47 protein-coding genes and 3 pseudogenes (1 of these 50 running past the window's edge) are annotated in these 57,671 nt (G+C 68.8%); 35 read left to right on the forward strand and 15 right to left on the reverse strand.

The window, feature by feature from the left end; genetic code table 11:
- Window positions 1–283: 283 nt before the first annotated feature.
- Window positions 284–2,164, reverse strand: a complete 1,881-nt coding sequence (locus tag ACIRA5_RS30355) for a sensor histidine kinase (RefSeq protein ID WP_403695884.1) — start codon at window positions 2,162–2,164, stop codon at window positions 284–286.
- Window positions 2,161–2,835, reverse strand: coding sequence for a response regulator (locus tag ACIRA5_RS30360; protein ID WP_403695886.1), 675 nt, complete (start codon window positions 2,833–2,835; stop codon window positions 2,161–2,163). The genes ACIRA5_RS30355 and ACIRA5_RS30360 overlap by 4 nt, the downstream gene beginning before the upstream one ends.
- A 176-nt stretch (window positions 2,836–3,011) precedes the next feature.
- Here ACIRA5_RS30360 and ACIRA5_RS30365 point away from each other — a divergent pair, with 176 nt between their 5' ends.
- The 4 genes from ACIRA5_RS30365 (at window position 3,012) to ACIRA5_RS30380 (ending at window position 6,480) form a co-directional block, all read left to right on the forward strand.
- A complete protein-coding gene (locus ACIRA5_RS30365; RefSeq protein WP_403695889.1) occupies window positions 3,012–3,413 on the forward strand; it encodes a hypothetical protein in 402 nt (133 codons plus the stop codon).
- A gap of 170 nt (window positions 3,414–3,583) precedes the next feature.
- The gene (locus ACIRA5_RS30370; protein WP_403695892.1) at window positions 3,584–4,738 is read left to right on the forward strand and encodes a hypothetical protein; all 1,155 of its coding nucleotides are present in this window, start codon (window positions 3,584–3,586) and stop codon (window positions 4,736–4,738) included.
- 190 nt (window positions 4,739–4,928) lie between these two features.
- Window positions 4,929–5,339, forward strand: coding sequence for a hypothetical protein (locus tag ACIRA5_RS30375; RefSeq protein WP_403696534.1), 411 nt, complete (start codon window positions 4,929–4,931; stop codon window positions 5,337–5,339).
- A 241-nt stretch (window positions 5,340–5,580) separates the two neighbouring features.
- Entirely contained in the window at window positions 5,581–6,480 is a 900-nt protein-coding gene (locus ACIRA5_RS30380) for an aminoglycoside phosphotransferase family protein (RefSeq protein WP_403695895.1), read from the forward strand.
- 265 nt (window positions 6,481–6,745) lie between these two features.
- Here ACIRA5_RS30380 and ACIRA5_RS30385 read toward each other — a convergent pair whose 3' ends face one another.
- Complete coding sequence (locus tag ACIRA5_RS30385) at window positions 6,746–7,015, reverse strand: hypothetical protein (protein ID WP_403695898.1); 270 nt, start codon at window positions 7,013–7,015, stop codon at window positions 6,746–6,748.
- A 402-nt stretch (window positions 7,016–7,417) separates the two neighbouring features.
- Here ACIRA5_RS30385 and ACIRA5_RS30390 point away from each other — a divergent pair, with 402 nt between their 5' ends.
- From ACIRA5_RS30390 to ACIRA5_RS30440, 11 genes are all read left to right on the forward strand, one after another.
- Complete coding sequence (locus ACIRA5_RS30390) at window positions 7,418–8,881, forward strand: NF041680 family putative transposase (RefSeq protein ID WP_403695901.1); 1,464 nt, start codon at window positions 7,418–7,420, stop codon at window positions 8,879–8,881.
- Window positions 8,882–8,935: 54 nt separating this feature from the next.
- A complete protein-coding gene (locus ACIRA5_RS30395) occupies window positions 8,936–9,433 on the forward strand; it encodes a YfbM family protein (protein WP_403695904.1) in 498 nt (165 codons plus the stop codon).
- A gap of 691 nt (window positions 9,434–10,124) precedes the next feature.
- The gene (locus ACIRA5_RS30400; protein WP_403695906.1) at window positions 10,125–10,994 is read left to right on the forward strand and encodes an IS5 family transposase; all 870 of its coding nucleotides are present in this window, start codon (window positions 10,125–10,127) and stop codon (window positions 10,992–10,994) included.
- 70 nt (window positions 10,995–11,064) lie between these two features.
- On the forward strand, window positions 11,065–11,394 hold the full coding sequence (locus tag ACIRA5_RS30405) for a hypothetical protein (RefSeq protein WP_403695908.1): 330 nt from the start codon (window positions 11,065–11,067) through the stop codon (window positions 11,392–11,394).
- A gap of 121 nt (window positions 11,395–11,515) precedes the next feature.
- A complete protein-coding gene (locus tag ACIRA5_RS30410; RefSeq protein WP_403695911.1) occupies window positions 11,516–12,592 on the forward strand; it encodes a hypothetical protein in 1,077 nt (358 codons plus the stop codon).
- Window positions 12,593–12,777: 185 nt separating this feature from the next.
- Entirely contained in the window at window positions 12,778–13,173 is a 396-nt protein-coding gene (locus ACIRA5_RS30415; RefSeq protein ID WP_403695914.1) for a contact-dependent growth inhibition system immunity protein, read from the forward strand.
- A gap of 1,127 nt (window positions 13,174–14,300) precedes the next feature.
- Entirely contained in the window at window positions 14,301–17,771 is a 3,471-nt protein-coding gene (locus tag ACIRA5_RS30420) for a LamG-like jellyroll fold domain-containing protein (protein WP_403695916.1), read from the forward strand.
- A gap of 80 nt (window positions 17,772–17,851) precedes the next feature.
- Window positions 17,852–24,763: a polymorphic toxin-type HINT domain-containing protein gene (locus ACIRA5_RS30425; RefSeq protein WP_403695918.1), complete on the forward strand. Its 6,912-nt coding sequence runs from the start codon at window positions 17,852–17,854 to the stop codon at window positions 24,761–24,763.
- A complete protein-coding gene (locus ACIRA5_RS30430) occupies window positions 24,763–25,224 on the forward strand; it encodes an SUKH-3 domain-containing protein (RefSeq protein WP_403695921.1) in 462 nt (153 codons plus the stop codon). The genes ACIRA5_RS30425 and ACIRA5_RS30430 overlap by 1 nt, the downstream gene beginning before the upstream one ends.
- 328 nt (window positions 25,225–25,552) lie before the next feature.
- Window positions 25,553–26,122, forward strand: coding sequence for a hypothetical protein (locus ACIRA5_RS30435; protein WP_403695923.1), 570 nt, complete (start codon window positions 25,553–25,555; stop codon window positions 26,120–26,122).
- 2 nt (window positions 26,123–26,124) lie between these two features.
- A complete protein-coding gene (locus ACIRA5_RS30440; RefSeq protein WP_403696572.1) occupies window positions 26,125–26,418 on the forward strand; it encodes a hypothetical protein in 294 nt (97 codons plus the stop codon).
- On the opposite strand, the pseudogene ACIRA5_RS30445 reads toward ACIRA5_RS30440, so the two are convergent.
- The 3 genes and pseudogenes from ACIRA5_RS30445 to ACIRA5_RS30455 form a co-directional block, all read right to left on the reverse strand.
- Window positions 26,388–26,609: pseudogene (locus tag ACIRA5_RS30445) on the reverse strand (transposase); the annotation flags it as partial. The gene ACIRA5_RS30440 and the pseudogene ACIRA5_RS30445 sit on opposite strands and share 31 nt — an antisense overlap.
- Before the next feature lie 257 nt (window positions 26,610–26,866).
- Window positions 26,867–27,988 carry a hypothetical protein gene (locus tag ACIRA5_RS30450; protein ID WP_403695926.1) on the reverse strand — a complete coding sequence of 374 codons (1,122 nt, stop codon included), beginning with the start codon at window positions 27,986–27,988 and terminating at the stop codon, window positions 26,867–26,869.
- Window positions 27,989–28,377: 389 nt separating this feature from the next.
- Window positions 28,378–29,004, reverse strand: a complete 627-nt coding sequence (locus ACIRA5_RS30455) for a hypothetical protein (protein WP_403695929.1) — start codon at window positions 29,002–29,004, stop codon at window positions 28,378–28,380.
- Between the two features lie 662 nt (window positions 29,005–29,666).
- Here ACIRA5_RS30455 and ACIRA5_RS30460 point away from each other — a divergent pair.
- From ACIRA5_RS30460 to tnpB, 9 genes and pseudogenes are all read left to right on the forward strand, one after another.
- Window positions 29,667–31,055: pseudogene (locus tag ACIRA5_RS30460) on the forward strand (IS1380 family transposase).
- A 672-nt stretch (window positions 31,056–31,727) separates the two neighbouring features.
- Window positions 31,728–31,871 carry a hypothetical protein gene (locus ACIRA5_RS30465; RefSeq protein ID WP_403695931.1) on the forward strand — a complete coding sequence of 48 codons (144 nt, stop codon included), beginning with the start codon at window positions 31,728–31,730 and terminating at the stop codon, window positions 31,869–31,871.
- Between the two features lie 58 nt (window positions 31,872–31,929).
- Window positions 31,930–32,079, forward strand: coding sequence for a hypothetical protein (locus ACIRA5_RS30470; protein WP_261707515.1), 150 nt, complete (start codon window positions 31,930–31,932; stop codon window positions 32,077–32,079).
- Between the two features lie 473 nt (window positions 32,080–32,552).
- Window positions 32,553–32,960, forward strand: coding sequence for a hypothetical protein (locus ACIRA5_RS30475; RefSeq protein ID WP_403695934.1), 408 nt, complete (start codon window positions 32,553–32,555; stop codon window positions 32,958–32,960).
- A gap of 80 nt (window positions 32,961–33,040) precedes the next feature.
- Window positions 33,041–33,409, forward strand: coding sequence for a hypothetical protein (locus tag ACIRA5_RS30480; protein ID WP_143669581.1), 369 nt, complete (start codon window positions 33,041–33,043; stop codon window positions 33,407–33,409).
- A gap of 496 nt (window positions 33,410–33,905) precedes the next feature.
- Window positions 33,906–35,147 carry an ISAs1 family transposase gene (locus ACIRA5_RS30485; protein ID WP_403695938.1) on the forward strand — a complete coding sequence of 414 codons (1,242 nt, stop codon included), beginning with the start codon at window positions 33,906–33,908 and terminating at the stop codon, window positions 35,145–35,147.
- A gap of 256 nt (window positions 35,148–35,403) precedes the next feature.
- Window positions 35,404–35,682: an aldehyde dehydrogenase family protein gene (locus ACIRA5_RS30490; protein WP_403696537.1), complete on the forward strand. Its 279-nt coding sequence runs from the start codon at window positions 35,404–35,406 to the stop codon at window positions 35,680–35,682.
- A gap of 99 nt (window positions 35,683–35,781) precedes the next feature.
- The gene (locus ACIRA5_RS30495) at window positions 35,782–36,048 is read left to right on the forward strand and encodes a helix-turn-helix domain-containing protein (RefSeq protein WP_403695941.1); all 267 of its coding nucleotides are present in this window, start codon (window positions 35,782–35,784) and stop codon (window positions 36,046–36,048) included.
- Window positions 36,033–37,094, forward strand: a complete 1,062-nt coding sequence (tnpB, locus tag ACIRA5_RS30500) for an IS607 family element RNA-guided endonuclease TnpB (protein WP_403695943.1) — start codon at window positions 36,033–36,035, stop codon at window positions 37,092–37,094. Before ACIRA5_RS30495 ends, tnpB begins: the two co-directional genes overlap by 16 nt.
- Window positions 37,095–37,287: 193 nt before the next feature.
- Here the strand turns inward: tnpB and ACIRA5_RS30505 are convergent, their stop codons facing one another.
- The 4 genes from ACIRA5_RS30505 to ACIRA5_RS30520 are packed head-to-tail and all read right to left on the reverse strand — an operon-like array spanning window position 37,288 to window position 41,210.
- Complete coding sequence (locus tag ACIRA5_RS30505; protein ID WP_403695946.1) at window positions 37,288–38,190, reverse strand: sugar phosphate isomerase/epimerase family protein; 903 nt, start codon at window positions 38,188–38,190, stop codon at window positions 37,288–37,290.
- 1 nt (window position 38,191) lies between these two features.
- Entirely contained in the window at window positions 38,192–39,106 is a 915-nt protein-coding gene (locus tag ACIRA5_RS30510) for an ATP-binding cassette domain-containing protein (protein ID WP_352051243.1), read from the reverse strand.
- A gap of 8 nt (window positions 39,107–39,114) precedes the next feature.
- Complete coding sequence (locus tag ACIRA5_RS30515; protein ID WP_075025792.1) at window positions 39,115–40,191, reverse strand: ABC transporter permease; 1,077 nt, start codon at window positions 40,189–40,191, stop codon at window positions 39,115–39,117.
- On the reverse strand, window positions 40,191–41,210 hold the full coding sequence (locus tag ACIRA5_RS30520) for a sugar ABC transporter substrate-binding protein (protein WP_403695950.1): 1,020 nt from the start codon (window positions 41,208–41,210) through the stop codon (window positions 40,191–40,193). The genes ACIRA5_RS30515 and ACIRA5_RS30520 overlap by 1 nt, the downstream gene beginning before the upstream one ends.
- 292 nt (window positions 41,211–41,502) lie before the next feature.
- On the opposite strand from ACIRA5_RS30520, the gene iolC reads away from it, so the two are divergent.
- The 6 genes from iolC (at window position 41,503) to ACIRA5_RS30550 (ending at window position 48,628) form a co-directional block, all read left to right on the forward strand.
- Window positions 41,503–42,474 (forward strand): 5-dehydro-2-deoxygluconokinase, encoded by a 972-nt coding sequence (gene iolC, locus ACIRA5_RS30525; protein WP_403695952.1) that lies wholly within the window; start codon window positions 41,503–41,505, stop codon window positions 42,472–42,474.
- A 29-nt stretch (window positions 42,475–42,503) separates the two neighbouring features.
- Entirely contained in the window at window positions 42,504–43,382 is an 879-nt protein-coding gene (locus ACIRA5_RS30530; RefSeq protein WP_403695955.1) for a deoxyribose-phosphate aldolase, read from the forward strand.
- 71 nt (window positions 43,383–43,453) lie between these two features.
- Window positions 43,454–44,338: a 5-deoxy-glucuronate isomerase gene (gene iolB / locus ACIRA5_RS30535; protein WP_403695958.1), complete on the forward strand. Its 885-nt coding sequence runs from the start codon at window positions 43,454–43,456 to the stop codon at window positions 44,336–44,338.
- Window positions 44,338–46,209 (forward strand): 3D-(3,5/4)-trihydroxycyclohexane-1,2-dione acylhydrolase (decyclizing), encoded by a 1,872-nt coding sequence (gene iolD / locus ACIRA5_RS30540; RefSeq protein ID WP_403695961.1) that lies wholly within the window; start codon window positions 44,338–44,340, stop codon window positions 46,207–46,209. Before iolB ends, iolD begins: the two co-directional genes overlap by 1 nt.
- A gap of 44 nt (window positions 46,210–46,253) precedes the next feature.
- Window positions 46,254–47,747, forward strand: a complete 1,494-nt coding sequence (locus ACIRA5_RS30545; protein WP_403695964.1) for a CoA-acylating methylmalonate-semialdehyde dehydrogenase — start codon at window positions 46,254–46,256, stop codon at window positions 47,745–47,747.
- A 137-nt stretch (window positions 47,748–47,884) separates the two neighbouring features.
- The gene (locus tag ACIRA5_RS30550; RefSeq protein ID WP_403696540.1) at window positions 47,885–48,628 is read left to right on the forward strand and encodes a GntR family transcriptional regulator; all 744 of its coding nucleotides are present in this window, start codon (window positions 47,885–47,887) and stop codon (window positions 48,626–48,628) included.
- Between the two features lie 49 nt (window positions 48,629–48,677).
- On the opposite strand, the gene ACIRA5_RS30555 is transcribed toward ACIRA5_RS30550, so the two are convergent.
- On the reverse strand, window positions 48,678–50,135 hold the full coding sequence (locus ACIRA5_RS30555; RefSeq protein ID WP_403696543.1) for an alginate lyase family protein: 1,458 nt from the start codon (window positions 50,133–50,135) through the stop codon (window positions 48,678–48,680).
- A gap of 166 nt (window positions 50,136–50,301) precedes the next feature.
- Entirely contained in the window at window positions 50,302–51,456 is a 1,155-nt protein-coding gene (locus ACIRA5_RS30560) for a Gfo/Idh/MocA family protein (protein ID WP_403695967.1), read from the reverse strand.
- A gap of 127 nt (window positions 51,457–51,583) precedes the next feature.
- Between ACIRA5_RS30560 and ACIRA5_RS30565 the strand changes: the two genes are divergently transcribed.
- Complete coding sequence (locus tag ACIRA5_RS30565; RefSeq protein WP_403695970.1) at window positions 51,584–52,585, forward strand: LacI family DNA-binding transcriptional regulator; 1,002 nt, start codon at window positions 51,584–51,586, stop codon at window positions 52,583–52,585.
- A gap of 187 nt (window positions 52,586–52,772) precedes the next feature.
- On the opposite strand, the gene ACIRA5_RS30570 is transcribed toward ACIRA5_RS30565, so the two are convergent.
- Window positions 52,773–53,402, reverse strand: coding sequence for a TetR/AcrR family transcriptional regulator (locus tag ACIRA5_RS30570; protein ID WP_403695973.1), 630 nt, complete (start codon window positions 53,400–53,402; stop codon window positions 52,773–52,775).
- A 5-nt stretch (window positions 53,403–53,407) separates the two neighbouring features.
- Complete coding sequence (locus tag ACIRA5_RS30575) at window positions 53,408–54,103, reverse strand: type 1 glutamine amidotransferase domain-containing protein (protein WP_403695976.1); 696 nt, start codon at window positions 54,101–54,103, stop codon at window positions 53,408–53,410.
- A 237-nt stretch (window positions 54,104–54,340) separates the two neighbouring features.
- Between ACIRA5_RS30575 and ACIRA5_RS30580 the strand changes: the two genes are divergently transcribed.
- The 4 genes from ACIRA5_RS30580 to ACIRA5_RS30595 all read left to right on the forward strand — a co-directional run bounded on the left by ACIRA5_RS30580 (window position 54,341) and on the right by ACIRA5_RS30595 (window position 57,430).
- Window positions 54,341–54,742 (forward strand): nuclear transport factor 2 family protein, encoded by a 402-nt coding sequence (locus ACIRA5_RS30580; protein ID WP_352051263.1) that lies wholly within the window; start codon window positions 54,341–54,343, stop codon window positions 54,740–54,742.
- Window positions 54,743–54,894: 152 nt separating this feature from the next.
- Window positions 54,895–55,275 (forward strand): ferredoxin, encoded by a 381-nt coding sequence (locus tag ACIRA5_RS30585; protein ID WP_403695979.1) that lies wholly within the window; start codon window positions 54,895–54,897, stop codon window positions 55,273–55,275.
- A 67-nt stretch (window positions 55,276–55,342) separates the two neighbouring features.
- Window positions 55,343–56,125 carry a hypothetical protein gene (locus ACIRA5_RS30590; protein WP_403695982.1) on the forward strand — a complete coding sequence of 261 codons (783 nt, stop codon included), beginning with the start codon at window positions 55,343–55,345 and terminating at the stop codon, window positions 56,123–56,125.
- Window positions 56,126–56,239: 114 nt separating this feature from the next.
- On the forward strand, window positions 56,240–57,430 hold the full coding sequence (locus tag ACIRA5_RS30595) for an acyl-CoA dehydrogenase family protein (protein WP_403695984.1): 1,191 nt from the start codon (window positions 56,240–56,242) through the stop codon (window positions 57,428–57,430).
- A gap of 75 nt (window positions 57,431–57,505) precedes the next feature.
- On the opposite strand, the pseudogene ACIRA5_RS30600 reads toward ACIRA5_RS30595, so the two are convergent.
- Window positions 57,506–57,671: pseudogene (locus ACIRA5_RS30600) on the reverse strand (IS5 family transposase); its annotated part runs 467 nt beyond the window's last position; the annotation flags it as partial.

Here is a 57,671-nt window from a genome sequence, read left to right on the forward strand (position 1 = left end):
GCCGGCTGACCTCCGTCGAATTCGAGACCGTCATGACCACACCGGCCTCCCAGGTCGCGTGACCGAACCTGTCACCCAAACCTGCACCAGACCCAGGCGTGTCGGGACAACCAGGCGTCGATGCGGTGCCAGGACGTCGCGACCGGGGGCACTACAGGGTCTATGCCTCGTCGGGGAGGTCGCATCATCATGCGGAACATCATCCACTGGAGCTCACGCGGTCAGCCACGTCGAGCCACTGACCAGCCTCAAGCGCATCCGCGCGAAGCCAAAGAGACAGAACCTAGGCCGCAGGGATGACGAGCGGTAGATCGGCAATGATGGTGGCGCCCTCAGGGGTGGTGTCGATGGTGAGGGTGCCACCGATCTCTTCGACGCGTTCGTGCATGGACTGGATACCCACACCGGGTGTCCACGGCACGGTGCACTGGCCGCTGTCGGTGACGGTCACGCGCAAAAGCGCGGGGTCCGTGAGCTGCAAGGTGAGGTGAGCGGTGGTGCCGTCAGAGTGCCGGGCGATGTTGGTCACGGCCTCCACCGCCACCCGGTATGCGGCCACTTCGACGGCCGCGGGGAGCGGCGGTAGCCGTGGGGGAGCGCTGATCGTGACCGTCAGAGCTCGGTTGTCCGCGGCGCACAGCGGGGCGATGCGCTGGCGTACGGCGTCGACGAGGCCGAGTTCGTCGAGGGCCCGAGGCCGCAGGCCGTAGACGATCCGGCGGATCTCGGTGATCGCGTCGCCGATGTCGGCGCGCAGCCCGCGCAACGTCTCCACGGCACGCTCCGGGTCGGCGGCGATGAGGTTGACGACCGCGTCGGTGGTGTAGGCGATGCCAGTCAGGGCCGGGCCGAGACCGTCGTGCAGATCCCGGCGCATTCGGCGGCGTTCTTCTTCGAGCGCGGTCACCACCCGGCCTCGGGAGACGCGCAGTTGCTCGCTCAGCCGCGCGGCGTGCAGGGCCTGGGCGAGTGGTACTGCTACGAGTTCGAGCACCGCTGTCGCGGCCTGGGGCAGCCGCAGGTGTCCAGGTGGGAGGCAGACGACAAGGTCGCCCACGTGGTCGGCCCCCGCGCTCAGGGCGATGTGGGTGGTGTGGCCGTCGCCCATCGTGCCCGCCATGCCAACCGTGGTTCCTTCCTGGCGCAGGGCGATGCCGGGCACACCGAGGGTGGAGCGCAGGGTGCGCAGCCACCTCGGGGGTGGGGCGTCCGCGGTGAGATCCGTACCGAGCTGTGTCAGCGTCTCAACTGGGTCTGCCGACCTGCCGAACAGCATCTCGTCCATGCTGGCCTCGACCTGCCGCTTCAGGGGCTGGTACCCGGCGGCTATCGCGGCCGCCAGCAGGGCCGGCACCCCTTTGCCGGGCCGGGCTCCCACCACCAGCTCCCAGACCGCCGCGACCCCCTCGTACACGGCTGCGCTCAGCGCGAGCATCACGATCAGGACGGTCGCCCCGCGGATGACGACGCGTACGTCGGCCCGGCGCGGCGCGATGAGCGCGACGGTGACGGCGAGGGGGAGTAGCAGCGACACCGCGCTCGTGATGACGGCGGAGGGTACGGGGCCCACGGGCAGGGAGTTCTCGGCGGCGAACTGGAGCATGCCGGCCAGCGTCGTCGCGGCGGCACCCAGCACCAGCCACAGAACGCGGCGCCGGTCGTCCCCGGCCGTGAGTTCGAAGAGCACCCATGTTCCCGCGAGCATCACGGTCCCGGCGGCGACGATCGCCGGCACCTGAGCGGTCTTCACATCGGCCGCCGCGGCGACCGCGCATCCGGCGCCGGTGACGACGACGGCCGCGTCGGCGCAGGACAGCAGCGGGGACCGCGGCCGTTCCGGGACGACGCGCAGGGCCGCCAGGGGCAGGCTCACGGCCGCCGCCAGGACGGCGAGGAGCACCGCGAGTACCTGGGCGCCCGCGGCGAGCGCGAGCGGGGCGGCCAGCAGGCCGCCCGCGGAAGCGCCGAGGAACGGAACCGCCGCCGCGCCGGGGAGCCGGGCGATGACCGTCCCGCAGCAGACCGCCAGGAACGTGCCGACGATCACCGCCCAGATCACCCACTGCTCGGAGGCGGGGGAGGGCGGCACAAGGCCGAGGGAGGCCAGGTCCGCGGCCGAGAGGAGCGCGAGAAGGGCACAGGCGCTCAGAGCCCGTACCGTCATGGTCCCGCCTCCGGCACACCGCCGCCCAGCCCGTGCTCCCGGGCCATGATCACCGCCTCGGTCCGTCCGCTCACGCCCAGCTTCAGGAAGATCGCGGACAGACGGTTCGACACGGTCTTCTCGGCCAGCGACAAGTCGGCCGCCACCCGGGCGTTGGTGTATCCCCGGGCCAGGCGGTCGAGCACCTCCCGCTCGCGGTCGGTCAGTTCGGGGAAGGGGACGGCCGGCGCGGGCGCGGGGGAGAGACGGCCGAGGAGGCGTGCCGCGACCCCGGGCGTGATCACGTACTGCCCGGCCGCGACCGCGCGCAGCGTGGTCAGGATCTCCTCCTGCTGGGCGCCCTTGAGGAGATAGCCGTGGGCGCCGGCCCGCATCGCGGACATCACCGTCTCGTCGTCCTCGAACATGGTGACCACGAGCACCGCCACGTCCGGCAGCAGGGCGGTCATCCGCCGGGTCGCCTCGACGCCGTCCAGTGCGGGCATCTGAATGTCCATCACGACCACGTCGGGCCGGCTCAACTGGGCCTCCCGAACAGCCTCTTCGCCGTTCGCCGCCTCCGCCACCACCTCCACGCCGTCCAGCGAGGCCAGCAGCGCGCTCATACCGCGTCGTACGACGGGGTGGTCGTCGGCGATGAGCACCCGGATCGGGCCGGCTGGGGAGGTCATGCCCTGATGATGGCCGACGGGTCTCCCGGCCGGGAGGGTTCACGGTCCCTGCGGGCCGGGAAATCCTCCCGGACGGAAGGGAGTTTCGGACGATGCGCGCCAAGGGGCCTGCCGCGATAGTCGGTTCACCGGGCCGTCGCATTGACGACCCCCAACACCCGTACGGGGGAACCGATATGAGCCGGACACAAGCGGTGCCGCCCATGCTCAGCCGCAAGAACCAGGTGGGCCTTGGGCTCGCCGCCGTACTCGGGCTGCTCGACACGACCAGCGCAGGCGGCTTCCTGGCGCCGGACAGCGGTGAGCCCGGGCCGCCGGCCGGCATCCTCGTCGCCGACGTCGTCCTTGGACTGATCACCGTCGTGGCCGTCGTCTACACCTGGCGTACCGCCAACCGCACCGGCTCCCGTGTCGTCGCGGGGTCCCGGATCCTGTCGGCGGTCACCGCGCTCCCGGCACTGTTCGTCACCGGCGTCGCGGCGTGGGTCGTGGCTGTCGTCGCCGTCCTGATCGTGGTCACCGTCGTCGCGACCGCCTTGGTCCTGTCCCGCACCGTCCCGGAAACGGCGCTCACGTGACTGCGTAGGACAGCGACCAACCCGGGCCGCGTCGCCGCCGCCCGCATCCGGCGTACCGCTAACCGCACCCGGGTACCGCCGACCGCACCACCTCCCGCGTCGTCGCGGGGTCCCGGGCCCTGCGCGGATCCCGCCTGCTCACCGCCGCACCCGCGCTGCTTGTCACCTGGATGCGCGACGAGTCCGGAGCAGCCCAGCCCTGCCGCAACGGCAGCTTCGAGCACTCGCCCCACTCGTCCTACTCGTCCCCGCAGGCACCGGCCGGCTCTGAATCCCTCATCGCGCACGTGCAGAAAGGCAGCCACATGGGCCGCATCATTCGAACCCAACTCGTCGAGGCCGTCGTCGGCTTGATCATTTCCGCGGTTCTGGCGCACTTCGGTGACCTCGCCGCGTTCGCCGGTATCACCGGCACCAGTGTGGTGATGGCGGTGACCGCCCTGGCGGCCAGATCGGCCAAGGTGGTTCTGGCCGTGGTGGCTCTCGCCATCCCCTTCGCCTCGATCACGACGCTGGAGGCATCGCTGGGTAAACCCCTCTCCGCGCTCGCTCACGGGCCCTCCGGCGGGGGCGGAGCAACCACTGTCCGGGCCGTGTACGACAAGTACCGCGAAGACTTGGCCCTCCCGTCCGTCCCCATCTCCGACACCGGTCCAGGGAAGATCGACAAGAACGCGGGCGCCGAGGTGTCCCCGGCCTCGCTCGAACTGTCCTGCCTCGGCAAGGACTGCCGACAGGAAGTGACCATCAGGAGCACGGGTACCGCAGACCTGCGGCTCACCTCGATGGCGTTCGAGGGTGAGGGCGCCGCCGCCTGGCACCGGAGCGACGACTGCGAGCACAAGGTCATCGCGCCGGGACAGGACTGCAGGCTGAGAGTCTGGGCCGTGCAGAGCGACGGGACGGCCCAGCACACCGCGCGACTGGTCATCCACCAGAACACTCCCGGCCCAGCCTCCCAGGTGGACCTGACCGCCCGAACCGATACCGGCACACCGACGCCGGTCGCCCCCTCGAAACAGGCGACCCTCTCCGACGCCGGCTCCACCGGCATCGACCCCGCCGACTGCACTGCCCTCGACGGCTCGGTCACCGTCCTCGCGTCCGACGGCCCGGTCGAGTGGAGCGCGGCCCTCACCGACACCGCGGACGCCCCCGGCTCCGGTTCCCTCTCCGGCGTGAGCGTGGACCCCCCGTCGGGGTCGGTCCCGGCCGGGGAGAGGCAGACCATCGCAGTCCACGGGACCTACACCGGTTCCAACGGAGGATTCCAGCTGTCCATCAGATACGCCGACAAGAGCGTCGACTTCCACGTCGGCTGCTGATCCGCGGCAGAAGGCCTGCAGGCACAAACGCCCGGAGGGACCGTTTCCGGGGTCGAACAGCCCGCAGCCTTCACCGCCCGCGAGCCGGAGAACGCTGGTTGAAGGAATGGGCGGGATGGGTGTCCTTCTGCTGCGGCGGGTGAAGTAGGAGGCATCTGGTTTCGTCGGCCAACTGCCCGGCGCCAGCCCAATCGGTGATCAGTTCCGAAACGAAGGGCTCCCGGGGCGCCGGGTCCACGTCGACACGGGACGCGCGGTGCTGCGGTCCAGGCGCGGCACCGAAATGGCGCCCGCCTTCCCGGAGATCGCAGCCGCCGCTGCACAGCTGCCGGATGCGACCGCCTTGGACGGCGAGCTCATCGTGTGGGAACAGGACAGGCTCGCGTTCGAGCGGCTGCAGGACCGGCTCCAGCGCCGCGGCACCGCAGGCGCCCGGGCCGCAGACGAGTGGCCGGCCCACTTCGTCGCGTTCGATCTGCTGCGGTTGTCCGGCACTGACACGACCGCGTGGCCCTACCGGCGCCGCCGGGCCGCACTCGAGTCGATGTTCAACGCCCGCCGACGGTCCGCGCCCTGGGTGTCGTCTCGCAGCGAAGGTTGAGTGATTCTCACCGGTGTTTGAGTGCTGATCGCTGAGTCTGTGATCGACCTTCGGGCCAGGGTGATCCCGAACGGACCTCCATCGAGTCCGTGCCCGCTGGGCGCGTGCCGGGGGTCGGCGATGTAGGGCCAGGCGGGGGCGGGTGCCTTCAAGGCCGGCCGATCACAGCCCCACTGCGTTGGGGCGTGACCAGGCGGGCATGCACCAGCGCTTCCGGCGAGCCGAGCCCTAGGATTGCGCGGTGAACGTCAACAGTATGCCGACCGCCGAGGTGCAGGTTTCCCCGGAGCTGGTGCGCCAGCTGCTGACCGACCAGCACTTCGATCTTGCCGGACTCGGCATCGAGGTGCTGGCCAACGGGTGGGACAACATGGTCTGCCGGCTTGGCGACGACTACCTGGTGCGCCTCCCCCGGCGCACGGTGTCCGCGGGACTCGTGGTGAACGAACAGCGCTGGCTGCCGGACCTTGCCGGACACCTTCCGCTGCCCGTTCCGGCACCGGTGCGCACCGGCCGGCCGGGCCGCGGGTATCCGTGGGCCTGGAGCGTGGTGCCGTTCCTGCCCGGGGAGATCGCGGCCCGCACGCCGCCGAGCGACCTGGGGGAGGCGTCGCGCGCCCTCGGCGTATTCCTCAAGGCCCTGCATGTGCCGGCACCGGCGGATGCCCCTGCCAACCCTTTACGTGGAATCCCGCTCGCTGGCCGGGCCGCCGGGGTGATGGCGCAACTGCCGTACCTGGACGACCCGGCCGAACGTGCCGCCGCGCTGCGGGTGTGGGAGAGCGCCGCCGCCGCGCCCGAGTGGGACGGCCCGCCGGTGTGGCTGCACGGCGACCTGCACCCGGCGAACGTCCTAGTCGACCGCGGCCGGATCGGGGCCGTGATCGACTTCGGCGACATCACCGCCGGAGACCCCGCCACTGACCTGGCCGCGGCCTGGATGTTCCTGCCCGCGCCGCAGCGCGAGGAGTTTCGGCGGGCGTACGGCCGCGCCGACGACAGCACATGGACCCGGGCACGGGGGTGGGCGCTGGCGCTGGCCCTGGTCTTCCTGACGCACTCCGCCGACAACCCGCTGATGGCCGGGATCGGCCACCGCACCTTGAATGCGGTGCTGGACCAGAGTCCGAAACCGCCGTAAGCGCCTTTCCCCGGACGGCTTGGCCCCGACAGCCCCTCAACCTTCGATGAGATCGCTCAACCTTCGCCGCGACAGGTCACTGGGCTCTGTCTTCGTCGACCACCAACCCGGACACCGTACGCGAATGGCTGACGTGGACATCGGTAGGCGTGGAGGGTGTGGTCTTCAAACGGCTGGGCGATCCCTACCGGCCTGCGGCGAGAGGCTGGTTGAAGTAGGAGGTCCGCAGACGATCGAGGCGATCGTCGGCGCGATCACCGGACCCCTAGCCGCCCCGCGCGCACTGCTGCTCGGCAGGTACGACGACCAGGGGCAGCTGCAGTACATCGGCCGCACCACCACCCTGCCCCGAGCCGCAGGCGCCGCGGTCGCCGGGCTCCTCGCCGTGGCACGGCACGGGCATCCGTGGACGGATGGTCGTTCTCCGCAGGGTGGGGCAGCCGGGAAAACCCAGGACGTCACGCTGACGGAACCCGAACTGGTTGTCGAAGTCGGCGCGGACGTCGCCCGCGACGCCGCCGGCCGGTGGCGGCACCCCGCACGCCGGCACCGCCCTTGCACTGCTCTCTCTCCCGCCGACTTACCGCACACCACGACATCCGCGTGACCGATACGCAAGAAGCCCCGGCCGGGGCTGTCGACCGGACACGGTGCCGGGCTGGATGGGTAAGTCCTGGTACTGCTCCTCGCACGCGCGAGGATGGCCCCAGCGATCCGTAGCGCCCCCGCCGGCTCCCCGGGCACGAGGGGATGATCTCCGGCAACGCACGGTCCGCCGGCCCACCGCCGCCGCTCCTGAGCTTGCCATTTAAGGTCCGGCGTCGAACGTGACTCGAACTTGATCCGCGTTCTCGCAGTTCAGCGGACGTGAAGGCGGCCTTCGTCTGATCCTGTGCTCCGTCACAGAGGCAGAGGAACCAGCGCGAAGGCCGTGGTCGTGAGTTTGGGGCATCAGGGCATCCTGCGGGATGCGTTCGCGGAAGTGTCACGCTTCCGGACGGAGTTGTACGCGAGTCTGACCGCGCGGGGCGACGCGTTGTTCGAGTTGTGCGACGCGCTATTGTGCACGGACGGGCCAGTACGGACGCTGGTCGACCTGGCGCTTGCGCCGGAACACCGCCGAGGCCACGGGGCCCTCTACGGCGGCCTCAACAACGGACGGATCGACGTCGCCCGGCTGCGTCGCGCGCTGGCGGGGATGCCGCTACCGAGAGCGGCGGACGGCTGGATCGTGCTGGCTGCGGACGTCTCGCCCTGGCTGCGGCCAGACGCCAACACCTGCCCTGACCGGTCCTTCTGCCACACCTTCGGCCGGGGCGAGGGCAAGCACCAGATGGTCCCGGGCTGGCCGTACTCGATCGTGGCCGCGCTGGAGACCGGCCGCACGTCCTGGACGGCAGTGCTGGACGCGGTCCGCCTGGAGCCCGGTGCAGACGTTGCCGCGGTGACCACGGTCCAGCTCCGCGAGATTGTCGAGCGGCTCATCGCCGCCGGCCAGTGGAAGCCGGGCGATCCCGGGGTCCTGGTTGTGCTGGATGCCGGATACGACGCACCTCGCATCGCCCACCTGCTCGACGACCTGCCCGTTGAGATCCTCGGTCGCCTGCGCTCCGACTGCGTCATGCGACGGCCGACACCGCCGCGTGTCTACGACCCCAAGGGCGGTCGGCCGCCCAAGCTCGGAGGCGAGTTCGTCTTCGGCGACCCCGCCACGTGGGGTATCGAGCAGGCCGTGACGGTCACCGACACCCGCCTCTATGGGAAGGCGACCGCGCAGGCGTGGGACCGACTGCACCCGCGGCTGACCCGGCGGGCTGCCTGGATCGACCACGATGGACCGCTGCCCGTCATTGAGGGCACAGTCATCCGTCTGACTGTGGAGAAGCTGCCAAGCGGCGGGGTGAACAAGCCGGTCTGGCTGTGGTGGTCGGGCACTTCTGCCACCGCCGAGGGGGTCAACCGGTGCTGGCAGTCCTTCCTCCGCCGCTTCGACCTGGAGCACACGTTTCGCCTGTTCAAGCAGACGCTCGGCTGGGCCAAGCCCCGGCTTCGCAGCCCGGAGGCGGCCGACCGGTGGACGCGGCTGGTGATCGCCGCCTATGCCCAGCTCCGGCTTGCCCGAACGCTGGTCACCGATCTCCGGCGGCCCTGGGAGAAGCCCGCTCCGCCGAACAGGCTCACGCCCGCCCGGGTCCGCAGGGGGTTCAGACACCTGCGTGCGAAGGCCGGATCCCCGGCGGGTGCACCGAAACCTTCCCGCCCAGGTCCCGGCCGACCGCCCGGCTCGAAGAACCAGCGACCAGCACTCCGCCACGAGGTCGGGCGAGTCCTCGCCACCGGCGAGGCATACGCCCGACCAGCCCACCACAAGAAGGGCACCAAGCCCCGACGCACAGAGTGACCTGCGGCCCGGGGCCCAGCCACGGTGTCAGACATGCTCCGTATGCTGCCGCCCATGAGCATGAACGGGGAGTACCTGCGTGTCACACCTGCGGAATTGGACCGGGCCCTCAAGGATCCCGAATGGGCCCTGGAACTCGCCGAGGAGATTCAGGACGCGCAGGAGGAGAGCGAGTCAGCACCGAACGAGGCGCGGCACTTCACCACACACCAGACATGGGATCTGCTCGGCTTCCTCCTGCGACGCTCGGCCTTCCCCGTCGACATCGTCCACGGTGAAGAACCCCTCACTGCCGACGACTGGGGCTACGGACCGCCGCAATACCTGACCCCAGATCGAGTACGGCTGGCCGCTGACGCCCTGCACCAGACGACGTATGACCAGCTCATTCAGGGCGTCGATCCCTCTGAACTTGCCGAGGCCGAGATCTACCCCCAAATCTGGGACTCGCCCACCTCACTGGAGTGGGCCCGCGACCTGTTCACTCCCCTGACAGAGTTCTTCCAAGGTGCCGCATCCACCGATCACGCGATGCTGACCTGGCTCGACTGAGCCACCTCCGGCCGCCGGACGTCAAATGACAAGCATACGTCCAGCAGTCCGGGCATCGTTGCAGCTCAGAAGGGGTGTGAAGGATGTAACCGGACGTCAAGTTCAGGATAGCCAGCCGGTGCAAGTCCGGTCCGGGGAGACGCCAGGGTCCCCGGTAGCTGACTCCCGGCGTCCCTCGAAAGGGTGGCGTCGAAGTGGAGTGACAAGCGTCCTCTGGGGGCGTGCAACCGGCCAGTCCGCAACATGAAGTGAAGCCTGCAGCGTCGTCATTTAACCCCCGCCCGCGGGCGGGCCAAGGAGGAGCCGAGCCTGTGCTTGTTTGGCGAAGGCCACGGAAGGCGATCTTGGACCTGGAGCGGTCGCCGAAGAACCTCCCGGCGTAAGGGGCGTGGAACGGTCGGACGGTTGTCCTGGGAACTGGAGAGAGCCTCCTCGGCCCTGGGTATTGCGGCCCGGGAAGCGTGGCCTGCCTATAACCGGCAGAACCGGGAAATGGCGGGTTGTCGAGAGGCAGTCGGAGGGGGTCGTAGTAGTGCCGATCGGTGGGACAACATAACCCGCTGGGAGCGAAGGGCCCCTGCTTCATCGATGCGATTCGCGAACAGGGAGGGACCCGGATGAGTGCCGTATCGGCTAGGCCGTGTTTTAGAAGTGACCTCCTGGCTCCGCTCTGTGCCGTGATGATCTCGATGTGGGGTGTGGGGATCTTTCGGATGAGCAGTGGTCGGTGCTGGAGCCGTTGTTGCCGGTTGGGGAGCTGGGGCGTCCGGTTCGCAACCGGCGGCGATTGGTCGACGGGGTGCGGTGGCGTGTGCGGACCGGTGTGCCGTGGCGGGATCTGCCGGTCGAGTACGGGCACTGGCAGACCGTGTACGGGCTGTTCAGGCGCTGGCAGCGCGAGGGCGTGTGGGCCGGGATTCTGACTGCGCTACAGGCCCGGGCCGATGCTGCGGGCCTGATCACGTGGGAGGTGAACGTGGACTCCACGGTCTGCCGGGCTCATCAGCATGCCGCCGGTGCCCGCCGGGACGGTGCCGGGCTGAAGGAACCCGCGGGCGGGACGCGGACCGAGCCGGACGATCACGGGCTGGGCCGCTCGCGCGGCGGGTTCTCCACGAAGATCCATCTGGCCTGTGAACAGGGGCAGAAGCCACTGTCGCTGCTTGTCACAGCGGGCCAGCGGGGCGACAGCCCGCAGTTCGAGCCGGTCCTCGAAGCGATCCGGGTGCCCCGCACCACCGTCGGACGCCCCCGGATACGTCCACTGCGGGTGCGGGGCGACAAAGCGTATTCCTCGCGCGCCAACCGCGCCTACCTGCGCCGACGCGGAATCAGATGCACAATCCCCGAACCGGCCGACCAGATCCGCAACCGCAGGCGCCGCAGCGGTGCAGGAGGCCGTCCGCCCGCCTTCGACCGCCAGGACTACAAGGCCCGCCACGCAGTCGAGTGCGGGATCAGCCGCCTCAAACAGCACCGGGCCGTGGCCACCCGATACGGCAAGCTTGCCGTCCGCTTCGAGGCGACGGTCCAGATCGCGGCGATCCAGCAGTGGCTGTGACGCGCCGACAGCCCACCCGGCCGTGCCATGCTGACGCCCGAACCGACAGCCCACCGTGGGGAGAAGTCCAGTGGCCGCCACGTACTACTGCGCGGACAGCGAGAACGGCGACCACATCGACGACCCGTCCGAGGACGCCCTGTTCGACCTGATCAGCGAACTCAACGACACGGACAACACCTTCGTCGTCATCCAGCCCGACCAGGACGACCCTGCCTGGTTCGCGTCCGTCGCCGTCCTCGACGAAGGCGGCTACGAGATCGTCCGCCGCGATGCCACCCGTCGTGAACACCAGGTCGACACCCACACCAGCATCGGCCGGATCGCAGGTGACCTCATCATCTGGCTGGCCGCCCGCGACTTCCCCGGACGGCCAGCCCAGCAGACCAGCACCTTCTAAAACACGGCCTAGGCAGGCCTGTTGTCACCGTGGCCGAGTTGGTGGGAGTTGCAGCCAGTTGAGCGCTGACGCGGGTTGAGGCGGCAGGGGACTGTCGGTGGCTGGTGGCAGGATCACCGGCATGGGTTTCGTACGTACTTCTCCGCCGCGGCCTGTGGATGTGACCGCGGTCTTTCCCGAGCTGGCTCCCCTGGCGCGACCTGCGATGCGGCTGCATCCGCGTCCGGGGTCGCCTTCGGTCAGGGACAGCTCGGTCGGTGGGCCGTTGCTGTGGCCGACAGGGGAGCCGTGGCCGCACTGCGAAGACGCGCGCCTGCACGTGGACACTGGGTTCCGCCAGTCACCGACCGAAGTGCGGCTCCAGAGACGCTTGCAGTCCCGGTGGCGCCCCGATGACCGACCTCCCGCGTTCACCCCCGAGGAGGAAGCGCTCAAGGAGCGCAATGCCGCGTGGCTCGCTGAACGGCTCGACGCAGGCCCTCCACGGCCCGCCGAATGCCCGGTCCCGATGTTGCCCGTGGCTCAGCTGTTCCTGCGTGACATACCCCTGTTGCGGCCGCCCGGGCAGGCCGATCTGCTTCAGATTCTCTGGTGCCCGTACGAGCACGAACCGGATTACAAACCGTCGACCGCACCGTTCTGGCGGTCGGCCGCGGAGGTCGGCGACATCCTCGCCACACCACCGGAACCGTACGAGGCGGACTATCCGGGTTACGTGCCAGAACCGTGCGTGCTGGCACCAGAAGCGATCACCGAGTACCCCAACAGCCTGGATCTGAGCCCGGAGCTGCAGCGGATGCTGGAGGACTGGAACAGGTGGCAGGCAGCCGGCGCCGACGTGGACAGCTCCTACGCGGAGTATCCGCGCGACTTCTATTCCATTCATCTGGGCAACGCACCCGGCTGGAAGGTCGGCGGCTGGCCCCCTTGGGGCCGCACCGACCCAAACCCCCGGTACTGCGCTGTGTGCGAGGTGCAGATGGTCCCGCTGCTGACGATCGCTTCCTGGGAGTGGGACGGCGGTGAAGGTCACAGCTGGGCGCCGCAGGAAGACCAGGCCGCCGCCCTCGCTGACTCCTACTACCCGGGCCAGGACCCCTCGCAGCCAACGAGGGTAGAAGTAGGCAGCACGGACAACATGCAGATCTACGTCTGCCCGGGCTCCCCTGAACATCCACACACCGACCTGATCCAATGAACTGTCGGGCCTGTCACATCCTCCCGTAGCCGGTGACAGAAGTGCTGCCGAATCAGGATGTGTGACAAGCCGCTTGCCTCTCTGGTGCCAGCCAGACTGCTTCGGCAAATCCCGCTCACCACGTCATCCGGCTGCGCTGGTGACAACTGCAGAGCCCTGGCACACTGACATGGGACGATCGGTTGGTGACTCGACTCGTGAACCGTGACCGCTCCCTTGAGGAACTTGAGCGCGACCGCTGGTCGGCCCCGTCGGGCGACGAAACCCGGCTGATGGCGACCGTGCGCGAGCTTCGGCGCAAGCCGATCGGCGGCCTGACGGTCGAGGACATGCGGTTGCTGATCAGGCAAGACGTGGGCCTTGCCTATCTCCTGCCCCTGGCGGTGGATGTCCTCCGGGTCGACCCACTGGCGGAAGGCGACATGTACGAGGGCGATCTGCTGGCCGCCGTGCTCACCAGGAGTGCGAAGGTCTGGAGGGAGTCCCCCGAACTCAGGCGGGATGTCCGCCTGATCGTCTCGGAGTTGGCCGACGTCCCGCCTTCCCTGAGACGCGAGGTTGAGGGGTTCTTGGCTTTGTAGCTCGCCGATAGCATCTGCCGGCGTCTAGGGACCGGCAGACTGTCTACGAGGATCGCCGCACGAGCGGTCGTGGGCCGGGGCGCGTCGCAGCACAGCCCCGGGTGAGCCGGCGGACCATGACGCCGATCATGGCCCATCGAATCATCGTCTCGGAGTGAGCCGCCCGGCCTTGAGGCTGGCGAGAGGTACCGGCAGACGCGCGCGGCCTACACGCACTGCTACGCGTCTCGCCACGAGTTGGAACTTCTCGCCCCGCGGCACTGTCGTCGGTCCGGCCGAGGAGTGCAGTCGAGCAGTCCGAATGATGCGCGACGCCGTAAGCGCCGGGACACGCGTCGACAGCGATCAGTTCGAGGAACTGACACGCAGGTACCTGGATCTGCGCATGGAGACCCGGGATGCCATGCGGTCAGACATATGGGCTGGCAACGCCTGACGATGTCGATCACTGGGTCAAGGTGAATGAGAACAAGGCTCAGGGCGGACGCATCACCGCGTGGCGTGGCCAGATGCATGTCATGGATCGCGACCCGTTCTACGTGATCGCCTAAAGCGCGGTGCTCCGTTTCCGTGGCGGACAACCTGATGTGCGCATCGGCCGTTCTGTTGGGCGTCGGTGAAGCGCTGCTCTCTGCCCGGCCATGCCTTCTGCCTGAAAAATGACGCAACGGCACGGGTGCGACCGAACACCCCGGTGTTCGACGGGACTTGGGTTTATTGTTTTCTTTTCTTTGTCTATCCCGTGGGTTTATTGCTCCCTTCGGCGGGACTTGCTTTTGATTCGATGGCCATTCGATGCAGATGCCCGGTGTTTTTCTTTGCTTACTCTATGTGGATCATGACCTGGTTTGGTCAGTTCTGCGCCACTGAGCAGTGATTGACAGCAAGTCACGCTCCGGGATTTGATCACTCGGCTGTAAAGAATCTGTGACCACGGGGTGGGGAATATGGGGTGGGCTGAGGTGCGCCGTGCTGCTGGCGCAAGGCGGCGTGGCGGACGCATACCGACGCGTCATGTCTGGCTGGCGGCATCGGTACTTGTCGTGCAGATGCTGGGCGCCGCCGGTACACAGGCGATTGCCGCCGTCCCGCAAGGCAGTTCATCCGTCGCGTCCGATGGTGATCACTTGTCGCCGGAAGCCGCCGCGTCGCAGAAGGCCACAGAGTCCGGTTCGCCGGTCGACGTGGACGAGGAGACGACCCCCACCCAGTTGGTCACGGCTCAGCCGGACGGCACGTTCAAGGCCGAGTTCGATCCGGAGCCGGTGCGGGCGAAGCAGGCGTCGGGCTGGGTGCCTGTCGATACGACCCTGGAGACGACGTCTTCCGGAGAGCTGGCGCCGAAGGCTGCCGCGGCGGACATCACCTTCTCCGGGGGTGGGACGCGTGCCCCGCTGGCGAGGATCACGCGGGACGGGAAGACGTACAGCGTCAGTTCACCGTGGACGTTGCCTGCGCCCACCCTTTCGGGGTCGACGGCGACCTATCCGGATGTCATGCCCGGGACAGATCTGGTGGTCCAGGCCACGCCCGACGGTTTCAGCGAGAATCTCGTGGTCAAGTCCCGCGAAGCGGCCCAGAGCGCGGAGCTGTCGAGCGTTCGCTTCCCCGTCTCGGTCGACGGGCTCTCCGCACATGACACGCACGCCGGCGGGGCCGCGTTCGTGGACGATCAGGGGCGTCCCGTGTTCACCACGGGCAATGCGCTGATGTACGACTCGTCGGCGGTTGCCGGGCCGGGCGCGGGTGCGGCAACGGTCTCGAAGGCGTCGTACACGGTGACGGCGGCTTCCGCCGAGGCCACGGATAGGGGTGACAGCGCAGTGGATGGCCCCGATCCGGGTGCCAGAACGAAGGTCATGGACGTGACGGTGGCGGACGACGCGCTGACCCTGAAGCCGGACCGGTCGTTCCTCGACGATCCCGACACCACCTACCCCGTGGTGCTGGATCCCCAGACGACCAGCGCGTCGCTGTCGGGCTGGACGACGGTGTGGTCGAGTTCGCCTTCGACATCGTTCTGGAAGACCTCGCACGCGCTGGGCGTCGGCTACGACGCGTGGGTGGACAACAAGAAGGCGCGCTCGTTCTACCAGTTCGATACACACACCCTGGGCCACAAGACGATTCTGGCGGCGACTTTCACCGCGTTGGAAGTGTGGTCGGCGAACTGCACCGGCAAGCCGGTCGAGTTGTGGCGCACCGGGGCGATCTCGTCGTCGACGAAGTGGTCGGCGCCGCCGGCGTGGTCCGCGCACGTGGACACCGTGACGACAGCCAAGGGTTACTCGTCCTCCTGCCCGGGAGGGAACGTGGAATTCGACGCGAGGGGCGCGGTCAGTTACACCGCGGGCCAGTCCTCGTCGACCACGACCCTCGGTTTGCAGGCCAGCGACGAGAATGACGCTGTCGCCTGGAAGCAGTTTGCCTCGCCGTCGGATCACAAGCCCACGCTGTCGGTGACGTTCGTGTCCAAGCCCAGCACTCCGACCGGTGTGAAGATGTCGGACCCGAGCCTGGCGTGCGCTTCGGCCAAGGGCACCGCTGCCGTCATCAGGGATACGACGCCCAGGCTGACAGCCGCGCCGAAGTCGTCTGACGGTTCACAGTCGACGCTGCGGCCGAACTTCGAGGTGTACAAGTACGACCCCGATGTGGCCGATCCTGTGGCCGGCTCGGGAAGCCCGTCGGCGTGGACGGCGTCGGGCACGGCCGGCACGTGGACGACTCCGACGCTGACCAATGGGCAGACGTACTGGTTCCGGGCCCGTAGCCAGTACAAGTATTCCTTCAACGGAGTGACCGGGTACATGTATTCGGACTGGTCGACGGGATGCTGGTTCACGATCGACACCTCGCGTCCCGTCCCGCCGGACGTGGACTCGACGGCCTATCCCGAATGCGCCAGCCCGGAGTCACCCGACGACTGCACGGCCTACGACGGTGTGGGTGCACCTGGCTCGTTCACCCTCAAGGCCAATGGGGCGTCCGACGTCGTGAAGTACACGTACCAGCTGAACGACAACCCGGTGCAGACCAAGACGTTCACAACGCCGACAACCAGCTACACCCGCACCCTCGCACCTGATGTACGGGGAGTGAATACCCTCACGGTCCAGACCTGGGACTCGGCAGGGAACAGTTCGGCCAGTTACACCTACTCCTTCAAGGTCGCAGCCGGTGCCGGACCCGTCGACCAGTGGTCGATGGACGAGGGCACCGGCTCCACTGCGGCCGATTCCGTCGGGGGCAAGAACGCGACCCTGGCCGGTGGGGCGACCTGGACCGACAAGGCCCGACTGGGCAAAGCGATGCAGGGCAACGGGACCTCCGCGTACGCGGTGACGGGCTCGTCGGCGCTGGACACGAGCACCAGTTTCACTGTTTCGGCCTGGGTCCGCCTGAACTCCCTGGCTGCGAACAGCACCTTCATCGCCCAGGAAGGCGCCAACGCCGACGGCTTCCAGCTCTACTACTCCACTGCCTACGGCTGGGTTTTCAATCGGCATGCCTCCGATGTGACATCGCCGACGATCCTGCGGGCCCTCTCGTCCGCCACCCCGGTCACCGGCGTGTGGACCCACCTGCTCGGCGTCTACGACGCTCAGACACAGGAGATCCGGCTCTACGTCAATGGTGTGAACGATGAATCCCTCAACGCCTCGTTCACAACGCCGTGGAAGGCCACAGGCCCGGTCGACATCGGCCGCCGTCTCTACCAGGGCGCCTTCGGGGAATACACGGACGGCAATATCGACGAGGTCACCCTGTGGAACCGGATCCTGTCGCCCGAGGAGGTCGCCGATCTGCAGGCGATGACCGACCCGAACACCGGACAGGCACGGCCAGCTCTTGCCGCCGACTGGGGTATGGAAGAGACCTCGGGGACCAGCGCCTCGGACTCCTCCGGATACGGCCACACGGCCACCGTTGCCGCCGGCGGCACCTGGACCACCGACACCGACGGCGGCAAGGGCAACGTCCTGTCCCTGAACGGAACCGCCACGGCCAACGCCACCGCCTCCGGCCCGATCGTCGACTCCCAGGGCGACTTCACCGTGGCAGCCTGGGCCAAGCTCGACGCGACAGCACTGTCCGACACCACCGTGGCCCATCACATGCGGATCGCCACCCAGTCCGGCGGCGTACGCGACTCATGGGGCCTGTGGTACGACCAGGCCGCAGGCTCCGCCAAGGGCATGTGGGTGTTCGGCCGCACCACCGCCGATGCCACCAGCGGCTCGGTCATCAAGGTTCCCGCCGGCATCGCCTCCGCCCAACTGGTCGATCCGGGCGCCTGGACTCTCCTGACCGGTGTCTACGACGGTGCCCACCACCAGTTGTTCCTCTACGTCAACGGGGTCCGGCAGGGCGCCCAGGGCGACACCGACACCGATGACGACACCGGCGACGGCATCCTCTTCGATGCTCCCTGGCAGGCGAGCGGCACCTTCAACATCGGCCGAGGGCGGATCAGTACGGGCGTGTACAGCGACTACGCCAACAGCCTCGTGGACGACGTGAGGGTGTGGACAGGCGTGATGTCCGACACCGTCATCGACCAGCTGTACCTCAACGATGTGCCCATCCCGCTGTGACGGCGGACGAGTCGCACCAGCGCAGCACGGTTTCGGCGGACTTACACACCAGCGGTTTCACGCAAATGGGGAGTGCAGTCATGGGTGGGCTACGGCGGACACGGCTGTGGGTCGTCGCTGTCACAGCGAGCGCGCTGGTGGCCACGGGGCTGGGCACTGCCCCTGCCGTGTGGGCGACCCAGCGGCACGGACACAACATCGTGCACGTCCCGGCGGCCAAAGACGGCACCGCCGTCGCGTTCAAAGCCAAGAAGGCCACGAAAAGGGACCCGGCCCAAGCGGCTGCGGCCCGTACGGCCAGGGAACTGGCCAAGGCCACGGTCTGGCCCACCGCTTCCGATGTGACCCTGCCGGTGGCGGCCAAGACGGCCCTCGCCAAGACCACCCCTGTCGGCAAGCTGCCGCTCAAGGTGAGTGCCCCGACCACAGGGGCGGCCCCGGCCAAGGTGGCGGTCCGCGTAGCCGCTCACAAGACCGCGACCGACCTGGGCATCCACGGCACCGTGCTCTCCCTCGCCCGCGCCGACGGAAGAAAGGGCACCGGCAAGACCCGCCTGACCCTGGACTACTCCGGCTTCGCCAACGCCTACGGCGGCGACTACGCCTCGCGGCTCTCCCTGGTGCGCCTGCCTGCCTGCGCGCTCACCACCCCGGCCCTGAAGCAATGCCGGACGGCAACGCCGGTCGCGACGAAGAACGACATCGAGCACCACACCCTGACAGCCACGGCCTCGGTCAGCAGCTCAGCCGTGACGGCCCTCGCCGCGACCGCGGACGCCAAGTCCGGCGCCGGCTCCTACCAGGCGACGTCCCTCAACCCGTCCGCCGCCTGGAACGCGGGCGGCTCCGGCGGCGACTTCACCTGGTCGTACCCGCTCGGCGTGCCCCCGTCCAACGGTGGCCCGGCCCCCAACCTGGCCATCACCTATGACGCGCAGAGCGTCGACGGCCGGCTGCCGTCCACCAACAACCAGCCGTCCTGGGTCGGTGACGGCTTCGACCTCTCCACCTCCTACATCGAGCGCTCGTACGACTCCTGCGACGACGACGGCCAGACGGACAAACACGACGAGTGCTGGGCGAACGACAACGCCACCCTGGTCCTCGGCGGCAAGTCCAGCCCCCTGATCAAGAGCAGCACCGGCGACTGGCACCCCAAGACCGACGACGGCGAGCGCGTCGTCCACTCCACCGGCGCCACCAACGGCGACAACGACGGTGAGTTCTGGACCGTCACCACCCAGGACGGTACCCAGTACGTCTTCGGCAAGAACCAGCTCCCCGGCTGGACCACCGGAGCCCCCGTCACCAACTCCACCTACACCGTCCCGGTCTTCGGCGACGACTCCGGCGAGCCGGGCTACGACAAGGGCACCACGTTCTCCGGCCGCTCGCTCACCCAGGCCTGGCGCTGGAACCTGGACTACGTGGTGGACCCGCACGGCAACGCGATGTCGTACTGGTACACCAAGGAGACCAACTCCTACGCGCAGAACGGGACAACCGGCAACGGGACTGTCTACGACCGCGGCGGCTACCTCAAGCGCATCGACTACGGGATCACCGCCTCCACCGTCTTCGGCACCGCACCCGCTCAGGTCAACTTCACCACCGCCGAACGCTGCCTGGTGACCAGCAGTGAGACCTGCTCCTCGCTCACCTCCACCACCGCAGCCCACTGGCCGGACGTTCCCTACGACCAGATCTGCGCCTCCGGCAAGGCGTGCGACGCGAGTGGACCGACGTTCTTCTCCCGCAGACGCCTCACCGGTGTCACCACCAGCATCTGGGACGCGAGCCTGTCCACCCCCGGCTACCGTGACGTGGACTCCTGGGCGCTGGACCAGTCCTTCCTCGACCCCGGCGACGGCACTTCCGCCGGACTGTGGCTGAAGTCCATCACCCGCACCGGCAAGGACGGCTCGACCAAGGCCATGCCGCCGGTCACCTTCGAGGGCGTCCAGCTCTTCAACCGGGTCGACACCACGCACGACAACATCGCCGCACTGGTCAAGTGGCGTGTACGCAAGGTGACTTCGGAGACGGGTTCGGTCCTCACCGTCAACTACTCCGACCCGCAGTGCGTCGCGGGCACCACCATGCCCACCAGCCCGGACTCGGACACTCTGCGCTGCTTCCCGACCTACTGGCAGCCGCCGTACACGACAGACCCGCAACTGGACTGGTTCCACAAGTACGTCGTCACACAGGTCACGGAGTCGGACCCCACTGGCGGCGCGCCGCTGAAAGAGACCGACTACACCTACAACGACTCACCGGCCTGGCGCTACGACAGCGACAACATCACCGCCCCCGCCAAGCGCAAGACCTGGTCCGTGTGGCGCGGCTACGGCAGCGTCACCACGACGACGGGCGACGCGCAGTCCACCCGCACCAAGACGGTGGCCACCTACTTCCGCGGCATGGACGGCGACAAGCAGTCCGACGGCACCACCCGCAGCGCCAAGGTCACCGACTCCACCCGTACCTCGGTCATCGACTCCGACCCCCTGGCCGGCACGGTCCGTGAGTCGATCAGCTACAACGGCAGCGCCGAGGTCTCCGGCACCATCACCGACCCGTGGATCCACCAGACCGGCACCGACGGCACCCGCAACGCCACCTTCACCCGCCCCCACGCCGTCCACACCCGCACCGACCTGTCCTCCGGCGACACCCGCAACACCACCGTCACCACGACCTACGACGATGCGACCGGCGCGGCGCTCACGGTCGACGACGCGGGCGACGACGCCGTCACCAAAGACGAACAGTGCACGCGCACCACCCTCGCGAACAACACCACCGACTGGCTGATGGCCTTCCCCGTGCGGGTCGAGACCGTTGATGTTGCCTGCGCCGACGCCACGAGCCGCCCGGACGACGTGGTCTCCGACGTACGCACCCTCTACGACAGCCAGGCCTACGGCGCTGCTCCGAAGCTCGGTGACGAGACATCCACCCAGCGGCTGTCCTCCTACAGCAGCGGCAGCCCGGTCTACCAGACGGTCTCCACCAGCGCCTACGACACCCAGGGACGCATCCACTCCGTCAAGGACGCCGACCAGAACACCACCACCACCGACTACGTACCGGCCACCGGCGGGCCACTGACCAGCACCGTCACCACCGAAGTCGCCAAGGGCTACGCCACCACCACGACCTACGACCCCGCCCGCGGAACGGCCACGTCCGTCGTTGATCCGAACCTTAAGCGCACCGACTACGCCTACGACGGCCTCGGCCGCCTCACCGGCCTCTGGCTCGCCAACCGGTCCAAGTCCTCGAACCAGACCGCGAGCCTCATCTACACCTACTCGATCTCCAACACCGCGGCCTCGGTGGTGTCCACCGGCAAACTCAACAACGACGGCACCACCTACGACACCACCTACGCGCTGTACGACGCGATGTTGCGCCCCCGCCAGACACAGACCCCAGCACCGGGCGGCGGCCGCGTCATCGCGGAGACCAAGTACGACAGCCGAGGCCTGGCCGTCCAGTCGAACTCCGACTACACCGACGCCACCGCGCCGTCCGGCACGCTGGCGACGATCACCTCAGCGGTCCCCTCGCAGACCCTCACCACCTATGACGGTGCGGGCCGCGCCACGTCGGCCGACTACTACGCCGTCGGCACCAAGCGCTGGACGACCTCCACCGCGTACGGCGGTGACCGCACCACCGTCACCCCGCCCAAGGGCGGCATCGCCACCACGACCCTGACCGACACCCTCGGCCGCACCACCGAGACCCGGCAGTACGACAGCGGCAGCCCGTCCGGCTCGTCCACGTCCATCAAGTACACCTACGACGCGAAGAGCAGGCTGAAGGAAGTCGTCGACAACGACGGCAACACCTGGTCCTACGGCTACGACCTGATGGGCCGCAAGACCAGCTCCACCGACCCGGACACCGGCACGACCAGCACCGCCTACAACGACCTCGACCAGGTCACCTCCACCACCACTGCCGTCGGCACGAAGGACGAGAAGACCCTCAGCTACACCTACGACGTTCTCGGCCGCAAGAGCGGCATGTACGACGGCACCACCCAGGACACCACCCACCAGCTCGCCAAGTGGACCTACGACTCCCTGATGAAGGGGAAGCCGACCTCCTCGATCCGCTACCTCGGCGGCTCCGGCACCACCGGCAAGTCGTACATCAGCCAGGTCGGCGCCTACGACTCCCTCTACCGGCCGACCCTGACCCGGGTCACCATCCCCTCGGCCACAGGCGAGGAATCCCTCGCGGGCTCGTACACGTCGTCGATCGGCTACAACCTCGACGGCACCGTCCAGTTGACCTCCGACCCCGCGGCCGGCGGCCTGCCCGCGGAATCCCTGGAGTACGGCTACAACGACCTCAGCATGCCAACCACGCTGAAAGGCGCCACCGGCTACGTCCAGGACACCGGATACACCAAGCTGAGCGACATCGGGCAGATCACCCTCGGAGTCTCCTCCGCCGACACCGCCAAGTGGCTCCAGATCACGAACACCTACGAGAGCGGCACCCGCCGTCTCTCACGGGAACTCGTCACCGACGACACCCACACGCCCCCCGTCCAGGACACCTCCTACTCCTACGACGACGCCGGCAACCCGACCAAGGTCGCCACCCACGCCGACGCCACCGACGACGTCCAGTGCTACCGCTACGACGGCCACGACCGCCTCACTCAGGCCTGGACCGCCACCGACGGCTGCTCCGCAGACCCCTCCACCGCCGTCCTCGGCGGCCCCGCGCCCTACTGGCAGAGCTACGCCTACGACGCCCTCGGCAACCGCAAAACCCAGGTCAACCACGCGACGACCGTCGGCGGCAACGACACCACCACGACGTACGCCTACCCGGGCAAAGACACCACCGGCCAGACACACGCCCACACCCTCGACGCGTCGAAGAGCGTCACCGGGACCACCACGACCACCAACTCCTACACCTACGACGCTTCCGGTAACACCCGCACCCGCACCCTCAACGGCAAGACCCAGACCCTCGACTGGGACGACGAAGGCCACCTAGCCAAGGCCACCAACGCCGACGGCACGTCCGTCTCCTACCTCTACGATGCCGACGGCAGCCGGCTGCTCTCCCGCGACGACTCCGGCACCACGCTCTACCTCGGCGACACCGAAGTCCACCTCGCGAAGGGCACCACCACGACCACCGGAACCCGCTACTACAGCTGGGCCGGCCAGACCATCGCGGTCCGCACCAGTTCCGGCAGCCTCCAGTGGCAGGTCACCGACGCGCACGACACTGCCGAGACCGCCGTCGACGCCACCACCCAGACCGCCGTACGCCGTCGTCTCGACCCCTTCGGCAACACTCGCGGCGCCCAGCCCGCCTCCGGCGCCTGGCTCGGGGACAAGGGCTTCGTCAACGGCATCCAGGACACCACCACCGGCCTCACCCACCTCGGTGCCCGCGAGTACGACCCCACGATCGGCCGCTTCGTCTCCGACGACCCCCTCCTCGAACTCACCGACGCCCAGCAGATCGACGGATACACGTACGCGGCCGACAACCCTGTCACCGGCAGTGACCCCACTGGACTGTGCATGGACCCGGGCAATGGTCACTGCACACCCGACGACGGCGGTAAGAGGGGCTCCCAGGCGCCGGACCCGGCGTACGGCAACACCAACCCCGACAACAGCAGCCCCCACCACGGAAGTGGAGGCGGAGGCGGTGGAGGCAGCTCCCACCACAGCTGCGGCTTCTTCGGTTGCCACCTGTCCAACTGGGCCCACAAGGCCTACCACGCCGTTACGCAGCACCCCGTCATCGCCGCCGTCGTAGCCACCGCGGTCGTCGTCGGAGTGGTTGCCTGCGTCGTCGCCACAGCAGGCGGTTGCGGCGCCGTACTCGCGGCCGGCGCCCAAGGGTTCTCTGCGGGTGCCGAAGCGGGCAGCCTCGGGGCCGCCGCGGTTGGCGCGTCCGTTGGGGTTGCCGCAGAAGGCGGAGCCGTCATAGCCGGATCGTCGGCCATCGCCGGGGCGGGGGCGGCAGCCGTCGCCGAAGGAGCCGAAACCGCCTCCGCGTCCAGGGCAGCGACTAGCTCCGGAGCCAAGGCGGCCGACAGTGCGGCGGAGGGGACGGCCGGTTCCGGCGCGGCCAGGGGCGGTGAGCGTGCCGACACCGCCGCGCCCAAGAGCGGTGCCAGCGCCTGCAACCACAGCTTCTTGCCTGCGACCAAGGTCCTCATGGCCGACGGTCACGAGAAGCAGATCAAGGACATCAAGGCGGGCGACAAGGTCCGGGCCACCGACCCCGAGACCGGAAAGAGCCAGTCCCGCACCGTCGAGAAGCTGATCACCACAAAGCACGACAAGGACTTCGCCACCATCAGCGTCCTCGACGGCGCCAAGTCCTCGAAGATCGTTGCCACAGTGACCCACCCCTTCTGGGTCGAATCCAAACGAGCATGGGTCGACGCCGGCCATCTCGAGCCCGGGATGCAACTCCATACCGCCTCAGGTCTCACCGCCGCAATATCCGCCGTCAAGATCTGGCACCATCAGCACCTCACTCACGACCTGACCGTTAGCGTCACGCACACGTACTATGTGCTCGCGGGCGCCACGCCGATCCTGGTTCACAACTGCGACCTACACGACCTTGCCAGGACCGAATCGGCGAAATCGACCACGAGCAACACGGCTGGTGCCGTGGCCCGCGATACCTATACAGGGGAGTGGGCCTATGGCGAAAGCGGAATGATTCCCTCGCAGGTTCATCCGCAGTTGCAGGAGCGCCTTGACGTGCTGATGGAAGAGCACGGGGGCTCGTTGGAAGAGTGGCCAGCTGGCGAATGTGCAGAATTCAACGCCTGCAATAATCTACTGCTGAAGCAGCCCGGCGTCCGACTCGATGAAATGGAGTATGCGACAATCTATCGGGGCACAGGTGAGGACTTTCCATCCTGCGACAACTGTCGATTCCTGCTCGGAGGCGGCGGCGCCATGGAGGTGAACAACTGATGGGTCCGATAGATCCTGCAGTCGGAGACGTGGAATTGCTCGATTTCTTGAGGCGCATCGAGTGGTTTCCGGGTCGGCAGTCTGATCTGCGGCCTCATCTGGAGGCGTGGACCACGCACGATTACCGGGTGAGTGACGCCGTTCAGGATTTCATGGCAGAGTGCGGTGACCTCGGCTTCGAGTACCCGAGACATCCTGCCGTTGGTGGGTCACACACCTGCCTGGTATCCGGTACTGTCTCTGCCCCGCGAATCGCACGCAGGCTGGTCGCCTCGTATGAGACACGGATTGATCGGGAACTGTGTCCTATCGGGCAGTCTGCCAGCGGAAACCTGTTCTTGCTAATGGCTTCGGACGGAACCACGTATGGAGGTCACGATCAGTTCCTCGCCAAGATCTCCGACGATGGTTACCATGCTCTGCTCGATATTTCGAGAAGGGAGAAAATGATTCCTATCTGAGTGTTCTGTCGATGACCTGACGACAGGGACGCTGTTATTGGAGCTCGGTCGGATGCGTGAGACTCCTTGTCTGTAATTCGGGGTATCCGGAGTGGGGCAAGATGTTGCCATCAATTAACTCGGGCGCCCGGATTCCGTCGAGTGGCAGAGGAAACCTCCCCTTTCCGTCTCGTAATATCTTTCCAGCGTACCGGTAATTGTCGAATTTGCCGAGACTGAGCTGGGTCTGCTCGGCTGTGGCGAGAATCTTGTAGGCTGCTCGTCACTGTTCACTGATGGATCCTGGGTTTGGCGTGGAGACGTCGCACATTATGTGGGACGCCATGGTGTGGAACTGCCGACAGAATTCATTGAGCGGATGCAAGGGTTCGAATGGAAGCTGCCCGTCGACGCTGTCGATGCGTCGTTGGCGCGCTCGGAAGGTCGCATGGCAGGTCGTCTAACGAGTGGAGTAGCAGTGGCAAATCGTGAGGCGGCACGGCGTTCGGCGGGGACGGCGACTGCGTTGGACGTGTTGTTGCGCTGGGCTTGGATCCGGCGGCGTACGCCCGCTCAGGACATCGAGGACTTCAGGAACGGACAGCCGCTGCAGGTTGTGGGGTTCACCAAGAGTATTGGTGGGGCGGCGGTGGCTTCGGTCGGCAGAGGTAAGCAGATCGCGCGGCTCAGGCAGGGATATCTGCGTCTCGCCGTGGGGGAGGCGCCGGTCTGGAGCGACCGGCGCGGAGACAGAAGCGCGACTTTGAAGTCACCCTTTGGGCTCAAGCTTACGGGCGAGAAGGTGCCCATGGCGCCGAAGTTCGAGCGCTATGAACTGGTCACGGCCGACGGAACGTACGACCTGGCGGTTCCGAAGAAGGACGCAGAGCTTGTGCGGCATGTCTTCGGCCTGGCGTAGAGATGAGATTGCCGCTGGCGATCTGGAGTGCGGGGCAGTCGGGGCAGGTGTCCTGGATCGGCGGACCGGTGCGCCTTCGCTATCTGCTGGTGGTGGCGGTCGTGGGCGTGGCGTGTGCCCGAGGGCTCCTGGGGGAGAGGGGGCCCGAGCGGCTTTCCGTGCTGGCTGTGCCGATTCTTGTGCTTCCGGGCCTTCTGCTGCTGATCGCCTCACTGGCCAAGCCCCTTTTCGTCGACCGGTATGTGCTCTACAGCAATATCGGAATCGCGAGGGGCGGAAGCTGTCCCCGAGCCTGATGTGGGTGATGCTGGTTGTAGTGCCGGGCGTAGGCGTCCAGGACCTGCCGGGCATGGGTCTCGTTCCAGATCAGTAAGTGATCGAGGACTTCGCGCCGCAGGGTTCCAATGACTCGTTCGCAGTGCGCATTCATCCGAGGAGACCGCGGAGCGGTCCTCACGACCTCGATGCCGTCGGCCGCGAAGACCGCGACGCGGCGATCCACTCGCGGTGGGCGCGCAGCAGTGCACTCTGCCGCTCGGCGGCAGGCTGCCAGCCGGTGCCGCGCGTCACGACTGCGCCTTTGCCCGGGCGAGTTCCTTCAGCGCCATCCGGGCCGCCGGTGTTTTGGCCGCAGTCTGCCCGTACGGGTGTCCGGCGATGCGCCGGGACAGCTCCTGCAGGCGTCGCCGGTGAGCGGCGGTGGGCTGGAAGGAACACGTGCGAGTGCGCCTCGACGGGCGCCGGTCAGAGGCCGAACGCGCCGGGGCCGCGCGCATCAGGGCCTCGTAACCCCGGGTCGTCCAGCTCCGGCGACACATCGGCTTCGACCCCGAGTTCGTCCTCGCCGCCGAAGAGGGAAACGATTGTCGGCACGTCGGACTCCGGTTGCTGCCAGGTCAGCTGCGAGTCCAGCGGACTTTCGAATTCCGGCGGGTGATCGGGTTCGATCGCGGCGCCGGGACCCAGGAGCCGGTGTGGCCCTGGGGTACGCGGCGATTCCGGCTTGGAGGAGCGCGGGGAGCGCGGATGGCGTGGGTGCTGCGGAGATGCCGGCGTCGCAGGGTCGGCGGGAACAGGTTCGGAGTCCACCCGTCCGCGGGCCGACGGCGAGTCGGGATGCCGCCTGAAGCGAAGCCCCGAGTCGGGGGGCTTCAGTTCCCTCACGGACGGGCGGTCGGGCTCAGGCGCCGGTACGTCGACGGCTGGGGTCGGTAGCGATTCCGCCGCCGGGTGGGATGGTTCGGCGGCGCTCGCGTAGTGGCGCAGCAAGTCGGTCAGCTCATGCAGGTCGCGCACATGGAGGTTGTGCAGGGCCTCGCCGACGACGCGGGTCGCGTCGTCGACGAGGGCCAGGAAGGTGGGGTGCAGGACGTACTTGCCCACCTTGACCGCCGCCTCCAGCGTCATGTCGCCGCGGGCCAGGTCGGTGACGAGGGTGGCGGTCCAACCGTCGGGCGAGGAGTGCGGGAGCATCAGCCTCCCGAGGACGTCGAAGGCGTCGGCCGTGCGGCGCTCCCCGGGGTGCGGTACGTCGGCCTGGCCCGGTACGCCGGCCGCGCCGAGGTCGGCCTCCGCCCAGCTGTGCGCCCGCACATGCAGGGCGAGAGTGAGAGCGGTACGGACGAATCCCTCCTGCGCTGCGGCCCCGAGCGGCGGGTGGTCCGGCAGGTCGGGCCCCAGCATCGCCTGTGTCTGCCCCGCCAGCTTGCCGAGGGCCCACGTTTGCTGAGCCGGGTCCGGAGGGTCCCGCCGCAGCTCCCAGGCCGCGTCACGGGCGGCCCTCAGCACCCCGCGGGCCAGCCGGTCGAGGTCCTTGGGCGACGTGGTGGACCACGGACGCGGCCCCGTACGGTCGCCAGCTTTCACGCTACTCGGCTTCCCCTGCCGATCCGTACGGTCCTCGCTCAGCCGGCGCTGCGGACCCGAGTTCATCCCATCGAGGCGTGTGGGCCGCCGGAGTGGAGGGCTGCTGCGCGGTGTCGAGGACGGCCTTGCCGGCTCCTTGGGGCGGTCGCCTTCTGGCGACGGCGCCGGGGCAGACTCTCGCGTGGTGATGGCGGAAGGGCGTTGCGCAGTGCCCGGGACGGCGGGGTGTGACATGTCCGGGCGTACCCGTATCCCGAGGAGGGCGGCCACCAGTCGGCGGCCGATAGGAAGGCTGCGCTGCTGCTCCACCGTCGGGGGCCTACGCGTCGTCCGGTTGGCGCCCAGGACACTGGCGGCGATGCGCTTGAGCACGGAGAAACCTGAGGCCGTCACGTACTCTCCCCCTCCGTTGCGAATTGGTCTGACCCCAGCGTCGACCCTTCGGCTTTGGGGCATCCGATCGTGGAGCAGCCGCGCGTGGTGGCAGAGCCCTCGTCGTTGGTCACCGGCCGGCCGTTGGCCGCTGGCCCAGACGACGATCCGGGCTGCGCGTGGACTGCGGTGTTTTCGGTGTGTGCCGGTGGGAGGGAACCACCCGACGGTATGGGCGGTATGGGAGGCGTTTGCGGCGTCGCGGCGGGTGGGGGCGTCGGCTCGATGGTGGCCAGTGGCGACGATTGGCCGCCGCTGAGTGCGTCGCTCACCGACTGGATACGGCTGAGCTGAGTTAGCAGGACCGGCGCGGAGATGCCGACCACGATGGCGGCATACGCGCCGTTGATCTGCGCGGTGGTACCCAAGAGCACCGCGGCTCCCGCGCCCATACCGCTATGCAGCAGTGCCGCGACGGATTCGACCCCCGAGTCGAAGTACTCCTGGAATCGGGGAGGTTCACTCTCCTGCCCTGTCTGACGGTGAGTACGCCGGTCTCTCTGCCAGTCGAGGAACTGGGCGTAGATGTCCAGGACCCCGCGCAGTAGCCCGCCTGCCCCACCCAGCAGGATCAGCGTCGCCACGCCCACAACGACGCCCGGAGACCAGCGTATGGGGCTCCACCCCGAAGCCTCTACCACGAGCGTACGGCCGGCGAGCGGCAGCTGGCCACACCAACTGCGGCACGCGCAGTATGAGCACGGGCATGGCTGCGACGACTACCAGTGACCGTCGCAGCCATACCGGCGTCCCCGGCGCGTACGACAATTGCGCAGGCGAGGAGCCGCAGCCCGTCCCGCCGATGCGCTCATCCTGGACCGGGCAGCGTCAGAATGCTGTTGGTGATCTCTAGGCCGTGAGTCTTTGGCGGAGCTGCTGGAAGTGACTGGGGGGTCGTGGCGGGGCAGCCGGTGTGGTGCCGGAGGGGAAGTATCTGCTGAGTCGGACGATGTTGGTTCCGGCGGCTGTGAGCACGTGCTGGACGTGCGTCTTTGCCAGGCCGCGGTGCTGCATGGCGAACGAGGTGTCGGTGCCAGCCGTTACCGGTGTCGGAGGGCCGTTTCGACCAGCATCGGCGTGGCCTGGGGCTTTCAGCCGACGAGACCGTTGCGGTGAGCGTTCAGCCCGGATCCACCGGCCTGATGCCTGTGGATAGTTCTTCCGGAAACGAAGAAGTGCCTTGTGACCTGCGATGATGGGGTTTCTCTAGGACCACATCAGGCACGATCAGCAAGGCACTTCCGAGATGCAATCTTCCCATGCCGCGGCGGCGGTCTCATCCGCGTTCGATGACCCGAACCTGATCGCGTACGGCGGCCTGGAGCCGGTGGTGCGGCTGGCCGAGCGGTGCGGTCTGCCCGCGCTGGTCGGGGAGTACATCCGTCTGCCGACCTCGAAGGACGGCACCGGTGCCTTCCCCGCGGCGAAAGTGATGTCGCTGGTGGGCGGCATGGTGGCGGGCGCCGACAGCATCGATGACATGCACCGGCTACGGCACGGCGCGATGCGCCGCCTGTTCTCCGGTGTGCGGGCCCCGTCCACACTGGGATCGTTTCTGCGTTCTTTCACGCATGGGCATGTGAAGCAACTCCACGCCGTGGCCCGCCGGTTCCTGCCCGCACTGGCCCGTCACACCCCGCTGCTGCCCGGCGCGGACCAGGTCGCCTACGTGGATATCGACGACACCATCCGCCGCACCTACGGCTACGCCAAGCAGGGCGCCGGCTACGGATACAGCTAGGTCAAGGGCCTGAACGCGCTGCTCGGCATCCTCTCCACGCCCCTGTCCGCCCCGGTGATCGCCGCCACCAGGCTGCGCAAGGGACCTTCGAACTCCGCGCGCGGGGCGGCAGCGTTCGTCAACGAGACCATCGGCACCGCCCGCGCCTGCGGCGCCAGTGGCCTGCTGGTGATGCGCGCGGACTCGGCGCTTTACGGCGCCGACGTCGTCAACTCCTGCCGGGCGCTGGGCGCGCGGTTCTCCATCACCGTGCGGATGAACGCCTCCGTCAAGGCCGCCGTCGCCCGCATCGACGAGGACGCCTGGACGCCGATCAAATACCCCAAGGCGCTCTGGGACGAGGAGGGCCAGTGCTGGATCTCCGATGCCGAGATAGCCGAGACCGGCTACACCGCCTTCACGTCCAAGCCGAAGAAGCAGCAGGTCACCGCCCGTCTGATCGTGCGCCGCGTCAAACGCCTGAACGCCGGTGCCGTCCCCGCCGGGCAGGGCACGCTGTTTGACACCTGGCGCTACCACGCCGCGTTCACCGACTCCCCGCTCGCCTTGAGGGATGCCGAGCGTGATCACCGTCGGCACGCTGTCGTCGAGCAGGTGATCGCCGATGTCAAGAACAGCGCCTTCGCCCACGCGCCGTCCGGTCATTTCCAGGCCAATGCCGCGTGGCTCGCCCTGGCGGCCCTGGCACACAATCTGACCCGCGCCGCCGGCGCTCTGGCCTCCGCGTTCCATGCCAGGGCGACCACCGCCACCATCCGTGACCACCTGATCAACGTGCCCGCCCGCCTGGCCCGATCCGCCCGCCGCCTCACCCTGCACCTGCCCGAACGCTGGCCCTGGGGCGAGGACTTCGCCCAGCTGTTCAGCACGGTGCATGCACCGCCAGTCCTCTGACGCTCCCTGACCGACCTGCCCGAAAGGGCCCGAGACCTGTGGACAAAGTGGAAGAGCTGGGCAGACCAGCGGCTACCCTATGCCCGAATCCGCAACTCAGCCCCGACACGGCCTGCGCGACCCCGAAACGATCAACTGGGAATCAAGCCGGTGGATCCGGGCTGAGGGGGAGCCACCCGAAACGCCGAACCTTGCAACATCTCTTGCGACCTCTCTTGCGGCTACTCCTGTGCCTTCTCTTGCGACATCTCTTGCGCGAGCCTCTGCGGGAGGGTCGACGCATCCGCAGGTCAACCAAGGGTTCCGCGCATGGTCGGGGGTCTGACATCCCCTCTGCTGCCACTTTTCCCGCGCCGGTTGAAGGATGAGGGAGGAATGGGTGCGGTGGTGGGTGGGGTGGCGAGCTTCGGGGATTGGGGGCGGCCTGGTGTTGGTTGCGCGTCGGCTGGCGCCGCCGCGCCGTGCCGTGCTGCGGGCCGGGTGGACGGGCAAGGGTGGGGGAGGGGGAGCAGGGCAGGGCGGTTGCAAGTTCCGGGGTCGTGCGGCTGGTCGGGTTGTGACCGGTTGGGGCGCATAACAAGGCAGGCACGGGCTTCGTGATCATTGTGGTGTCTAAGCCAGATGATCATGAGGTGGCCCGTGCCTGCTGCTGCATCCTCTCCCCTACCTGCCGTGCTGGTGAAACTGGGCCCGCTGGACAGCGGCCGGATCGCCGACCTGCGCCCCTACTTCGACTCGGTGCCCGACCCGCGCGCACGGCGGGGCCGGTGGTACTCACTCACAGCGATCCTGCTGGTGTGCGCCTGCGCGCTTTAGGGATGTCACCTTCGCCGAGGACGCCTCCACCGTCCACGCCGGGACCGCACCACGGGCCATGGCGACCCTCCGCAACCTCGCCATCGGCGCGCTGAAAACCCTCGGAGCCGACAACATCGCCAAGACCACCCGGGCGATCCGCGACGAGCCCCAACGAGCACTCCCCATCCTGGGCATCACCAACAATCCGGACGCCCACGGAACTTGATCAAGCCCTGCACCAGTGCAGCACCACGAGAACATCGACTCACGGACAGCCGGCAGACTTCACCTCACCGCGTGAAGATCACCAACAGCATCCAGAAATTGAGCCAGAGCCGAAAAGCGTGACCGCCACGGCTTCTCACTGCAAGCGACGTCACACCGACCTCGACTGAACCCTTCACCCAGATGATCCGTCAGATCGCCAAGTGCACCTGGAGTACTGGGGCACCAGCACCCGAACGGGCGACCCGGTCCCGCCTGTCGCCGCACCTCAGGTTTCGCTCAACCGTGCGAACGGAGGCGGGAGTCGGCGCTAGGGTCTCTCCTCGGCGGCTGTAGAGGCCGTTGTCGACCAAAGAAAACCGAGGGGAACGCGTGCGCCGAATTTCGCGAATCATGTCGGCAGGCTGTGTCGCAGCGGCACTGGCCGTCATCAGCTCCACACCTGCGTCCGCCGCTGTGCCCATGAGTTGCCCGATGACCACGGGCTACGATTTTTCCGGCAGTCACAATTACTACCGGGACCTGGAACCCCGTTCCGGCGGCGACAGCGGTACGACAATCAGCATCACCTTCCACAAGGGAAAGACGACGACGTCCACCGTGGGCGGAGCGATCTCGGGCGAAGCGAAGGTGGTCGTCGTCAAGGCGTCGGCGGAGTTCGACTACCACTTCGCATGGCAGTGGACGAACAGCACGACCTACACGTGGTCGTGGAAGGTGCCGAACAACATGAGGCACGGTTACCTGCACGCGGGTGTGAAGGTCAAGTACACGAAGTGGAACTACAACCAGACGCAGCCCAACTGCACCACCAAGGTGCTGCGCAGTGGATCAGCGCGGCTGCTCTACAAGGGTCGCGAAACCTGGCACGGAAAGAGCTGATGCGCAGAAGACATCTGGCCGTACTGCCAGTCATCGTCATCCTGGCCGCCGGGTGTGGGGGAGGGGGAAATCGGGCTCCTGTGGGCAGCCCGTCGAAATCAGTGCTGGTGTCTGATCCGGACCGTCCCGACAGCGGAAAGGAGACGCCGGGCCATCTCGGACCCGGGACGGTCAAACTTCCTGTTTCTGCTGACCGGATCGCCGAACTAGGCGTCCGCTACGACTGTCTCGGACCTGGCGGTCTCACTGTCACTAGCGGAACCGGCCTCAGCGCCGAGGTCGGTGGCTGCGACGACAGCGCCACGTTCGGCGCCCGCATCAAGGCGAAGGATTTGCACGGCAGAAAATTCGCGGACACGGTCACCGTCACGGTCGGCAAGCGTACGAGGTGGCGTATGTCCGTGGACATCACCACCAAGGACGGTGTGAAGCAGACCGTCCACGGCTGATCGCGTGACGAGACCCCCGCTGATGCTGATCTCTGACTACGGGCTGACGCGGGGGCGACAAGTTCCAGGCCGGTTCCGGCCAGGAAACCGATGAGGAGTTCGGGGTGGCGCTGGGCGTAGCGCAGGGTGCTCTTCGTGGCCCAGTACTCCAGTCGTACTTCGTGATCTGACGGATCAACGGGGTGGTGGGTTCAGTCGAGGTCGGTGAGGCGTCGCTTGCAGTGAGAAGCCGCATCTCAACCGATCTTGAAACCTGCAGGTCGAACGGAGTTCCTGGTCGGGTGATCTTCCGGCCGTACGCGCATGAAGGCAGGGCCTCCTGGTAGCTCGGGGGTGCGACCCCATTCTGAGCGTTCCGGGAGGCCCTGTTGCAGGGCGGTTGCAAGTTCCGGGGTCGTGCGGCTGGTCGGGTTGTGACCGGTTGGGGCGCATAACAAGGCAGGCACGGGCTTCGTGATCATTGTGGTGTCTAAGCCAGATGATCATGAGGTGGCCCGTGCCTGCTGCTGCATCCTCTCCCCTACCTGCCGTACTGGTGAAACTGGGCCCGCTGGACAGCGGCCGGATCGCCGACCTGCGCCCCTACTTCGACTCGGTGCCCGACCCGCGCGCACGGCGGGGCCGGTGGTACTCACTCACAGCGATCCTGCTGGTGTGCGCCTGCGCGGCTGTCTCGGGAGCCAGGAGCATCGACGAACTCGCCGAGTGGGGCCAGCGTGCCTCGACGGCACTCCTGACGGCGATCGGGATCCGCCGCCACCTGCTCAGATGGCGGCGCACTCCGGCGCCGGCCACGATCGGCCGTGTGCTGGGGGCTGTTGACGGTGACGCCCTGGACCGGGTGGTCGGCGCCTACCTGGCCGACCGGCACCGCGCCGCCACCGAACCCGCCCAGGCTTCGTCGCCCTCCGGGTTCGGGCCGTCGCGTGTGATCGCTGTCGACGGCAAGGCACTCAAGGGATCAGCCCGTCTCACCGCGACACGCCGACATCTGCTCTCCGCGGTCACCCACGGCACCGTCGTGACCCTTGCCCAGGTAGAAGTCGGCGCGAAGACGAACGAAACCACACACTTCTGTCCACTGCTGGCACCGCTGGACCTGACCGGCACCGTCGTCACCTTCGACGCCCTGCACTCGGTCAAGTCGAACATCTCCTGGCTGGTCGAGACCAAGAAGGCCCACTACATCGCCGTGATCAAGACCAACCAGCCCACCGTCCACGCCCAACTCGCCGCCCTGCCCTGGCAGTCCATCGCAGTCCAGCACACCGCCTCCGGGGCTGGACACGGACGCCGCGAGTCCCGCTCAATCAAGACTTGCTCGATCGCCGACAAACTCGGCGGAATCGCCTTTCCCCACGCCCGCCTGGCCATCCGCATCCACCGCCGCCGCAAGCAGACCGGCCGGCGTGAGACCCGTGAGAGTGTCTACGCCGTCACAAATCGCGACGCCCACCAAGCCGGTCCCGCCGATCTGGCCGCCGCGATTCGCGGGCACTGGGGCGTGGAGAACTCCTCGCACCACGTCAGGGATGTCACCTTCGCCGAGGACGCCTCCACCGTCCACGCCGGGACCGCACCACGGGCCATGGCGACCCTCCGCAACCTCGCCATCGGCGCGCTGAAAACCCTCGGAGCCGACAACATCGCCAAGACCACCCGGGCGATCCGCGACGAGCCCCAACGAGCACTCCCCATCCTGGGCATCACCAACAATCCGGACGCCCACGGAACTTGATCAAGCCCTGCCCGGAGGGGCCCCTATTGCCCTTCCCTCGTATTCCGTGATTTTACTTTTCCTCACGGAATGCACTTCAAGTCCCTTCGGTTTTAAGGGAATCGGAGATTCCTCCTGAACCCCGCCCCGGGAGAGGGAGCGTTCCTTCTGCAGCGGCCGGCCTCTGAGAATTCGGCGCGGTCCAACACGGTCACGGCGCCGAGCTGTTGGAGGTACTCGGCCTGCGACGCGTTGCCGGTCGCGGCGCCGCGAGGAGATCTTCGGGCCGGTGGTGACGATCCTCGGCTACGACAGCGTCGACCACGCCGTCGAGATCGCGAACGACACCGAGTACGGTCTCGCCGGCTATGTGGCGGGCGCGGACCTGGAGAAGGCGCGTGCCGTGGCGCGTCGCATCCGGGCGGGATGGGTCGCGATCAACGACGCGTTCGACTTCGGCTGCCCGTTCGGCGGATACAAGAAGAGCGGCAACGGGCGGGAGTGGGGCGAGTTCGGCTTCCACGAGTACCTGGAGACCAAGGCCATTCTCGGCTAGGGGTTCTTAACTGCTGTGGGCTTCGTCATCGAATCTCAGCGTTTCTGAACTTCCGTTAATGGTCGGGGTGTTGTCGGTGGCGGCCGGTAGCCTGATCGGGTGATCGTCACGCATGCCTACCGGTTTGCACTGGACCCGACGCCTGGTCAGGTCGGCGCGCTGCTGCGGCATGCCGGTGCGGCCCGGGTGGCGTTCAACTGGGGTATCGCGCAGGTGAAAGCGAACCTCGGGCAGCGGGAGGCGGAACGGTCCTACGGCATTGCCGAGGCCGATCTGACGCCGTCGTTCGGCTGGTCGATGTATTCCATGCGCAAGGTCTGGAACGCAGCGAAGAGGGAGGTGGCGCCGTGGTGGCGGAGTGCTTGAAGGAGGCGTACGCCACCGGGCTGGATCAGCTCGCCCGGGCCTTGAAGAACTGGTCCGATTCCAAGCGCGGCAAGCGCAAGGGCCCGCGGATGGGCTTTCCTCGCTACAAGTCGAAGCGGAAGACCACGCCGTCGGTTCGGTTCACCACCGGCACGATCCGCTTGGAAGACGACCGCAGGCATGTCACGCTCCCGGTCCTGGGAACGATCAGGGCGCATGAGTCCACACGGAAGCTGCACCGCCGGATCGCGGCCGGCACGGCGGTGGTGAAGTCTGCGACCGTCCGCCGCGAGGCGGGCCGCTGGTTCGTGTCCTTCACCTGCGAAGTCGAGCGCACCGACCGTACCCCGTCCCGGGCGGATAAGGTGATCGGCGTCGACCTGGGCATCAAGCACCTCGCGGTGTTCTCCGACGGCCGCCCGAGGGCCGAGAACCCCAGACACTACGACACCGCGCGGCGCAAGCTCGGCCGCCTGTCCCGTACGGCCGCCCGCCGTCTGGGCCCTGACCGGCGCACCGGGCAGCAGCCTTCGAAGCGTTGGCAGCGCGCGGATGCGGCCCGCAACCGGGTGCACTACCGCACCGCGAACCTGCGGCGGGACGCGCTCCACAAGCTCACCACCAGCCTGGCCCGCGAGTACGGCACGATCGTGGTGGAAGACCTCAACGTCTCGGGGATGCTCAAGAACCGCAAACTCGCCCGTGTCGTGGCCGACGCCGGGTTCGGCGAGATCCGGCGTCAACTCGCCTGCAAAACCCGGTGGAACGGCGGAACGCTCGAAGTGGCGGACCGCTGGTTCCCCAGCAGCAAGACGTGTTCCGGATGCCAGGCAGTGACACCCAAACTGCCTCTCCGGATACGGATGTACGTATGCGAACACTGCGGACTCGTCCTCGACCGGGATGAGAACGCGGCACTGAACGTCGCCGCGCTCGTGAAGCGGCACGTCGCCGGGAGTGGCCCGGAGACGGAAAACGGACGTGGAGCCGACCGTAAGACCCCGTCCTGCGGGGCCGGTGGCATTGAAGCGTCTACCCCGCATTGATACCTCCTGGTATTGAGTGAGACGGGGACCTTCGCCCAGCAGTGGGCGAATCACTGAGATTCGCAGAAACTCGGTGAACGGTGATCCGAACGACACCCCCGACACGCCTGAGGCGGCCTCGTCGGGCTGACGAGGCCGCCTCACGGAGCGGACATCCGGGTGTCGGCGGATGCGGGCGCGGGTGCCGGACGGGTCAGGCGCCGCAGGAGCGCAGGAACTTGCGGGTGCGTACGGCGATCGGGAGCGGCTTGTCCGGCTCGCAGGGGTACATGTCCTGCTCGACGATGGCGAACAGCTCCACACCGAGACGCTGGGCGGCCACCAGCACCGGCTCCAGCTCCGGTACACCGGACGGGGGTTCGCACATCACGCCGCGCTGCACGGCGGGACCGAACGGCACCTCGTTCTTGACGACGTCGGCGAGGATCGCCGGGTCGACCTGCTTGAGGTGCAGATAGCCGATGCGCTCGCCGTACGTCTCGATGAGCTTGACGCTGTCGCCGCCGCAGTAGGCGTAGTGCCCGGTGTCCAGACACAGGTTGACCAGGTCGGAGTCGGTGGAGTCGAGGAAGCGCTCGACGTGCTCCTCGGTGTCGATGTGCGTGTCCGCGTGCGGATGGACGACGATGTCGAGGCCGTAGGTCTCCTTGACCTCGTGGCCCAGCCGTTCCATGCCCTTGGTCAGGTGGGCCCACTGCTCGGCGGTCAGCTCCGGCGGCTCGATGATCTCGGCGGTCTTGTCGTCCCGCCAGAAGGACGGGATGACCACCAGATGCTTCGCGCCCATGGCCTGGGTGAGCGCGGCGACCTCGCTGACGTGTTCCCAGGTGGCGTCCCAGACGGACGGTCCGCGGTGCAGCCCGGTGAAGACCGTACCGGCCGACACCTTCAGGTCGCGCTTGTCGATCTCGGCGGTGAGCCGGGCCGGGTCGCTCGGCAGATAGCCGTAGGGGCCGAGTTCGATCCAGGAGTAGCCCGCCTCGGACACCTCGTCCAGGAAGCGTTCCCAGGGCACCTGCTGGGGGTCGTCGGGGAACCAGACGCCCCAGGAGTCCGGCGCGGAGCCGACCCGGATGCGGTCCAGGGGAGCGGTCATGTCAGGAGGTCCCTTCGGAAGTGGCCGCCGCGGGTGCTTTGAGGTCCTCCGCTTCGGGGAGTTCGTCGACGTCGACGCCGCGGACCTGGGCCAGTTCGTGCTTGAGTGCGGCGAGTTCGGCGCCGCCTGCCATGTGGTTGGTCAGTTCTTCCAGGCTGACCTCGCTGCGGGCGGCGCTGAGTTCGAGGGTGCCCAGGCGCAGGACGCTGAAGTGGTCGCCGACCATGTAGGCGTGGTGCGGGTTGTGGGTGATGAAGATGACGCCGAGGCCGCGGTCGCGGGCGGCGGCGATGTACTTCAGGACCACGCCGGACTGCTTGACGCCGAGGGCGGCGGTCGGCTCGTCCAGGATCAGCACGCGGGCGCCGAAGTAGACGGCGCGGGCGATGGCCACCGACTGGCGCTGGCCGCCGGAGAGGGTGCCGATGGGCTGGTCGAGGTCGTCGAGGACGATGCCCATGTTGCGCAGTTCCTCGTCCGCGGTCTTCTTCATGCGGTCGATGTCGAGGCGCTGGATCGGCCAGGGGCCCTTGGTCATCTCGGAGCCGAGGAAGAAGTTGCGCCAGACCGGCATGAGGGGGACGGTGGCGAGGTCCTGGTAGACGGTGGCGATGCCCTTGTCGAGGGCCTCGCGCGGGGTGGAGAAGCGCACCGGGACGCCGTCGACGAGGAATTCGCCCTCGGTGTGCTGGTGCAGGCCGGAGATGATTTTGATGAGGGTGGACTTGCCGGCGCCGTTGTCGCCGAGGACGCAGGTCACCTGGCCGGGGTGGACGGCGAGGGAGACTCCGTGCAGGGCACGGATGTTGCCGTAGGCCTTCCCGGCGCTGCGCAGTTCGACGATCGGGGCGGTGCCGTCCTCGGGCGGAGCGTCCGGGAGGATGGCGCCGGCGGGTCCGGATCCGTTGGTTGTCATGGGTCGGTTCACCTCCGGGTCGCCGCGCGGCGGACCCACAGATTGATGAGCGTGGCGCCGAGCAGCATCACGCCGAGGAAGGCCTTGAACCAGTCGGGGTTCCAGCCCGCGTACACGATGCCCTGGTTGACCATGCCGAACATGAAGGCGCCGAAGACCGGTCCGATCGCGGAGCCGTAGCCGCCGGTCAGCAGACAGCCGCCGATCACCGCCGCGGCGATGTAGATCAGCTCCTGGCCGACGCCCTCGCCGGACTGCACGGTGTTGAAGGAGAACAGCTGGTGCATGCCGATGAACCAGGCGCCGAAGCCGACCAGCATGAAGAGCGTGATCTTGGTGAAGGTGACCGGTACGCCGACCGCGCGGGCGCTGTCCTGGTTGCCGCCGACGGCGAAGATCCAGTTGCCGTACTTGGTGCGGAGCAGGACCCAGGTGGCGATGGCCGCGAAGACCAGCCACCACACGACGGTGATCTTCACCTGGACGCCGCCGACGTCGAAGGAGGAGGCGAAGACCTTCTTCGCCTGGTCGAATCCGTCCATGGTGCTGATGTCGTCGGTCGCGACGTTCCCGGTGATCAGCTTGGTCACCGCGAGGTTGACGCCTTGCAGGATCAGGAACGTGCCGAGAGTGACCAGGAAGCTCGGTAGCCCGGTGCGGACCATCATCCAGCCGTTGAACGCGCCGACCGCCAGCGAGACGATGAGCGCGACGATCACGCCCACCCAGACGTTCATGGTCAGTTGGTAGCTGATCATGCTCGCGGTGAGCGCCGAGGTGATCACGGCGACACCGGCCGACAGGTCGAACTCGCCGCCGATCATCAGCAGGGCCACGGGCAGTGCCATGATCCCGATCGTCGACGACTGGTAGAGGACGGTCGCCATCGAGCTGCCGGAGCGCACCGACGGCGCCGCGATCAGGAAGAAGACGAACACCGCGACGGCGCCGAGGAAGACGCCGACCTCGGGCCGAGCGAGCAGCCGCAGCGTCAGGGAGCGCTGCGCGGTCCGCCCGTCGGTCTCCTTGGGGCCGGGAGCCGGCGGTGTGGTCACCGCCGGCTCAGCCTGCTGGGCCATGCTCATCACCGGGTGCCCTTCGCGGCGAACTGGGCGACGGTGTCGACGTTGGACTTGTCGACGAACGCCGGGCCGGTCAGGATCGGCTGCTCGCCGCCGCCGCTGTAGTTCCCGTTCGTCTTGTAGAGCCACAGCGAGTCGACGGCCAGGTAGCCCTGGAGGTAGGGCTGCTGGTCGACCGCGAACTGGATCGTGCCCTTGCTGATGGCGCCGGTCAGGTCCTTGTTGAGGTCGAACGTGGCGATCTTCGCCTTGCTGCCGGCGTCACCCACCGACTGCACCGCGGTCAGGGCGTACGGGGCGCCGAGGGTGACGACGTAGTCGATGGCGCTGTCCTGCTTGAGCTTGGCGGTGATCGTCGACTTCACGGACGGCATGTCGGTGCCGTTGACGTACAGGGTCTCCGTCGTGCCGCTGAAGGTCTTCTTCACTCCGTCGCAGCGCTGGGTGAGTCCGATGTTGCCCTGCTCCTGGATCACACAGACGGCCTTCTTCGCGCCTTCCGAGTTCAGCCTCTTGCCCAGCGCCTCACCCGCCACCGTCTCGTCCTGGCCGAAGAACTCCATCAGACCCAGCTTCTGCCAGTCGCTGACGCCCGAGTTGAGGCCGACCACGGGGATCTTGGCCGACGTCGCCTTGCTCACGACGTCCTTCATGGCGTCCGGCTTGGCCAGGGTGATCGCGATGCCGTCGACCTTCTGGTCGATGGCGTTCTGGACCAGGTTGGCCTGGTTGCCCGCGTTCGGGTCGGCGGAGTAGACCAGCTTCACGTTGTCCTTGGCGGCCGCCGCCTCGGCGCCCTTGCGGACGATGTCCCAGAACGTGTCGCCGGGTGCCTGGTGGGTCACCAGCGCGACCGTCATACGGGGAGTGTCGGCCTTGCCGGCCGACACCGCCGCCCCGCTCTCCTCGGCCTTCTTTCCGCCGGAACTGCTGGAGCAGCCGGCTATGAGCAGCACGGATGCCGCCGCGGTCGCGACGAGTGGGGCGATTCTGCGGGTACGGGGGTGAAACGTGCGGTCCATCTTTCCAGCACCTCACTGTGCGACAGGGGAAAGGGAACGGGACGGCGCCGGGGCGCTGGGCCCGTGCGGGGCCCGGACAGGACGTCCGGGTCGATGCGGGTGACGCGGCTGCTTCGTTGGGACGGGATACAAGTCCCTGACGCACCCCCCTGTCAATACTTTGTTAAGACATCATTTCCTGAGCAGGTCCGAATGTCAGTACAAAGTCTTGACAGGGGAGGGCCGTGGGTCCTACACCTAAGAGGCACCGGGCGCCCTGTTGCCCGCATCCCACGCATCAGGAGCGTCACGCATGCCTGAGTCCGCTGAATCCTTCGACGGCGAGTCCCTGGACGTCATCACCATGGGACGCATCGGCGTCGATCTGTATCCCCTGCAGACGGGTGTGCCGCTCGCGCAGGTCGAGACCTTCGGGAAGTTCCTCGGCGGCTCGGCGGCCAACGTCGCGGTGGCCGCCGCGCGCCTGGGCCGGTCCACCGCGGTGATCACCCGCACCGGGCAGGACCCCTTCGGCACCTATCTCCACCAGGCGCTCAAGGAGTTCGGTGTCGACGACCGCTGGGTCACACCCGTCGACGCCTACCCCACGCCGATCACGTTCTGCGAGATCTTCCCGCCCGACGACTTCCCGCTCTACTTCTACCGGCGGCCCAAGGCACCCGATCTGGAGATCCGGACTGACGAGCTGGACTTCTTCGCGATCCGCGCGGCCCGCATCTTCTGGATCACCGGCACCGGCCTGAGCGAGGAGCCCAGCCGCTCCGCCACGCTCGCCGCGCTGAAGACGCGCGCCAAGTCCGGCACCACCGTCTTCGACCTCGACTGGCGGCCCATGTTCTGGTCCGACCCGGACGAGGCACGCCCGTACTACGCCGAGGCGCTGCGGCACTCCACCGTCGCCGTGGGCAACCTCGACGAGTGCGAGATCGCCACCGGCGTACGCGAACCCCGTGCCTGCGCCGAAGCCCTGCTGGCGGCCGGTGCGGAACTCGCCGTCGTCAAACAGGGCCCCAAGGGGGTCCTGGCCGTCCAGCGCGACGGCACCGTCGCCGAGGTCCCGCCGGTCCCGGTGGAGGTCGTCAACGGCCTCGGCGCCGGAGACGCCTTCGGCGGCTCGCTCTGCCACGGCCTGCTGTCCGGCTGGGAGCTGGAGAAGACCATCCGGTACGCCAACGCGGCCGGCGCGCTCGTCGCCTCCCGTCTCGCCTGCTCCTCCGCGATGCCCACCGAGTCCGAGGTCGAGAACCTCCTCGCGCGCGGCTGACCGACGCCACCCCCTGAACGGAGCCTGTCTTGAGCATCAGCATCCCCGACCTCGCCACGGTGCGCGCCCGGCATCCGGAGGCCATCGCCGAAGCGGCCGCCCGCCGGGTCCGCCGCCCGCTGATCGGCGACAGCGGCCGCCTGATGATCGTGGCCGCGGACCACCCCGCGCGCGGCGCGCTCGGCGTCGGCGGGCACCGCCTGGCCATGGCCAACCGCGCCGACCTCCTCGAACGACTCTGCGTCGCGCTGTCCCGGCCCGGGGTGGACGGGGTGCTCGCCACCGCCGACATCCTGGAGGACCTGCTGCTCCTGGGCATTCTGGAGAACAAGGTCGTGATGGGCTCCATGAACCGCGGTGGCCTGTCCGGCGCGTCCTTCGAGATGGACGACCGCTTCACCGGCCACCGCGCCGAGGACATCGAGCGGCTGCGCTTCGACGCCGGAAAGCTGCTGGTGCGCATCGACTACGACGACCCGGGCTCCCTGGAGACCCTGCAGACGACCGCGCGCGCCATCGACGACATGGCCGCCCGCCGACAGCCGCTGTTCGTCGAGCCGTTCATATCCCGCCGGGTGGACGGCAAGGTCCGCAACGACCTGAGCGCCGAGGCCGTCACCCGGTCCATCGCCATCGCCTCCGGCCTCGGTGGCACCTCGGCCTACACCTGGCTCAAGCTCCCGGTCACCGACGACCCCGACGACATGGCTGGGGTCCTGGAGGCCTCCACCCTGCCCGCCGTGCTGCTCGGCGGCGAGGTCGGCGGCGACCAGGAGGGCGCGTACGAGAGATGGCGCAAGGCCCTGCGGCTGCCCACCGTCCAGGGCATGGTCGTGGGCCGCTCGCTGCTCTACCCCGCCGAGGGCAGCGTGGAGACCGCGGTGGACACTGCCGTCGGCCTGCTCTGACTCCCACCCGCCCGCGCCGGGTCGCCGCCTCCCGAAGGCCCGCTCGGATTCCCGTAGAGGAGCCCCTCCCGATGACCACCACGCACCATCTGCCCGCCGGCAAGGCCGCCGCCGACGTCTACGCCCTGGACGTCAATCCCGAGTCGGCCGGCTGGGGCCACTCCAGCCTGCGGGTGCTCGAACTGCCCGCGGGCGGCTGGCACGCCTTCGACACCGGCGACAGCGAGTGGATCGTGCTCCCGCTCTCGGGTGGCTGCACCGTCGCGGTCGGCGGCGACACGTTCCGGCTCGCCGGGCGCGAGAGCGTCTTCAGCGGGGTGAGCGACTTCGCGTACGTGCCCCGCGACGCCCAGGTGTCGATCGCCTCGCGTGACGGCGGCCGGTTCGCGCTCACCGGCGCCCGCTGCACCCGCCGACTGCCCGCCCGCTACGGGCCCGCCTCGTCCGTCCCCGTCGAACTGCGCGGCACCGGCTCCTGCTCCCGCCAGGTCAACAACTTCGGCGCCGCAGGGGTCTTCGAGTGCGACAAACTGATCGCCGTCGAGGTGATCACCCCCGGTGGCAACTGGTCCTCCTTCCCGCCGCACAAGCACGACGAGCACCGGCCGGGCGAGGAGTCCGAACTCGAGGAGATCTACTACTTCGAGTTCGCCCCCCACGAGGGCACACCCGGCCTCGGCTACCAGCGCGTCTCGCCCTCGGGCCACGGCGCCCGGACCGATGTGCTGGCCGAGGTGCGCGACGGCGACGTCGTCCTCATCCCCGACGGCTGGCACGGGCCGTCCATGGCCGTGCCCGGCCACGACATGTACTACCTCAACGTCATGGCGGGCCCCGGCACCGACCGCGCCTGGCTGATCTGCGACCACCCCGACCACGCCTGGATCCGTGACACCTGGCCGGAGCGGCCGGTCGACCCCCGCCTGCCCCTCTACACCGCCCCCGAGAGGTCCTGATGAGCACCATCACCCGTCGTCTGACGACAGCCCAGGCGCTGGTGCGCTTCCTGTCCGCGCAGTACAGCGAGCGCGACGGCGTACGCCACCGGCTGATCGCCGGCACCTGGGGCATCTTCGGCCACGGCAATGTGGCGGGCATCGGCCAGGCGCTCCTGGAGGCCGGCGAGGACACCATGCCCTTCCACCAGGGCCGCAACGAGCAGTCTATGGTGCACGCGGCGGTCGGCTACGCCCGCCAGCTCAACCGCCTCTCCGCGCAGGCCGTGACCACGTCCATCGGTCCCGGCGCCACCAACCTCGTCACCGGCGCCGCCCTCGCGACGATCAACCGCCTGCCCGTACTGCTGCTGCCCGGCGACTACTTCGCGACGCGCCCCGCCGACCCGCTGCTCCAGCAGCTGGAACACCCCGTCGAGGCCGATGTCTCCGTCAACGACACACTGCGCCCGGTCTCCCGTTACTTCGACCGGATCACCCGCCCGGAGATGCTGATCCCGGCCGCGCTGAACGCGATGCGGGTGCTGGCCGACCCGGCCGACACCGGTGCCGTCACCCTCGCCCTGCCGCAGGACGTGCAGGCGGAGGCGTACGACTGGCCGGAGGAGTTCTTCGCCGAGCGCGTCTGGCGCGTACGCAGGCCCGCCCCCGATCCTTCGGAACTCGCCGAAGCCGTACGGGCGATCCGCGCCGCCGAGCGCCCCCTGATCGTGGCCGGTGGGGGAGTGCACCACAGCGAGGCCGAGGCAGCGCTCAAGGCCCTGGCCGACGCCACCGGCATCCCGGTCGCCTCCACCCAGGCGGGCAAGGGCTCCCTGCGTCACGACCACCCCGCCGACCTCGGCGGCATCGGCCACACCGGCACCGCGGTCAGCGACGACATCGCCCGCACCGCCGACCTGATCATCGGGGTCGGCACCCGCTACACCGACTTCACCACTGCCTCGAACACGCTGTTCCAGCAGCCGGACGTGCGGTTCGTCAACCTCAACATCACCGCCTTCGACGCCCACAAGCTCGCCGCCCGGCCGCTGGTCGCGGACGCGCGGACGGGGCTCGACGCGCTGACGGAGGGGCTGTCCGGCCACCGGGTCGACGCGGCGTACGAGGCCGAGTACCGCGCGGGCAAGGCGCGTTGGGAGGAGGTCGTCGAGGCCGCCTACCGGGCGGACGACTCCGCCGTGCCCACCCAGACGCAGGTCCTCGGCGCCCTGGACGCCGTCGTCGGTGACGAAGACGTGGTCATCAACGCGGCCGGCTCGCTCCCCGGTGACCTGCACAAGCTGTGGCGGGCGCGCGGCCCGCGCCAGTACCACCTGGAGTACGGCTACTCCTGCATGGGCTACGAGATCCCGGCCGGCATCGGCGTCCAGCAGGCCGCCCCCGGTACGCCCGTCTGGTCGCTGGTCGGCGACGGCACCTATCTGATGATGCCCACCGAGATCGTCACCGCCGTCCAGGAGGGCCTGCCCGTCAACCTGGTCCTGATCCAGAACCACGGCTACGCCTCCATCGGCGGCCTCTCCGAGGACGTCGGAGGCGAGCGCTTCGGCACCGCCTACCGCTACCGCGCCGCCGACGGCACGTTCTCCGGAGCCCCGCTCCCGGTGGACCTCGCCGCCAACGCAGCCAGCCTGGGCATGGACGTCATCCGCGCCAAGACCGTACGGGAACTGCGTGACGCCCTGGCCGCGGCACGCGCCTCGGACCGGCCGACCTGCGTGTACGTCGAGACCGATCCGACGCCCACCGCTCCGCCCGCCGAGGCCTGGTGGGACGTACCCGTCGCCGAAGTCGCCTCCCGTGACGCCGCGTCGAGCGCCCGTGAACGGTACGACGGCCACGCCGCCGCCCGCCGCCGCCACCTCTGATCCCGACCTCTTCGCCTGCTCCGCCACCGAAAGGCCCCCGCACCATGAAGACCATCACCCACTGGATCGGCGGCAAGCCCGTCGAGTCCGCCTCCGGACGCTTCGGCCCCGTCTACAACCCGGCCACCGGCGCCCAGGAGAAGCAGGTCGGCTTCGCCTCGGTCGACGAGGTGGACGCCGCCGTCGCCGACGCCAAGTCGGCGTACGAGAGCTGGGGCAGCGCCTCGCTCGCCAAGCGCACGGCGATCCTCTTCAAGTACCGCGAACTGCTCGACGCGCACCGCGACGAGATCGCCGAGCTGATCACCGCCGAGCACGGCAAGGTGCACTCGGACGCGCTCGGCGAGGTCGCCCGCGGCATGGAGATCGTCGAGCTGGCCTGCGGCATCGCCGAGAAGCTCAAGGGCGAGCTGTCCACGCAGGTCTCGACCCGGGTCGACGTCGCCTCGATCCGTCAGCCGCTGGGTGTCGTCGCGGGCATCACGCCGTTCAACTTCCCGGCCATGGTGCCGATGTGGATGTTCCCGCTCGCCATCGCCTGCGGCAACGCCTTCGTGCTCAAGCCGAGCGAGAAGGACCCGTCGGCCTCCTTCCGGCTCGCCGAGCTGGCCTCCGAGGCCGGGCTGCCGGACGGTGTGCTGAACATCGTGCAGGGCGACAAGGTGGCGGTGGACCGTCTCCTGGAGCACCCGGACGTCGTCGCGGTCTCCTTCGTCGGCTCCACGCCCATCGCCAAGTACATCCAGCTCAAGGGCGTCGAGCACGACAAGCGCGTACAGGCGCTGGGCGGTGCCAAGAACCACATGCTCGTGCTGCCCGACGCCGACCTGGACTTCGCCGCCGACCAGGCGATCAACGCCGCCTACGGCTCGGCCGGCGAGCGCTGCATGGCGGTCTCGGTCGTGGTCGCGGTCGGCGACACCGGCGACGAGCTGGTCGGCAAGATCGCCGAGCGGGCCAAGAACCTCCGCATCGGCCCCGGCGACGACCCGGCGAGCGAGATGGGCCCGCTGATCACGCGCGAACACCGCGACAAGGTGGCGTCGTACGTCGCCGGCGCGGCGGCCCAGGGCGCCGAGGTCGTCGTCGACGGCACCGGCTACTGCGTCGAGGGCCACGAGAACGGCTTCTTCCTCGGCGTCTCGCTGCTCGACAGGGTCCCGGTGACGGCGGACGCGTACAAGGACGAGATCTTCGGCCCGGTGCTGTGCGTGGTGCGCGCCGACACCTACGACGACGCCATCAAGCTCATCAACGCCTCCCGCTGGGGCAACGGCACCGCGATCTTCACCCGGGACGGCGGCGCCGCCCGCCGCTTCCAGCTGGAGGTCCAGGCGGGCATGGTCGGCATCAACGTGCCGATCCCGGTGCCGGTCGGCTACCACTCCTTCGGCGGCTGGAAGGACTCCCTCTTCGGCGACCTGCACATCTACGGCAACGACGGCATCGCCTTCTACACCCAGGGCAAGGTGATCACCACGCGGTGGCCCGACCCGGCCGACGCGGGCATCAACCTCGGCTTCCCCAGCCACTCCTGACTCGCAGTGGCGGCCGGTGCGGGGGTCAGATCTCCTCGACTCCCGCACCGGCCGTCCTCAGGACCGACCGTCAGGACGATGCGATGGCAAGGGTTCCCGTCCGCCGGACCGCCCGGACCCCACGAGCAGCGGCCGCGATGCCCGTGGGCCTGGACTTCGCGCTGGACCGCAACAGCCCCGTACCGCTCTACTACCAGCTCGCGCGACAGCTGGAGGCCGCGATCGAGCGCGGTGTGCTGAGCCCGGGCAGCCTGCTGGGCAACGAGGTCGAGCTCGCGAGCCGCCTCGGCCTGTCCCGCCCCACCGTCCGCCAGGGCATCCAGACCCTGGTCGACAAGGGGTTCCTGGTCCGCCGCCGGGGCGTCGGCACCCAGGTGGTGCACAGCCAGGTCAAACGCCCGCTGGAGCTCAGCAGCCTCTACGACGACCTCGAGAACGCCGGACAGCGTCCCACGACGCAGGTGCTGCACAACGCGGTCGAGTCTGCGTCCGCCGAGGTCGCGGCGGCCCTGGGCATCGCGGAGGGCGGCGCGGTACACCGTGTGGAGCGGCTGCGCCTCACCCACGACCGGCCCGTGGCGGCCCTGTGCAACTACATCCCGGAAGGGCTGCTGGACGTCGACACCGCCCGGCTGGAGTCGACCGGCCTGTACCGCATGATGCGTGCCGTCGGTATCACCCTGCACAGCGCCCGCCAGTCCGTGGGCGCCCGCTCCGCCTCGCCGGAGGAGGCCGAGCGGCTGGACGAACCGGCGGGCGCCGCCCTGCTCACCATGCAGCGCACGGCCTACGACAACACCGGCCGCGCGGTCGAGTACGGCACCCACATCTACCGCTCCTCGCGGTACGCCTTCGAGTTCCAGTTGCTGCTCCGTACCTGACCGCGCCGCGCCCGACGGGCGCCCGCCCCGCCCGTCACTCGCCCGCCCGTCACTCCCCGGTGTCGCGGCGGGCCCGGTCGCGGCGGCGCAGCAGGAGGAAGCCGCCCGCGAGGGCGGCGACGCCGGTGGCGGCGGTCCAGGCCGGCAGGTCGGAGGAACCGGTGGCGGCCAGGTCGCCGCCCTGCCCGCCGAGGGGGCTCGTGGAGGAGGCGGGCGTGGCGGACGCGCCGCCGGACGGTGACGCGCCGGACGCGCGGCCGGAGGGCGACGTACCGGACCCACCGGCAGTGGGCGTCGGCGACGCCGCCGTCTCGGCGGCGGTGACCCGGGGCCGGGTGAACGCCAGCGTGCCGAAGCCCAGTTGGTCGTAGCCGCCGCTGTTGGGGCCGTAGTCCCCACCCCCGCCCTCGGGCGCGAACCGGGCCGCGATCTTCGTGAGGTGCGGCGCGTCCAGCCCCCGGCGCTTGGTGTAGTGGTTGGCGATCATGGCCCAGATCGGCCGGGCCATGGCCGGGTCGACGGCCGCCGCCGCGGACGCGGTCTCCGAGCCCGACCAGATGCCGGGTGCGCCCTTCTTCCGGGTGTACGAGGTGTAGGGCACGTCTCCGCCCAGGCTCCACTTGGCGACGTACTGGGCGCCCTTGAGGAAGCGGCTGTCGTCGTAGCCGTACAGGTCGATGCCCTGGTTCCAGGCCATCTCGCAGATGGTGCCCATCAAGCCGACGCCCAGCAGGGCATGACCCTGGTCGCGGCCCGCCTCGACCCATTCGGCGAGGCCGTCGGCGTACACGACCGGGATGGCGTTCTTGACGGAGCCCATGCCGGCGCCGTGCTTGAAGTACTCCACGGCGCGATCGACCTTCGCGTGGTCGTCGCACAGGATGCCGATCGCCAGGACGGAGGCGATGTTCGTCAGGTCCCAGTTGGCCCAGTAGTTGGTGATGTAGGAGCCGTTGTGGTGCGCGAGGAAGTCCTCGCTCATCGGGTGGAAGACGTCGACCATCATCTTCTGGAACCGGGCCAGTTCGAAGCCGTCGTGGCTGCGGACGAGCTCGGCGGCGTTGGCGAACTGGTAGCCGTAGAGACCCGAGGCGAGGAACCGGTCGGCGCTGCCGTCCAGCCTGGTCAGCCTGGCCGACCAGGCGTTGAGGATGTCACGGGCGGCGTCTGCGTGCGCGGTGTCGCCCGTGACGTGCCAGCGCAGGGCGTTCTGGTAGGCGGCGTGGATGTCGTTGTAGAGCGTGGCGTAGTTCTCGGGCGTGCCCGAGCCCCGGTAGACGGTCGCCTGGGGATTGGCCGTCCAGGTGCTCTGGGCGTGCCGGTTGGCCGTCAGCCTGGCGAAGCCGGCCGTGTAGGGCTCCGCGCCGGCCTTCACCTGGGTCGCCATGCGATGCAGATCGGCCCGGGTGTGCAGCATCCCGGGGTGCGCGAAGGCACCGTCCGCCGCCGTTGCCGGGGCCGCCGCGAGGGCGGTGCCGACCGCGGTGGCGCCGGCGATCTTCAGCATGTTCCGGCGACTGATCTGTGCTGTCACTGACGTGGTTCCTTAGCGCTCGGTGCCCGGGGATGCCTACGCACAGGAGACGTCGTGGAACGCGGCCGATAACAGAAAGTCGCTCAGAGGCCTTCCTTCATGGACGCGATGACGGATTCCGGCCATCGCGACCGCCCCGTCATGCCAGAGGCACCCACGTGCCCCGCTCGGCGGAGCGGGACATCGCGTCCAGTGCGGCCGCGCTGTGCACCGCGTCGGCCAGCGTCGCGCCGTACGGGGTGTTCTCGGCGATCGACCGCAGGAAGTGGTGGGCCTCGATGACCTTGAGATCGTCGTAGCCCATGCTGTTGGCGGAACCCGGCTGGAAGGCGGCGTACTCGCCGTCCCCGGGGCCGACGTACACCGTGCTGACGGGCTGGTCCTGGTACGACGTACCCCTGCTGACGCCCAGTTCGCCCATGCGCCGGAAGTCCCAGAAGACCGCGCCCTTGGTGCCGTGCACCTCGAAGCCGTAGTTGTTCTGCTCGCCGACCGAGACCCGGCAGGCCTCCAGCACGCCCCGCGCACCGGAGGCGAAGCGCAGCAGACAGTTGACGTAGTCCTCGTTCTCCACCGGGCCGAGTTCGCCGCCCGTCGCGCGGGTGTGACCGGCGGTGGCGCCGGTCGGGCGGGCCCGGCGAGGCAGGAAGATCGCGGTGTCGGCGGTCAGTGCCTCGATCTCGCCGAGCAGGAAGCGCGCCAGGTCGACGCCGTGCGAGGCCAGGTCGCCGAGGACGCCGCTGCCGCCGCGCTCCCGCTCGTAGCGCCAGGTCAGAGCGCCCTCGGGATGGGCCGCGTAGTCGCTGAACAGCCGGATGCGGACATGGGTGACGATGCCGATCTCGCCGGAGGCGATCAGTTCGCGGGCGGCGGCGACGGCGGGCGCGCCCCGGTAGTTGAAGCCGACCGTGCCCTGGACCCCGGCCTTGGTGACCGCGTCCGACACGGCCCGGGCGTCCTCGGCGGTCAGTCCCACCGGCTTCTCGATCCAGATGTGCTTGCCCGCCTCGGCCATGGCGAGGCCGATCTCGCGGTGCAGGAAGTTCGGCGCGGCGATGCTCACCGCCTGGACCCGGGGATCGGCGGCCACCTCGCGCCAGTCGCGGTGGGCGGCGGCGAAGCCGTACTGGGCCGCGGCCTCCTCCGCCCGGCCCGGCACCTCGTCGGCGACGGCGACCAGTTCGGGCCGCACGGACAGCCCGGGGAAGTGGTGGGGCACGCGGGCGTACGCCTGGGTGTGCACCCGTCCCATCCAGCCGAACCCCACGACGGCAACGCCGAGCGTACGCACCATGACTGCCCCTCTTTGGACCGGTCCAACGGTTTCCCGGCTCACACTGAAGGCCGCCGCAGTGCGTGTCAAGCCCTTTGACAAGTTCACCCGCCTTATGGAACGGTCCAGGAATGGAGCCACACAGACCATGAGAGCACCGACGATTCGCGACGTCGCCGAGCGAGCCGGAGTGTCGAAGTCGCTGGTCTCCCTCGTGCTGCGCGGCTCCGACCAGGTCCGTGACGAGAAGCGGCAGGCCGTGCTGGCCGCCGTCGAGGAGCTCGGCTACCGGCCCAACGCCGCGGCGCGCAGCCTCAGCGAGCGGCGAACCCGTACGGTCGGGGTGCTCCTCAACGACATGCGCAACCCCTGGTTCGTGGAGCTGCTGGACGGTCTCAACTCGCGGCTGCACGACTCGGGCCTGCACATGCTGCTCGCCGACGGCCATCTCAACCGGCGTCTGGGCGAGGACCTCACCCGTACCTTCGTGGACCTGCGTGTCGATGGTCTGATCGCCGTCGGCACCCTGCCGGCCGCCGAGGCGTTGCGGACGGCGGCCGGGCAGATTCCCACCGTGGTCGCGGGCGCCCGGGAGCCCGAGCTGCCCGGTGTCGACGTCGTCGCCAACGACGACGAGCGCGGCGCCCGCCTGGCCACCGAGCATCTCATCGGCCTAGGCCACCGCCGGATCGCGCACATCGCGGGGCGGGGGGTGGTCGGTGAGTTGCGCCGCCGCAGCTTCGAGGCGGTCATGCGCGAGCACGGACTGGCCGCGGAGGCGGTCGTGGAGCAGGGCGACCTGACCGAGGAGGGCGGCTACCGTGCCACGGTCCGGCTGCTCAGCGCCCGCGAACGGCCCACCGCCGTCTTCGCGTTCAACGACATCGCCTGCGTCGGCGCCCTCTCGGCCGCCGAGGAACTCGGCCTCCAGGTGCCGCGCGACCTCTCCCTCGTCGGCTACGACAACACCTACCTCTCCCGGCTGCGGCACCTGTGGCTCACCACCGTGGACAGCGCCGGTCATGACGTCGGCCGCCGTGCCGCGCAGTGTCTGCTCGACCGGATCGCCGACCCCGCCCGCCCGGGCGAGGTCGTCCTCACCGCCCCGGCCCTCGAGGTCCGCGGCACGACGGCGCCCGTGCGGGCTTAGGGCCTGCTCGGCTTCCTGCTCTCCGACGCGAGCACCTCCCACCTCCGCACCTGCCCCGGACACGGCCACCGTCGTCATGGAACTCCCGCGACGTCCGCGCACCGGGAGGGACTCGGCGATCGCGCCGGTCGGCCACGAACCGACCCGGGGGCCGCCTGCACGGATACGAATCCCATCTCGTGCCCGCCTACTCGGACACCGCGCACCGGCCGGACTCGGGCCGCGCCGACCCACACGGTCCCACCGGGGAACCGCCGCATGTCCGGACCCGGCCGCCGAGCAGGCCGGTCAGGAGGGCGTCGGTGGCCGGGGCCGGCAGATGCCGGCCGCCGGGGGACGACTCCAGGCCGACGACCAGGGCCAGACAGATGTCGGCGGCCTCGGCGGGCTCGACACCGGTCGGGGCAGCCGCTTCGGCGAAGAGACTGATCAGCAGGCGCCGCAACTCCCCGACGAACGCGTGGCAGATGTCCCCGAACAACCGGGCCTTCTCGTCGAGGAGTTCGGCCGTGCGCAGGGAGTCGCCGGCCGGCTGGAGCACCAGGTCGAGCTTGGCGGCCAGAACGCCCCGGACGCGCTCGGCGTGCGGGGCGCCGCACCCGGCGGCCGCCTCCCGGGCCCGGCCGAGCGCCCGCTCGTGCGGACGCCCGGCGAGCAGACGGAAGACGTCGTCCTTGCCGCCGACGTACTGGTAGACCGCCGACCGGGACACGCCCATGGTGGAGGCGATGTCGTCCATCGTCGTGCGCCGTACGCCGTACCTGGTCAGGCAGTCGTAGGCGGCGTCGAGGACCTCATCGAGCCGGTCGGTGGCCATGAGGGTCAGGCCAGCTTCTTCAGCAGCTCGACGGCCAGAGGGGCGGAGGACGCCGGGTTCTGGCCGGTGACCAGGTTGCGGTCGACGACCACCTTGGGGGCCCACGGCTCGCCCTCCTGGAAGTCGACGCCCACCTCGACGAGCCGGTCCTGGAGCAGCCACTTCGCCCGGTCGGCGAGACCGGCCTGCGACTCCTCGGCGTTGGTGAACCCGGAGACCCGGTAGCCCGCGAAGGCGTTCGTGTCGTCCTCCTTCGTCGCGGCGAGCAGCGCGGCCGGGCCGTGGCACACCACACCGAGCGGCTTGCCCGACTCCAGCGCGAGGGTGAGCAGCCGGCCGGAGTCCGCGTCGACCGCCAGGTCCTCCATCGGACCGTGGCCGCCGGGGTAGAAGACGGCCGCGTAGTCGGCGAGGTCGACCTCCGCCAGCTTGACCGGCCGCTGCAGCGCGGTCATCGACGCGAGGGCGTGCGCGATGCGGTCGGCGGCCTCCTGGCCACCGTTGACCTCGGGAGCCAGGCTCCCCTTGTCCACGGTCGGCACGACGCCGCCCGGCGTGGCGACGACGACCTCGTGGCCCGCGGCCTCGAACGCCTCGTACGGGGCGACGGCCTCCTCGGCCCAGAAGCCGCTCGGGTGGCGGGTGCCGTCGGCGAGCGTCCAGTGGTCGACGCCGGTGATCACGAAGAGAATCTTCGACATGGTGCGTTTCTCCGAGGGTGCGGGGGGCGTTGCCGGTTGTTCCTGTCGTACGCCGCGACGCTCTTGACCCAGATCGTCGGGGCGGTGATGTCCTCGACCGTATGCGGCTCTGGCATAGGTGACCAATAAGGAGTGTGGTCAGAGCCATAGGAAAGCCAATGCCTGGACGCCAGACGTCACCCCCACTACTCTGTTCGTAACCTAATCAATTAGTTGAGTGTGAGAGGCGGGGCTCGGATGCACCCCTTCCGGAAGGCCGTAGAGGCGGGCGACCTCACCGCGATCGAGGAGATGCTGGCCGACGACGTGGTGTTCACCAGCCCCGTCGCCTTCAAGCCGTACCCGGGGAAGGCCATCACCGCGGCCATCCTGCGCGGCGTCTCCCGTGTCTTCACCGACTTCCGCTACGTACGCGAGATCGCCGGTGCCGATGGCCGCGACCACGCGCTCGTGTTCACCGCGAAGGTGGGCGACAAGGAGCTCAACGGCTGCGACTTCCTGCACTTCGACGAGGACGGCAGGATCGACGACCTGATGGTGATGGTCCGCCCGCTCTCGGCGGCCCATGCGCTCTCCGAGGCGATGGGCGCCCAGTTCGAGCGGATCTCACGCGAGGCGGCGGAGGCGATGGACGGCTAGGAACCGTTCGTTCGCAGTCGGGCAGGCGAGGCTGTTCCTCCGGGCAGGGCGGTCGCTGTTGCCGCTTGCGGCGCTACCACCAGACCCGGAGGGCGGCGCAGGGGTTCTGAAGTGCGGGGTTTGACGGGCTTTCCCGCGGCTACCCGCCCCTGGTGACGGCAATGACATCCCAGCGAGAACTCATCCGATTCCTGGAGGACCGCTTCGAGTGTGCGCAGGCCTGCGCCGAGGCCGCCCGCGCCTGTGCGCTGCGGGCGAGCGTGGTGGATCCCGACGGGCCGAGGGAGCAGGAACTCGTACGGCACAAAGGCCTTCTGTGCGTGGAGGTGTGCGACGCGACCTGTCGTGTGCTGGCCGAGGAGGCCCGCCGGGACACGGCCGGCATCCGCGTCCAGGTCGAGTGGTGCCGTACCGTCTGCCGCGAGTGCGCGGACGTCTTCGACGAGCACCCGGGTGGGCAGGACGGTGCCAAGTCTTGCCGGGAGTGCGCCCAGGCCTGCACGGACTTCCTCGCCACACTGAGCCGCGCCTGAAACACCGCCCCGCAGGCGAGTACGGCCTCGTTGACGGACCGGCGCCGCGGTGCGGACGATGGCTCGCATGCGATTTCTGCGGCGCGTTCGGGACGATCTCGCCTCCGGCGAGAACCTGGAAATCTACGTCACGGCGCTGCTCTCGCTGACCCTGGCGGCGCTCGGTGCACTCGATGTGGCCGGCGGCAAGGTACTGGCCGCAGCCACCCTTGCGACCCTCGCCCTGCTGGCCGGAGGGCTGCTGGGCAGCCGTCGGCAGGTCGCCGAGCTGGCGGCGGAGGTACGCGCCCGCGCCGCCGGTGACATTTCGGCGGAGGACTTCTTCAGCGGCGACAAGCCGGAGCTCGTCCAACAGGTACGTGGGGCACGGGACATCAGCATCGTTGGAGTGACCCTCGCCCGCACCCTCCGCAACTCGATCGACGAGCTGGAACGTCGAGCCGTAGCCGGATCCGTGATCAGGATCGCGCTCATCGACCCCGCCGGTACGGCGCCCGCCGAGGCCGCGCGCCGCAGCACCGTCCCCCACCGGCCCGAGGTGTACCAGAACCGACTGCGCACCTCGATCGACCTCCTGCGGGAGCTGCTCGAGAATCCAGGGGTGAGGGACAGGGTCGAGGTGAGGTTCCTGCCGTTCGTGCCGGCCTTCGGGCTGGTGCTGCTGGACCCGCGGCGGCCGGGCGGCATCATCCACGTGGACATCTACTCGCACAGCTCGGGCAGTGGCGACGCCGTGTTCACTCTGCGCCCCGACCGCGACGGGCACTGGTACCAGCACTTCCAGGCCGAGTTCGACCGTGTCTGGGAGTACGGCCGCCCGGCCGACGCCTCGGACGGGTTCCCTGGATGAGGGGTCGCCGGGAGGGTCGCGGTCGGGGCGCCGGTGTCTTCGGCATTCACAATTTCTGAAACACGTTCTACGGTGTGCGCCGTCAGGTCCGGCCTTGGGGAGCCAGGAGGCGCCGTGCATCTCGAATACACGCCAGAGCAGCAGCGGCTGCGGACCGAACTGCGCGGATACTTCGCCGAGTTGGTGCCCGACCACGCCTACGCCCGATACGGCGACCCGGCCGCCCAGAAACGGTTCTACCGCGAGACGATCCGGCGGCTCGGCAGGGACGGCTGGCTCGGGGTGGGCTGGCCCACGGAGTACGGCGGGCGCGGGCTGACCCCGATGGAGCAGTTCATCTTCTTCGACGAGGCCGCCCAGGCAGGCGTACCGCTGCCCCTGATGGCGCTGAACACCGTCGGTCCGACGATCATGCGGTTCGGCACCGCGGAGCAGAAGGACTACTTCCTGCCCAGGATCCTCTCCGGCGAGATCGACTTCGCGATCGGCTACAGCGAGCCCGACGCGGGGACGGACCTGGCGGCGCTCAAGACCAGGGCCGTACGGGACGGCGACGAGGCCACCGGCCACTACACCGTCAACGGGCAGAAGATCTGGACGACCAACGGCGACACCGCCGACTGGGTCTGGCTCGCCGTGCGCACCGACCCGGACGCCCCACCCCACAAGGGCATCACCATGCTCCTCGTGCCGACCTCCGACCCCGGCTACTCCTGCACCCTCATCAACACCCTCGCCTCGCACGACACCACCGCCAGCTACTACGAGAACATCCACGTCCCCGTCTCGCGCCGGGTCGGCGAGGAGAACAAGGGCTGGCGGCTGATCACCAACCAGCTCAACCACGAACGCGTCACCCTCGCCGCACACGGCACCATGGCGATCCGCGCCCTGCACGACGTCCAGCGCTGGGCCATGGACACCAAGCTCGCCGACGGCCGCCGCGTCGCCGACCTCCCCTGGGTGCGCCGCCGCCTCGCCCAGACCCACACCAGGCTCGACGCGATGAAACTCCTCAACTGGCAGATGGTGAACGCCGTCCAGGAGGGCACCCTCACCCCGCAGGACGCCTCCGCGGTCAAGGTGTACGGCTCCGAGGCCCGCCGGGACGCGTACGCGTGGCTCATGGAGATCGTCGCCGCGCCCGGCGTCCTCAAGGAGGGCTCCACGGGCGCCGTCCTGCACGGCGAGCTGGAACGCGGCTACCGCTCGGCGGTGATCTTCACCTTCGGCGGCGGGAACAACGAGATCCAGCGCGAAATCATCTCGTGGATCGGACTGGGGATGCCGCGGGTCCGGCGTTGATCCGGTGTGACCAGGCCTCATAATCGTGCGCTCGACGACGTAGCGGAAGATGCCCAGGCCGGTGGCATGGGGCTGGCCTCGCTCCGCGATCACTGGTCGGATCCCGCGCTGTCGGAGCAGGCGGCGGTACTTGTCGTGGTCGTAGCCGCGGTCGGCCGGCAGCGCGTCCGGCCGTCGGCGCGGCCTGCCGACCCGTCCCGCGACGGCCGGGATCTTGTCGAGCAACGGCAGGAGCTGGGTG

The organism is Streptomyces sp. NPDC096311 (assembly GCF_044763085.1).
GTDB lineage: Bacteria > Actinomycetota > Actinomycetes > Streptomycetales > Streptomycetaceae > Streptomyces.

What these genes read in the sequence shown, in the direction of transcription:
- ACIRA5_RS30355 (WP_403695884.1), bottom strand. Translation starts at nt 2,164, where the DNA reads ATGACGGTACGGGCTCTGAGCGCCTGTGCCCTTCTCGCGCTCCTCTCG.
- ACIRA5_RS30360 (WP_403695886.1), bottom strand. Translation starts at nt 2,835, where the DNA reads ATGACCTCCCCAGCCGGCCCGATCCGGGTGCTCATCGCCGACGACCAC.
- ACIRA5_RS30365 (WP_403695889.1), top strand. Translation starts at nt 3,012, where the DNA reads ATGAGCCGGACACAAGCGGTGCCGCCCATGCTCAGCCGCAAGAACCAG.
- ACIRA5_RS30370 (WP_403695892.1), top strand. Translation starts at nt 3,584, where the DNA reads ATGCGCGACGAGTCCGGAGCAGCCCAGCCCTGCCGCAACGGCAGCTTC.
- ACIRA5_RS30395 (WP_403695904.1), top strand. Translation starts at nt 8,936, where the DNA reads ATGAGCATGAACGGGGAGTACCTGCGTGTCACACCTGCGGAATTGGAC.
- ACIRA5_RS30410 (WP_403695911.1), top strand. Translation starts at nt 11,516, where the DNA reads ATGGGTTTCGTACGTACTTCTCCGCCGCGGCCTGTGGATGTGACCGCG.
- ACIRA5_RS30425 (WP_403695918.1), top strand. Translation starts at nt 17,852, where the DNA reads ATGGGTGGGCTACGGCGGACACGGCTGTGGGTCGTCGCTGTCACAGCG.
- ACIRA5_RS30430 (WP_403695921.1), top strand. Translation starts at nt 24,763, where the DNA reads ATGGGTCCGATAGATCCTGCAGTCGGAGACGTGGAATTGCTCGATTTC.
- ACIRA5_RS30440 (WP_403696572.1), top strand. Translation starts at nt 26,125, where the DNA reads ATGAGATTGCCGCTGGCGATCTGGAGTGCGGGGCAGTCGGGGCAGGTG.
- ACIRA5_RS30470 (WP_261707515.1), top strand. Translation starts at nt 31,930, where the DNA reads ATGGCGACCCTCCGCAACCTCGCCATCGGCGCGCTGAAAACCCTCGGA.
- ACIRA5_RS30475 (WP_403695934.1), top strand. Translation starts at nt 32,553, where the DNA reads ATGACCACGGGCTACGATTTTTCCGGCAGTCACAATTACTACCGGGAC.
- ACIRA5_RS30505 (WP_403695946.1), bottom strand. Translation starts at nt 38,190, where the DNA reads ATGACCGCTCCCCTGGACCGCATCCGGGTCGGCTCCGCGCCGGACTCC.
- ACIRA5_RS30510 (WP_352051243.1), bottom strand. Translation starts at nt 39,106, where the DNA reads ATGACAACCAACGGATCCGGACCCGCCGGCGCCATCCTCCCGGACGCT.
- ACIRA5_RS30515 (WP_075025792.1), bottom strand. Translation starts at nt 40,191, where the DNA reads ATGAGCATGGCCCAGCAGGCTGAGCCGGCGGTGACCACACCGCCGGCT.
- ACIRA5_RS30520 (WP_403695950.1), bottom strand. Translation starts at nt 41,210, where the DNA reads ATGGACCGCACGTTTCACCCCCGTACCCGCAGAATCGCCCCACTCGTC.
- iolC (WP_403695952.1), top strand. Translation starts at nt 41,503, where the DNA reads ATGCCTGAGTCCGCTGAATCCTTCGACGGCGAGTCCCTGGACGTCATC.
- iolB (WP_403695958.1), top strand. Translation starts at nt 43,454, where the DNA reads ATGACCACCACGCACCATCTGCCCGCCGGCAAGGCCGCCGCCGACGTC.
- iolD (WP_403695961.1), top strand. Translation starts at nt 44,338, where the DNA reads ATGAGCACCATCACCCGTCGTCTGACGACAGCCCAGGCGCTGGTGCGC.
- ACIRA5_RS30545 (WP_403695964.1), top strand. Translation starts at nt 46,254, where the DNA reads ATGAAGACCATCACCCACTGGATCGGCGGCAAGCCCGTCGAGTCCGCC.
- ACIRA5_RS30550 (WP_403696540.1), top strand. Translation starts at nt 47,885, where the DNA reads ATGCCCGTGGGCCTGGACTTCGCGCTGGACCGCAACAGCCCCGTACCG.
- ACIRA5_RS30555 (WP_403696543.1), bottom strand. Translation starts at nt 50,135, where the DNA reads ATGCTGAAGATCGCCGGCGCCACCGCGGTCGGCACCGCCCTCGCGGCG.
- ACIRA5_RS30560 (WP_403695967.1), bottom strand. Translation starts at nt 51,456, where the DNA reads ATGGTGCGTACGCTCGGCGTTGCCGTCGTGGGGTTCGGCTGGATGGGA.
- ACIRA5_RS30565 (WP_403695970.1), top strand. Translation starts at nt 51,584, where the DNA reads ATGAGAGCACCGACGATTCGCGACGTCGCCGAGCGAGCCGGAGTGTCG.
- ACIRA5_RS30570 (WP_403695973.1), bottom strand. Translation starts at nt 53,402, where the DNA reads ATGGCCACCGACCGGCTCGATGAGGTCCTCGACGCCGCCTACGACTGC.
- ACIRA5_RS30575 (WP_403695976.1), bottom strand. Translation starts at nt 54,103, where the DNA reads ATGTCGAAGATTCTCTTCGTGATCACCGGCGTCGACCACTGGACGCTC.
- ACIRA5_RS30580 (WP_352051263.1), top strand. Translation starts at nt 54,341, where the DNA reads ATGCACCCCTTCCGGAAGGCCGTAGAGGCGGGCGACCTCACCGCGATC.
- ACIRA5_RS30590 (WP_403695982.1), top strand. Translation starts at nt 55,343, where the DNA reads ATGCGATTTCTGCGGCGCGTTCGGGACGATCTCGCCTCCGGCGAGAAC.